General features: G+C 65.4%; 58 protein-coding genes and 1 tRNA gene (2 of these 59 running past the window's edge). 20 read left to right on the top strand and 39 right to left on the bottom strand.

The window, feature by feature from the left end:
* Together F7R26_RS02270 and mutM are read right to left on the bottom strand one after the other, a co-directional pair.
* Positions 1-734: the beginning of a dynamin family protein gene (locus F7R26_RS02270; protein ID WP_150991830.1), read on the bottom strand. Its footprint begins 1,210 nt before the window's first position; 734 of the gene's 1,944 nt are visible here — the first part of the coding sequence; the start codon lies at positions 732-734; its stop codon lies off the left edge, out of view.
* 283 nt (positions 735-1,017) lie between these two features.
* Positions 1,018-1,902 (bottom strand): bifunctional DNA-formamidopyrimidine glycosylase/DNA-(apurinic or apyrimidinic site) lyase, encoded by an 885-nt coding sequence (gene mutM, locus F7R26_RS02265; RefSeq protein WP_150991832.1) that lies wholly within the window; start codon positions 1,900-1,902, stop codon positions 1,018-1,020.
* Between the two features lie 141 nt (positions 1,903-2,043).
* On the opposite strand from mutM, the gene F7R26_RS02260 reads away from it, so the two are divergent.
* From F7R26_RS02260 to pth, 7 genes are all read left to right on the top strand, one after another.
* Positions 2,044-3,927, top strand: a complete 1,884-nt coding sequence (locus F7R26_RS02260) for a tetratricopeptide repeat protein (protein ID WP_150991834.1) — start codon at positions 2,044-2,046, stop codon at positions 3,925-3,927.
* Positions 3,928-4,056: 129 nt separating this feature from the next.
* Positions 4,057-4,677: a lipoprotein insertase outer membrane protein LolB gene (gene lolB / locus F7R26_RS02255; protein ID WP_150991837.1), complete on the top strand. Its 621-nt coding sequence runs from the start codon at positions 4,057-4,059 to the stop codon at positions 4,675-4,677.
* Complete coding sequence (ispE, locus tag F7R26_RS02250) at positions 4,674-5,552, top strand: 4-(cytidine 5'-diphospho)-2-C-methyl-D-erythritol kinase (protein WP_150991840.1); 879 nt, start codon at positions 4,674-4,676, stop codon at positions 5,550-5,552. Before lolB ends, ispE begins: the two co-directional genes overlap by 4 nt.
* Positions 5,553-5,611: 59 nt before the next feature.
* Positions 5,612-5,688 (top strand) — tRNA-Gln (locus tag F7R26_RS02245).
* A 97-nt stretch (positions 5,689-5,785) separates the two neighbouring features.
* Positions 5,786-6,739: a ribose-phosphate pyrophosphokinase gene (locus F7R26_RS02240; RefSeq protein WP_017229695.1), complete on the top strand. Its 954-nt coding sequence runs from the start codon at positions 5,786-5,788 to the stop codon at positions 6,737-6,739.
* 123 nt (positions 6,740-6,862) lie between these two features.
* Positions 6,863-7,465: a 50S ribosomal protein L25/general stress protein Ctc gene (locus F7R26_RS02235; protein ID WP_150991842.1), complete on the top strand. Its 603-nt coding sequence runs from the start codon at positions 6,863-6,865 to the stop codon at positions 7,463-7,465.
* A gap of 472 nt (positions 7,466-7,937) precedes the next feature.
* Positions 7,938-8,531 carry an aminoacyl-tRNA hydrolase gene (gene pth / locus F7R26_RS02230; protein ID WP_150991844.1) on the top strand — a complete coding sequence of 198 codons (594 nt, stop codon included), beginning with the start codon at positions 7,938-7,940 and terminating at the stop codon, positions 8,529-8,531.
* 99 nt (positions 8,532-8,630) lie between these two features.
* On the opposite strand, the gene F7R26_RS02225 is transcribed toward pth, so the two are convergent.
* The 5 genes from F7R26_RS02225 to F7R26_RS02205 form a co-directional block, all read right to left on the bottom strand.
* The gene (locus tag F7R26_RS02225) at positions 8,631-8,891 is read right to left on the bottom strand and encodes a YfhL family 4Fe-4S dicluster ferredoxin (protein WP_150991846.1); all 261 of its coding nucleotides are present in this window, start codon (positions 8,889-8,891) and stop codon (positions 8,631-8,633) included.
* 69 nt (positions 8,892-8,960) lie between these two features.
* Positions 8,961-9,449 carry a pantetheine-phosphate adenylyltransferase gene (coaD, locus tag F7R26_RS02220; protein ID WP_043343402.1) on the bottom strand — a complete coding sequence of 163 codons (489 nt, stop codon included), beginning with the start codon at positions 9,447-9,449 and terminating at the stop codon, positions 8,961-8,963.
* Positions 9,450-9,666: 217 nt separating this feature from the next.
* A complete protein-coding gene (rsmD, locus tag F7R26_RS02215; protein WP_183032820.1) occupies positions 9,667-10,296 on the bottom strand; it encodes a 16S rRNA (guanine(966)-N(2))-methyltransferase RsmD in 630 nt (209 codons plus the stop codon).
* 77 nt (positions 10,297-10,373) lie between these two features.
* Complete coding sequence (locus tag F7R26_RS02210) at positions 10,374-11,735, bottom strand: M16 family metallopeptidase (protein ID WP_150991848.1); 1,362 nt, start codon at positions 11,733-11,735, stop codon at positions 10,374-10,376.
* A 24-nt stretch (positions 11,736-11,759) separates the two neighbouring features.
* Positions 11,760-13,289, bottom strand: coding sequence for a M16 family metallopeptidase (locus F7R26_RS02205; protein ID WP_150991850.1), 1,530 nt, complete (start codon positions 13,287-13,289; stop codon positions 11,760-11,762).
* Between the two features lie 60 nt (positions 13,290-13,349).
* Between F7R26_RS02205 and ftsY the strand changes: the two genes are divergently transcribed.
* Positions 13,350-14,495: a signal recognition particle-docking protein FtsY gene (gene ftsY / locus F7R26_RS02200; RefSeq protein ID WP_193692114.1), complete on the top strand. Its 1,146-nt coding sequence runs from the start codon at positions 13,350-13,352 to the stop codon at positions 14,493-14,495.
* An 89-nt stretch (positions 14,496-14,584) separates the two neighbouring features.
* On the opposite strand, the gene maiA is transcribed toward ftsY, so the two are convergent.
* Positions 14,585-15,232, bottom strand: a complete 648-nt coding sequence (gene maiA / locus F7R26_RS02195; RefSeq protein WP_150989741.1) for a maleylacetoacetate isomerase — start codon at positions 15,230-15,232, stop codon at positions 14,585-14,587.
* A gap of 4 nt (positions 15,233-15,236) precedes the next feature.
* Positions 15,237-15,938 carry a fumarylacetoacetate hydrolase family protein gene (locus F7R26_RS02190; RefSeq protein ID WP_150989738.1) on the bottom strand — a complete coding sequence of 234 codons (702 nt, stop codon included), beginning with the start codon at positions 15,936-15,938 and terminating at the stop codon, positions 15,237-15,239.
* A gap of 208 nt (positions 15,939-16,146) precedes the next feature.
* Between F7R26_RS02190 and F7R26_RS02185 the strand changes: the two genes are divergently transcribed.
* The 5 genes from F7R26_RS02185 (at position 16,147) to ybiB (ending at position 21,497) form a co-directional block, all read left to right on the top strand.
* Positions 16,147-16,800, top strand: coding sequence for an ANTAR domain-containing response regulator (locus tag F7R26_RS02185; protein WP_150989735.1), 654 nt, complete (start codon positions 16,147-16,149; stop codon positions 16,798-16,800).
* Positions 16,801-17,159: 359 nt separating this feature from the next.
* A complete protein-coding gene (locus F7R26_RS02180) occupies positions 17,160-18,479 on the top strand; it encodes a CmpA/NrtA family ABC transporter substrate-binding protein (RefSeq protein ID WP_150989733.1) in 1,320 nt (439 codons plus the stop codon).
* A gap of 85 nt (positions 18,480-18,564) precedes the next feature.
* Positions 18,565-19,503, top strand: a complete 939-nt coding sequence (ntrB, locus tag F7R26_RS02175) for a nitrate ABC transporter permease (protein WP_150989730.1) — start codon at positions 18,565-18,567, stop codon at positions 19,501-19,503.
* A gap of 44 nt (positions 19,504-19,547) precedes the next feature.
* Positions 19,548-20,351, top strand: a complete 804-nt coding sequence (locus F7R26_RS02170) for an ABC transporter ATP-binding protein (RefSeq protein ID WP_150989727.1) — start codon at positions 19,548-19,550, stop codon at positions 20,349-20,351.
* A gap of 126 nt (positions 20,352-20,477) precedes the next feature.
* Entirely contained in the window at positions 20,478-21,497 is a 1,020-nt protein-coding gene (ybiB, locus tag F7R26_RS02165) for a DNA-binding protein YbiB (RefSeq protein WP_150989724.1), read from the top strand.
* 24 nt (positions 21,498-21,521) lie between these two features.
* On the opposite strand, the gene F7R26_RS02160 is transcribed toward ybiB, so the two are convergent.
* Positions 21,522-22,397: a pirin family protein gene (locus F7R26_RS02160; RefSeq protein WP_150989721.1), complete on the bottom strand. Its 876-nt coding sequence runs from the start codon at positions 22,395-22,397 to the stop codon at positions 21,522-21,524.
* A gap of 397 nt (positions 22,398-22,794) precedes the next feature.
* Between F7R26_RS02160 and rpoH the strand changes: the two genes are divergently transcribed.
* Entirely contained in the window at positions 22,795-23,691 is an 897-nt protein-coding gene (rpoH, locus tag F7R26_RS02155) for an RNA polymerase sigma factor RpoH (RefSeq protein ID WP_220810654.1), read from the top strand.
* A 99-nt stretch (positions 23,692-23,790) separates the two neighbouring features.
* Here rpoH and F7R26_RS02150 read toward each other — a convergent pair whose 3' ends face one another.
* The 5 genes from F7R26_RS02150 to F7R26_RS02130 form a co-directional block, all read right to left on the bottom strand.
* Positions 23,791-24,417, bottom strand: coding sequence for an SCO family protein (locus tag F7R26_RS02150; RefSeq protein ID WP_150989715.1), 627 nt, complete (start codon positions 24,415-24,417; stop codon positions 23,791-23,793).
* Positions 24,418-24,574: 157 nt separating this feature from the next.
* Positions 24,575-25,510, bottom strand: a complete 936-nt coding sequence (locus F7R26_RS02145) for a heme o synthase (RefSeq protein ID WP_043343375.1) — start codon at positions 25,508-25,510, stop codon at positions 24,575-24,577.
* Positions 25,507-26,610, bottom strand: coding sequence for a COX15/CtaA family protein (locus F7R26_RS02140; protein ID WP_150989712.1), 1,104 nt, complete (start codon positions 26,608-26,610; stop codon positions 25,507-25,509). The genes F7R26_RS02145 and F7R26_RS02140 overlap by 4 nt, the downstream gene beginning before the upstream one ends.
* 7 nt (positions 26,611-26,617) lie before the next feature.
* A complete protein-coding gene (locus F7R26_RS02135; protein ID WP_150989709.1) occupies positions 26,618-27,274 on the bottom strand; it encodes an SCO family protein in 657 nt (218 codons plus the stop codon).
* Positions 27,275-27,383: 109 nt separating this feature from the next.
* The gene (locus tag F7R26_RS02130) at positions 27,384-28,145 is read right to left on the bottom strand and encodes an SURF1 family protein (RefSeq protein WP_150989706.1); all 762 of its coding nucleotides are present in this window, start codon (positions 28,143-28,145) and stop codon (positions 27,384-27,386) included.
* Between the two features lie 78 nt (positions 28,146-28,223).
* Here F7R26_RS02130 and F7R26_RS02125 point away from each other — a divergent pair, with 78 nt between their 5' ends.
* Positions 28,224-28,433, top strand: coding sequence for a twin transmembrane helix small protein (locus tag F7R26_RS02125; protein WP_006159466.1), 210 nt, complete (start codon positions 28,224-28,226; stop codon positions 28,431-28,433).
* 163 nt (positions 28,434-28,596) lie between these two features.
* On the opposite strand, the gene F7R26_RS02120 is transcribed toward F7R26_RS02125, so the two are convergent.
* The 8 genes from F7R26_RS02120 to F7R26_RS02085 all read right to left on the bottom strand — a co-directional run bounded on the left by F7R26_RS02120 (position 28,597) and on the right by F7R26_RS02085 (position 35,420).
* Positions 28,597-29,457: a cytochrome c oxidase subunit 3 gene (locus F7R26_RS02120; protein ID WP_006159467.1), complete on the bottom strand. Its 861-nt coding sequence runs from the start codon at positions 29,455-29,457 to the stop codon at positions 28,597-28,599.
* Positions 29,458-29,595: 138 nt separating this feature from the next.
* Entirely contained in the window at positions 29,596-29,808 is a 213-nt protein-coding gene (locus F7R26_RS02115; RefSeq protein ID WP_035861042.1) for a DUF2970 domain-containing protein, read from the bottom strand.
* 34 nt (positions 29,809-29,842) lie between these two features.
* Positions 29,843-30,457 (bottom strand): cytochrome c oxidase assembly protein, encoded by a 615-nt coding sequence (locus F7R26_RS02110; protein WP_150989703.1) that lies wholly within the window; start codon positions 30,455-30,457, stop codon positions 29,843-29,845.
* Between the two features lie 17 nt (positions 30,458-30,474).
* Positions 30,475-30,606, bottom strand: coding sequence for a cytochrome oxidase small assembly protein (locus tag F7R26_RS02105; protein ID WP_006159470.1), 132 nt, complete (start codon positions 30,604-30,606; stop codon positions 30,475-30,477).
* 77 nt (positions 30,607-30,683) lie between these two features.
* Positions 30,684-32,288, bottom strand: coding sequence for a cytochrome c oxidase subunit I (gene ctaD, locus F7R26_RS02100; RefSeq protein WP_150989700.1), 1,605 nt, complete (start codon positions 32,286-32,288; stop codon positions 30,684-30,686).
* 23 nt (positions 32,289-32,311) lie between these two features.
* Positions 32,312-33,574 carry a cytochrome c oxidase subunit II gene (coxB, locus tag F7R26_RS02095; RefSeq protein ID WP_150989697.1) on the bottom strand — a complete coding sequence of 421 codons (1,263 nt, stop codon included), beginning with the start codon at positions 33,572-33,574 and terminating at the stop codon, positions 32,312-32,314.
* Positions 33,575-33,631: 57 nt separating this feature from the next.
* Positions 33,632-34,141, bottom strand: coding sequence for a DUF2244 domain-containing protein (locus F7R26_RS02090; protein WP_150989757.1), 510 nt, complete (start codon positions 34,139-34,141; stop codon positions 33,632-33,634).
* A gap of 265 nt (positions 34,142-34,406) precedes the next feature.
* Positions 34,407-35,420, bottom strand: a complete 1,014-nt coding sequence (locus F7R26_RS02085; protein WP_241754404.1) for a methyltransferase domain-containing protein — start codon at positions 35,418-35,420, stop codon at positions 34,407-34,409.
* 105 nt (positions 35,421-35,525) lie between these two features.
* On the opposite strand from F7R26_RS02085, the gene F7R26_RS02080 reads away from it, so the two are divergent.
* Complete coding sequence (locus F7R26_RS02080; RefSeq protein ID WP_416351296.1) at positions 35,526-36,284, top strand: phosphoribosyltransferase family protein; 759 nt, start codon at positions 35,526-35,528, stop codon at positions 36,282-36,284.
* 93 nt (positions 36,285-36,377) lie between these two features.
* Entirely contained in the window at positions 36,378-36,848 is a 471-nt protein-coding gene (gene trmL / locus F7R26_RS02075) for a tRNA (uridine(34)/cytosine(34)/5-carboxymethylaminomethyluridine(34)-2'-O)-methyltransferase TrmL (protein ID WP_043343349.1), read from the top strand.
* Between the two features lie 21 nt (positions 36,849-36,869).
* Here the strand turns inward: trmL and F7R26_RS02070 are convergent, their stop codons facing one another.
* From F7R26_RS02070 to F7R26_RS02050, 5 genes are all read right to left on the bottom strand, one after another.
* Positions 36,870-37,862: a Bug family tripartite tricarboxylate transporter substrate binding protein gene (locus tag F7R26_RS02070; RefSeq protein ID WP_150989691.1), complete on the bottom strand. Its 993-nt coding sequence runs from the start codon at positions 37,860-37,862 to the stop codon at positions 36,870-36,872.
* Positions 37,863-37,869: 7 nt separating this feature from the next.
* On the bottom strand, positions 37,870-38,886 hold the full coding sequence (locus F7R26_RS02065) for an NAD(P)H-dependent glycerol-3-phosphate dehydrogenase (RefSeq protein WP_150989688.1): 1,017 nt from the start codon (positions 38,884-38,886) through the stop codon (positions 37,870-37,872).
* A 117-nt stretch (positions 38,887-39,003) separates the two neighbouring features.
* The gene (gene secB, locus F7R26_RS02060) at positions 39,004-39,522 is read right to left on the bottom strand and encodes a protein-export chaperone SecB (RefSeq protein WP_150989685.1); all 519 of its coding nucleotides are present in this window, start codon (positions 39,520-39,522) and stop codon (positions 39,004-39,006) included.
* 164 nt (positions 39,523-39,686) lie between these two features.
* Entirely contained in the window at positions 39,687-39,944 is a 258-nt protein-coding gene (gene grxC, locus F7R26_RS02055; protein ID WP_043343338.1) for a glutaredoxin 3, read from the bottom strand.
* 105 nt (positions 39,945-40,049) lie between these two features.
* Positions 40,050-40,463, bottom strand: a complete 414-nt coding sequence (locus F7R26_RS02050; protein WP_150989682.1) for a rhodanese-like domain-containing protein — start codon at positions 40,461-40,463, stop codon at positions 40,050-40,052.
* A gap of 140 nt (positions 40,464-40,603) precedes the next feature.
* Between F7R26_RS02050 and gpmA the strand changes: the two genes are divergently transcribed.
* The 3 genes from gpmA (at position 40,604) to F7R26_RS02035 (ending at position 43,931) form a co-directional block, all read left to right on the top strand.
* Positions 40,604-41,350, top strand: coding sequence for a 2,3-diphosphoglycerate-dependent phosphoglycerate mutase (gene gpmA / locus F7R26_RS02045; protein WP_150989679.1), 747 nt, complete (start codon positions 40,604-40,606; stop codon positions 41,348-41,350).
* A gap of 161 nt (positions 41,351-41,511) precedes the next feature.
* The gene (locus tag F7R26_RS02040) at positions 41,512-43,101 is read left to right on the top strand and encodes a S41 family peptidase (RefSeq protein ID WP_150989674.1); all 1,590 of its coding nucleotides are present in this window, start codon (positions 41,512-41,514) and stop codon (positions 43,099-43,101) included.
* A gap of 62 nt (positions 43,102-43,163) precedes the next feature.
* Positions 43,164-43,931, top strand: a complete 768-nt coding sequence (locus F7R26_RS02035) for a HesA/MoeB/ThiF family protein (RefSeq protein WP_150989671.1) — start codon at positions 43,164-43,166, stop codon at positions 43,929-43,931.
* 15 nt (positions 43,932-43,946) lie between these two features.
* Here the strand turns inward: F7R26_RS02035 and mnmH are convergent, their stop codons facing one another.
* The 11 genes from mnmH to F7R26_RS01980 all read right to left on the bottom strand — a co-directional run.
* Positions 43,947-45,071, bottom strand: a complete 1,125-nt coding sequence (mnmH, locus tag F7R26_RS02030; protein ID WP_150989668.1) for a tRNA 2-selenouridine(34) synthase MnmH — start codon at positions 45,069-45,071, stop codon at positions 43,947-43,949.
* Positions 45,071-46,138, bottom strand: coding sequence for a selenide, water dikinase SelD (gene selD / locus F7R26_RS02025; protein WP_150989665.1), 1,068 nt, complete (start codon positions 46,136-46,138; stop codon positions 45,071-45,073). The genes mnmH and selD overlap by 1 nt, the downstream gene beginning before the upstream one ends.
* 263 nt (positions 46,139-46,401) lie before the next feature.
* Positions 46,402-46,881 (bottom strand): bacterioferritin, encoded by a 480-nt coding sequence (gene bfr / locus F7R26_RS02020; protein WP_006159487.1) that lies wholly within the window; start codon positions 46,879-46,881, stop codon positions 46,402-46,404.
* Positions 46,882-46,993: 112 nt separating this feature from the next.
* Positions 46,994-47,290 (bottom strand): (2Fe-2S)-binding protein, encoded by a 297-nt coding sequence (locus tag F7R26_RS02015; protein WP_150989663.1) that lies wholly within the window; start codon positions 47,288-47,290, stop codon positions 46,994-46,996.
* 234 nt (positions 47,291-47,524) lie between these two features.
* Positions 47,525-49,300 carry a phosphoenolpyruvate--protein phosphotransferase gene (gene ptsP, locus F7R26_RS02010; protein WP_043343319.1) on the bottom strand — a complete coding sequence of 592 codons (1,776 nt, stop codon included), beginning with the start codon at positions 49,298-49,300 and terminating at the stop codon, positions 47,525-47,527.
* Positions 49,301-49,436: 136 nt separating this feature from the next.
* Positions 49,437-49,706 (bottom strand): HPr family phosphocarrier protein, encoded by a 270-nt coding sequence (locus tag F7R26_RS02005; protein ID WP_035861002.1) that lies wholly within the window; start codon positions 49,704-49,706, stop codon positions 49,437-49,439.
* Complete coding sequence (locus F7R26_RS02000; protein ID WP_150989660.1) at positions 49,675-50,130, bottom strand: PTS sugar transporter subunit IIA; 456 nt, start codon at positions 50,128-50,130, stop codon at positions 49,675-49,677. Before F7R26_RS02000 ends, F7R26_RS02005 begins: the two co-directional genes overlap by 32 nt.
* Before the next feature lie 52 nt (positions 50,131-50,182).
* A complete protein-coding gene (gshB, locus tag F7R26_RS01995) occupies positions 50,183-51,136 on the bottom strand; it encodes a glutathione synthase (protein ID WP_150989657.1) in 954 nt (317 codons plus the stop codon).
* Between the two features lie 29 nt (positions 51,137-51,165).
* Positions 51,166-52,461 carry a glutamate--cysteine ligase gene (gene gshA / locus F7R26_RS01990; protein ID WP_150989654.1) on the bottom strand — a complete coding sequence of 432 codons (1,296 nt, stop codon included), beginning with the start codon at positions 52,459-52,461 and terminating at the stop codon, positions 51,166-51,168.
* A 498-nt stretch (positions 52,462-52,959) separates the two neighbouring features.
* The gene (gene amt / locus F7R26_RS01985) at positions 52,960-54,726 is read right to left on the bottom strand and encodes an ammonium transporter (RefSeq protein ID WP_193692113.1); all 1,767 of its coding nucleotides are present in this window, start codon (positions 54,724-54,726) and stop codon (positions 52,960-52,962) included.
* Positions 54,727-54,743: 17 nt separating this feature from the next.
* On the bottom strand, positions 54,744-55,002 hold the 3' portion of the coding sequence (locus F7R26_RS01980) for a P-II family nitrogen regulator (protein ID WP_006159494.1). Its footprint extends 80 nt past the window's final position; only the last 259 of its 339 coding nucleotides appear in the window; the start codon falls outside the window, past its right edge; it ends in the stop codon at positions 54,744-54,746.

The raw sequence follows: 55,002 nt of genomic DNA, 5'->3' as shown, positions 1-55,002 counted from the left end.
ACGCCGGCGTCGGCCGCCAGCATGAACACCACGACATGCGCGTCCGGAATCAGGCGCAGCGTCAGCTCGGGCTCGGTGCCGATCGCGTTCAGGCCCGGCGTGTCGAGGATGACCAGGCCCTGGCGCAACAGCGGATGCGGGAAGTTGATGACCGCGTGGCGCCAGCGGGAAATCTCCACCATGCCGTCGGCATCGAGCGCGTAGGCGGCGTCGGGATCGTTCTCGTTATACAGGCCAAGCGACTCGGCCATCTCGCGCGTGACACGGTTGGTCTCGACCACGTGCCGGAACGCATCCAGCATGCCATCGGGCGACGAGGGGTCGAGCGGCACGGTATGCCAGTGCGCCTCGACGTCAAGGAAATCGGCGGTGGAGGCTTCCTGCAGGCGCGTCTCGATCGGCAGCAGCCGGATGCACGGCGCCTCGGCTTCGTCGTAGCGCAGCTCGGTCGGGCACATCGTGGTGCGCCCCGCGGAAGACGGCAGGATGCGACGGCCGTAGTCGGCAAAGAAAATCGCGTTGATCAGCTCGCTCTTGCCCCGCGAGAACTCCGCGATGAACGCCACCTTGAGCCGGTCGCTCTTGAGCACGCCCTGGATGCGCTGGACGCGTTCATCAGCCTGGGCGTCGTAGAGATCGTGCTGCTGCAGCCAGGAGCGGAATTCGGCCAGGGAGTGGAGTACCCCGGTTCTCCAGGCGCCGTATTGTTCGAATTGTAGGGCGAGGGTTGTCATTGGCACTGGGATCGGCTTGGCGAAAAGCCCCCGCGACGGCGCTGCAGGCCGGACATCTCGATGTCCGATGGACGGCACCCGGGCGGTGACATGATGTCTTTGTAACACTTTTTTACGCTCTTCAAGATACAGGTTTACGGCGGATTTTTGTGAAATTCGAGTCGCCCGCCGCCTTCCCTGTTGCGCCGGGCCATCGGGTTGGCGCCACATTCGCAAGAAGATAGGCAATCGTCACTCTCGTACGGCTCGCGCAACGGGAGCCGCAGGCACGGCGGCGCCGCGCTCAACGCTGGCAGCTCGGGCAGTAGAACGTGGAGCGCTGCCCCTGGACGATCTGCCGGATGGTGGTGCCGCAGACCCGGCATGGATGGCCGGCGCGGTCGTACACGGCGCAATCCAGCTGGAAATAGCCATTGCTGCCATCGCTGCCGACAAAGTCGCGCAACGTGCTGCCGCCGCGCTCGATCGCGCGGGCCAGCGTGTCGCGCACGGCCTCGGCCAGGCGTTCGCAACGCGCCAGCGACAGGCGCCCGGCTGGCGTGGTGGGGCGGATGCCAGCGGCAAACAGGCTTTCCGATGCATAGATATTGCCCACGCCCACCACGATGTCGCCGGCGAGAAGCACGGTCTTGATGGCCGCGCTGCGCCCGCGTCCCAGGCGATAGAGCCAGGCCCCGTCGAAACGCGGGTCGAAAGGCTCGATGCCGAGCTTGCTCAGCAGCGGATGGGTCGGCAATTGCGACTCTTCGAGCAGGCTCCACAGCACCGCGCCAAAGCGCCTCGGATCGCGAAAGCGCAGCACCAGGCTGCTGGCGGCTGCGCCGGGCTGCGCATCGCCCGCGCCGTCGGCCTCGGCAAGGACCAGGTCAAGGTGATCGTGCGTGCCCGGCGGTGGCGCCTGAGGCAACACCCGCAGCGTGCCGGTCATGCCAAGGTGGATCAGCAGCCATCCGGGAGCCTCGCCGTCAGGGCGCACGCACTCCAGCAGCAAGTATTTGCCACGCCGCTCGATGCGCGCGATCACCCGCCCGGCCAGCTGCGACTCCAGATCCGGCTCGACCGGCCAGCGCAGGCCGCGATGGCGCACCACCACGTCGGCAATGCGCCGCCCAACCACATGCGGCAGCAAGCCGCGCCGGGTCACTTCGACCTCCGGCAACTCAGGCATCGAACCTCTCCCTTTTGTGCCACTCAAACCGCCAGAGACCCCAGCCGTGCCGGTGCCATGCGGATAAGCAAAGCATTGTAGCGGCAGGCTACAATGCCTTTACCTTCCCCATCGCCTTTGAGTGCTGGAGCACCCACCCACATGTCGGACCGCCTGGACCGTACCCCGATGACCACCGCTCAACTTCTCTCCCCCCGGCGGCCGCTGCGTCACAGGCTCGCGGCCACGGCTGCGGCCGCGGTGGCAGTCTGCGCCCTGGCGCCGCTTGCCAGCCACGCCGCGCCCGCGGACGGCAAGCCCGCGATGAAGGTCGCCGCGGAGGCCACGACGCCAATCCGCTCGAACCCGCTGCCGCCGAAGATGCCGCTGCCGACGGTGCCGCTCACCGCGGACATCCTCTATCGGGTGCTGGCCGCGGAAATCTCCGTCCAGCGCGGCGTGGTCGGCCCCGCTTACCAGACGTATCTGGAACTGGCTCGTAATACGCGCGACCCGCGCTTTGCCCAACGCGCCACCGAGATCGCGTTCAATGCCCGCAGCGCCCAGCAAGCGCTTGACGCCGCGCGGCTGTGGACCGAGCTTGCGCCCACCTCCGCCGGTGCGCGGCAGGTGCTGTCGACCCTGCTGGTCCTTAGCGGCCGATGGGACGAAGCCGAACCCCTGCTGGCTCTGCAGCTCAATGGCGTGCCGCCGAGCCAGCGGCCGGAGGCCATCCTGCAGATGCAGCAGCAGCTTTCGCGCACCAGCGACCCCGCCGGCGCGGCCGCGCTGCTGCAGCGCCTGGTGGCGAACGACCTGAAATCGGCCGAAACTCACCTTGCCCTTGCGCGCGCCAAGGAAGCCGCCAGCGATATTCCCGGCGCCCTGGCCGAGCTCGACGAGGCCCAGAGGATCCGCCCCGACTTCGAAGGCGCCGCGCTGATGGCTGCCGAGTTGCGCGCCGACAGCGCGCCGGACCAGGCCATTGCCGGGCTCAAGGCGTTCGTCAACAAGGCCCCGGCCTCGGTCAACGGGCACATCACGCTGGCCCGCCTCTACCTGCAGCAAAACGACCTGCAGGCCGCGCGCGCGGAGTTCGAGACGCTGCGCAAGATTGCGCCGAAGGATCCGCGTGTGCCGCTCGCCCTCGGCCTCACCAGCCTGCAGTCCAAGCGCTACGACGAAGCCGAGCTGTACCTGAAGGAATACCTGCAACTCGCCGAGCAAGTGCCGGCGGCCAGCCCGGATATCGCCTACCAGTACCTGGCGCAGATTGCCGAGGAAAAGAAGGACTACCCGGCGGCCGTAGCCTGGCTCGACCGTATCGACGACGCCCGCCTCGCGCCGGCTGCAGCCGTCAAGCGCGCGCAGTTGCTGGGCCGCATGGGCAAGCTCGACGACGCCCAGGCGGTATTCAACGACATGCTGGCCGATGCCGAGGATATACCCGAGCCCGACCAGCGCGCGCAGCGCATGACCGCTATCCGCCAGGCAGAAGTTGGCATGCTGATCGACGCCAAGTCCTATGACCGCGCCCGCAAGGTGCTGGATGAACGCGCCGCGGCGGAGCCCGACAACTCGGACTGGGTCTATGAACTCGCCATGCTCGATGAGCGCGAGAAGCGCTACGACAGCATGGAAAAGCTGCTGCGCCGCGTGATCGCCATGCAGCCGGAAGCCAAGCAGGGCTATAACGCCCTGGGCTATTCGCTTGCGGACCGCAACGTGCGCCTGCCCGAGGCCCTCCAGCTGCTGGAAAAAGCCTCCGCGCTGGGCCCGGACGATCCCTACATCATGGATAGCCTGGCCTGGGTCAAGTTCCGCCTGGGCCAGCTGCAACCGGCCGCTGAGCTGCTGCGCAACGCGTACGCCAAGGCGCCCGAGGCCGAAATCGGCGCCCACCTCGGTGAGGTGCTGTGGCAGCTCGGCCAGCAGGACGAGGCCCGCAAGACCTGGACCGAAGCCGCCAAGATCGAGCCGGATAACGTCATCCTGATCGACACCCTGCGCCGCTATAACGTCCCGCTCTCCGCGCTGTCCAAGTAGCATCCTGTCGTCCGCAGCCGTCCGCAACCATCAGGCAGCATTCCGATCACCCGCAATCATCCGCCGCCCGGCCCTCGCGCCGGGCCGGCAGCCCGGCGCCCGGCGGCGCCGGCGCGCACGTCAAACGCCATGCCCACATCCCGACGCCTTGCCCTGCTCTGCCTGAGCGCCCCCTTATGGCTCGCCGCCTGCGCCAGCATCACGCCCACGCGGCAGTTCGACGCCGGCGAGACCGCCCAGGCTCGCGACCTCAGCGGCCGCTTCGCCGCCAACTACGTGCGCTACGGCCGCGATGAAGGCGTCCAGGGCAGCTTCCAGTGGCATGAGCAAGGCCGCAATGTGCGCCTGGACCTGATCTCGCCGCTGGGCCAGACCCTGGCGGTCGTCACCTCCACGCCTTCGGGGGCCACGCTCGACCTGCCCAACCAGCCACCGCGCAACGCGCCCGAAGTCGATACCTTGCTGGAAGAAGCGCTTGGATTTTCGCTGCCGGTGGCGGGCCTGCGCGACTGGCTGCACGCCCGCCCCGCGCCCGGCAGCCCGGCGCGCACCACGCGTGACGACAACGGACGGCTGGCTACCCTGGCGCAGAACGGCTGGACCGTGCGCTACGTGGCATGGCAGGAAGCCGCACCCACGACACCATCCACGCCGGCCGCGGCGAGTCCGCGCCGCATCGACCTCGCGCGCGACGGCGCAGCCAACCCGCTCTCGGTACGCCTGGTCATCGATCCGGAGCAAGCACAATGAGCACGGCCCGCACCTTGCCTGCGCCGGCGCTGCGCGGCTGCCCGGCGCCCGCCAAGCTGAATCTCTTCCTGCATGTGACCGGACGCCGCGCGGATGGCTACCACACGCTGCAGACGGTTTTCCAACTGGTGGACTGGAGCGATACGCTCGACTTCTTCCGCCGCGATGATGGCCGCATCGAGCGCATCAGCGACGTGCCGGGCGTACCGGCGCAGAGCGACCTGATCGTGCGCGCCGCGCAGGCCTTGCAGCAAGCTGGCGGCACCCGCTTTGGCGCGGACATCGCGATTGCCAAGCGGCTGCCGATGGGCGGCGGCATCGGCGGCGGATCGTCGGACGCGGCGACCACGCTGCTGGCACTGAATCATCTTTGGGGGCTGGGCCTGGGACGCGACGAACTCAAGCGCATCGGCCTTTCGCTAGGTGCCGACGTGCCGTTCTTCGTGCATGGAGAAAACGCATTCGCGCAAGGGATTGGCGAGGAACTGACGACGGTCGAATTGCCTGAAAGCTGGTTCGTGATCATCCATCCACGGCAGCATGTTCCGACCGCTGCAATTTTTTCAGACAAGCGCTTGACAAGGGATACAGCGATCTCCATAATAGCGGACTTCACTGGATGCACAAACAAGTTCGGTTTCGGTCGCAACGACCTGGAAGCGATAGCAACAGTGAAGTTCGGCGAAGTTGCCCGAGCCCTTGAATGGTTGAGACAGTACAGTCCACATGCAAGGATGACCGGTTCCGGAGCCTGCGTGTTTGCACGATTCAACGACGAGCAAACTGCGCAGCAGGTACTAGACCGGTTGCCTCCCGAATGGGATGGCAGGTGTGCGAAGAGTTTATCGCAACACCCACTCGCAACGCTCGCATAAAAGTTTTTCGTTCGGCGTCGCAGTCAGTTGAATGTGACGATGGACGTACCCGGTTGTGTAGGGGAGTCGCCAAGTTGGTCAAGGCACCGGATTTTGATTCCGGCATTCGAAGGTTCGAATCCTTCTTCCCCTGCCATTACATCCTACAGTGTCCTTACGGACCTGCACGAAAAGCTGCCGGCACTAGCCGGCAGCAATCGTTTCCCCCTCCAGTAGCAAGACAGGTGCACCGAATGAGCAGCGAAGGCTTGATGGTTTTTACCGGCAACGCCAACCCCAAACTCGCGGAGGCTGTCGTTCAGCACCTCGGCATCCCGCTCGGGAAGGCCCAGGTCGGTCGGTTCTCCGACGGCGAAGTCCAAGTTGAAATCCAGGAAAATGTTCGCGGCAAGCACGTCATCGTGCTGCAGTCCACCTGCGCGCCGACCAACGACAACCTGATGGAACTGATGGTGATGGTCGATGCGCTCAAGCGCGCTTCGGCACGCAGCATCACTGCCGCCATGCCCTACTTTGGCTATGCCCGCCAGGACCGCCGCCCGCGTTCGGCGCGCGTCGCGATCTCGGCCAAGGTGGTAGCCAACATGCTGGAAGTTGCCGGCGTCGAGCGCGTCCTGACCATGGACCTCCACGCCGACCAGATCCAGGGCTTCTTCGATATCCCGGTTGATAACATCTACGCCTCCCCGGTTCTGCTGGGCGACCTGCGCGAGAAGAACTACGGCAATCTGCTGGTGGTCTCGCCCGACGTCGGCGGCGTGGTGCGCGCCCGTGCGCTGGCCAAGCAGTTGAACTGCGACCTGGCCATCATCGACAAGCGTCGTCCCAAGGCCAACGTGGCCGAAGTGATGAACATCATCGGTGAAGTCGACGGCCGCAACTGCGTGATCATGGATGACATGATCGACACCGGCGGCACCCTGTGCAAGGCGGCCCAGGTGCTCAAGGAACGCGGCGCGCTGAAGGTATTCGCTTACTGTACCCACCCGGTCCTGTCCGGTGGCGCGGCTGCCCGCATCGCCGACTCCGAACTGGATGAAGTGGTGGTGTGCGACACGATTCCGCTGCGCGACGATGCGATCCAGTCCGGCAAGATTCGCCAGCTCTCGACCGCATCGCTGCTGGCAGAGACCTTTACCCGGATCGTCAAGGGCGACTCGATCATGTCGCTGTTTGCCGATTCCTGATAGAATTCAAGGCTTTACCGCGTTTGCGGCTGTTTTTTTGGGGAGTAACACCCCGATTACGGCACGTGACGAGGTTCATCGGGCTGTCTGGTCGCGGACAGCCCTCTTACATTTGGAGTCATCATGAAAGTAGTAGCCTTCGAGCGTAGCGTACAGGGAACGGGTGCGAGCCGCCGCCTGCGCAACGCCGGCAAGACCCCCGGCATCATCTATGGCGGCGCAGCCGAACCCAAGATGATCGAACTCGATCACAACGCACTGTTCCACGCGCTGAAGAAAGAAGCATTCCACTCGTCGATTCTCGACCTCGAAGTGGAAGGCAAGGCTGAAAAGGCCCTGCTGCGCGCTTTCCAGATGCACCCGTTCAAGCCGCTGGTCCTGCACGTTGACTTCCAACGCGTGTCGGCCACCGACAAGATCCACGTCAAGGTGCCGCTGCACTTCATGAACCAGGAAAACGCCCCGGGCGTGAAGCTGGGCCATGGCATCGTCAACCACATCCTGAACGAACTGGAAGTGTCGTGCCTGCCGGCCGACCTGCCTGAGTTCATCGAAGTGGACCTGGGCAATGCAGAACTGGGCCAGACCCTGCACCTGTCCGACGTGAAGCTGCCGAAGGGCGTGAGCGCCATCACCCACGGTGACGAAAACCCCGCTATCGCCAGCATCTCGCTGCCGGCCGGCGGCGTGTCGGAAGCTGCCGAAGGCGAAACGCCTGCTGCCTGAGTACCCTGAACGCGGCCTTTGGGCCGTGCAACAGGACGGCTCTCGCAGCCGCAAGAAAAAACCGCCGGCGCGTCCGGCGGTTTTTTTTCGTCCCGAGGTTCGCGTATGCTTGGCTTCTGGCAGCACACCCATGCGCGATGCGAAGCGAGCCGTCAAGGTGTGCCAAGGCCGTATGGGGCGCCTCGGGATTTCACGAAAAGTGCGGAAAAGAGGGACCCATGTTTGAGTATCGCCGTAAGGCGATGCGAGTTTGGGTCCCGGCCGCTCTTTTCGTGAAATCCTGAGGGGGTGTCGCCCCATCCGGCGCGCCTTTTTTGCCTACTTTTTTGGCAAGACAAAAAAGTAGGTCGCCGCCCCGCAGGGGTGGTGAAACTGCAGTTGATTTTGAATTTGCAGTTGTAGTTGCAGCCAAGCAGTTGCCAGCCGCCCCGCGCCTAGTGCGTCGAGCCCCATCAACCAAGAAGTACAACGCATGATCAAACTCATCGTCGGCCTCGGAAACCCCGGGGCGGAATACGAAGCCACGCGCCACAATGCCGGCTTCTGGCTGGTCGATCAGCTGGCCCGCATGGGCGGCGTCACCCTGCGCGTGGAAGGCCGCTTCCATGGGCTGGCAGCGCGCGCCCGGCTGTGGGACCAGGAAATCTGGCTGCTCAAGCCGTCCACCTTCATGAACCGCTCCGGGCTGTCCGTGGTATCGCTCGCACGCTTCTACAAGATCCTGCCGGACGAGATCGTGGTGGCCCATGACGAGATGGACCTGCCCTCGGGCACCGTCAAGCTCAAGCGTGGCGGTGGCGCGGGTGGCCACAATGGCCTCAAGGACATTTCCGCACACCTGACCACCCAGGACTACTGGCGCCTGCGCATTGGCGTCGGCCATCCGCGCAATGCGGCCGGTGGCGGCGGCGAGCGCGAAGATGTGATCAATTTCGTGCTGAAGCCACCACGCCGCGAGGAGCAGCAGGCCATCGACGAAGCCATCGACCGCAGCATCGCACCGCTTGGGTTGCTGGCCAAAGGCGAGTCCGAGCGCGCCATGCTGGAACTGCATACGAACCGCTGAAACCGCTGAACGCGCGTGCCCAAACAAAAAACCCCATCACCGCGAAGGTCATGGGGTTTTTTGTGATGCGAACTTCGTGCCGCAAGCCGCTGTGGCAACTCAGGCTGCCCGTTTGGCCGCCGTAAGGAGACGGTAGCGATCCATCAGGATCTCGCGCGTCTCAATGCGGTTGGGATCGTGCGGGATGCAAGCCACAGGACAAACCTGCTGGCACTGCGGCTCGTCGAAGTGCCCAACGCATTCGGTACATTTGTTGGGGTCGATCTCATAGATCTCGGGCCCCATCGAAATGGCTTCGTTTGGGCACTCCGGCTCACAAACGTCGCAATTGATGCAGTCGTCGGTGATCAATAGTGCCATGGTGTTTCCTTTGAACCCAGCATGCCCCGCGCCCGACTGGCCGCGGCCGACATGTTGCAAGACTCTATTTTATTCCGTTTTGCTGCTGATCTTTTCCGCAAGCCAGCGTTCGACCGAGGGGAACACAAACTTGCTGACATCGCCGCCAAGCACCGCGATCTCGCGCACGAAGGTGCCGGAGATGAACTGGTACTGGTCGGACGGCGTCAGGAACATGGTTTCCACGTCCGGCAGCAGGTAGCGGTTCATGCCCGCCATCTGGAACTCGTACTCGAAGTCGGAAACCGCGCGCAAACCCCGCACGATCACGCGCGCATTGTTCTTGCGGACAAAATCCTTGAGCAAGCCGGAGAAACCTTCGACGCGCACATTGGGATAGTGGCCCAGGACTTCACGGGCGATGCCTATGCGCTCTTCCAGCGAAAAGAACGGGCGCTTGTTGGGGCTATGCGCCACGCCGACCACGAGCTCATCGAAGATATTGGATGCTCTGCGCACCAGATCCTCGTGGCCCCGGGTCATTGGGTCGAAAGTGCCGGGATAGACCGCGACGACCATGCTTCCTCCTTGTTCTGCCCGCTGCCGATCCTGGATGGACCGATCGACCCCGCCCACTATGGTGAGGGCTGGAGCCAAGGCTGCGTGACGAGCGTTGGCGACAGCGGCGTAGTGTAACTCTAAACGCGGCACTTGCAAGCCGCCACATCGCGGTTTTGCCGCGCCGCCGCATCTTGCGTGCAGGTGGCCGGTCACAATGCCCGCGGCCACCAGCCCCTCAGAGGTTCCTGTGCTGCAACAAATGGAAGTGCACCGCCCCAGCCCGTGCATGCCGCACGATCTCGAGCGCCGCCGGCACGGGCGCGTCGGGCCCGATCAGGGCGCGATCTGTTTCCACATACACGGCACCGCCTGGACGTGACAGCCGCGCCGCATGCTCCAGCGCGGGGCCAAGCCAGTCTTCGGCAAAGGGCGGATCGAGGAACACCACGTCGAAGCTGGCCGACGGCATCTGTGCCGCGGTCGCGAATGCATCGCCTTGCACCACCCGGATCTGCTGGGCGTCGAGCCGGTACTGGTTGTCACGCAGCTGCTTGGCCACGCGCGGATTGGCTTCGACCATGGTGACCTGCTGGGCACCCCGGGAGGCAGCCTCGAAACCCAGTGCGCCGGAGCCGGCAAACAGGTCGAGGCAAGCCAGCCCGGACATGTCCTGCCCAAGCCAGTTGAACAGGGTCTCACGCACGCGGTCAGGGGTGGGACGCAGGCCTTCGGCATCGAGCACGGGCAACGGCGTGCGCTTCCACTTGCCGCCAATGATGCGAACCTGGGCAGGAGACTGCCGCGGCGAGGGGGATGGGGATCGCCCGCTGGCAGCGGGCGAGGGAGATCGGGTACGCGAATTCATGCCGTGATTGTAGAGCCTGCGGCGCGGAAAAGCGCAAGCGCCGGGAACGCCTCCCGGCGCCCGCTCCTGTCACTGCGTTATTCCGGTCCACCCACGATGACGGTCGCCATGGCGTCCGGGAACACGTGGCGCTGGAAGGCTTCGCGGACCTGGGCACGGGTAACCTTGCCGATCTGGGCGGTCCAGGTGTCAAGGTAGTCCAGCGGCAGCCCGTACCAGCCGATATTGGCCACATTGGTCAGCAGCTTGCGGTTGCTGTCGATGCGCAGCGGGAAGCCGTTGACCAGATTGTCCTTGGCGGCCTTCAGTTCGGTGTCGGTGGGGCCTTGCGCCACGTACTGCGCCAGCACCTTGCGCACCAGCGCCAGCGCTTCATTGGTCTGTGCCTTCTTGGTCTGCAAGCTGATGCCGAAGGGGCCTGCCTGCTTGGCGGGTGCGAAGTAGCTGTCGACGCCGTAGGTGAGGCCGCGCTTTTCCCGCACCTCGTCGGTCAGGCGCGAGCTGAAGCCGCCACCGCCGAGCACGTAGTTGCCCACCAGCAGGGCAAAGTAGTCGGGATCACCACGCGCGATGGCGGGCTGGCTGATGGCTACCGTAGCCTGCTGCGCCGGATGCGGCACGCGCTGCTCGCTAGCCGGGATCTTGAGCTGCACCGGGGGCATCGTAGGCGGTGTGGCGCCAGCCGGCAGGCCGCGCGTCAGCTGCTCGGCAATGGCCTCAGCCTGCTTGCGGTCGATGGCGCCGATCAGCGTCAAGACGGCACGCGACGCCGTGAAATTGTCCCGCCAGAAGCGCTCGATATCGGCTCGGGTGATCGATTCGACGCTGGCCTCGGTCGGCGACACGCCATACGGGTGCGACGGATAGATCGCACGCGACACCATCTTGTCGGCGATCACGCCGGGCTTGGTATCGGCCTCGCGGATGGCGGTGATCAGGCGTTGCTTCTCGCGCGCCACCACGGCGTCCGGGTAGGCCGGCGCCTTGATCAGCTGCCCGGCCAGCGCGAGCGACTGGCTGAGTTCCGGCTCGGAAGTCAGCGTGCGCAGGCCGATGCCGCCGCGATCGCTGCTGGCGGCGCCGCCGAAGTCGGCGCCGGTGTCGGCGAAGGCGTCAGCCACCTGCGCTTCATCGCGGGCCGGCTGGCCATCCTGCGCGGCCGCGCCCTTGTCGAGCAGGGCCGAGGCGAGCGTGGCAAGGCCGGCCTTGCCGGCCGGGTCATAGCGGCTGCCGGCGTCGAAATCCATATTGACGTCGAGCATGGGAATGGACGGGCTGCGCACGAAATACACGCGGGCGCCGGTGGAGGTGGTCCACTGCTCGATCGGGATCGCAGCCAGCGCGGCCTGCGAGGCGATCAGGGCAAGCGCACCGCAAGCCGCGCCTGCCAGGCGGCGCAACAGGCGTGGCGACGGGATCGTCGGGGCAAAGAGAGGCATCTTGGGTCCTGTCCTCTAGAGCGCTCAGCGGAGCGAGTCGGCGGCGCCGGCCGGAGCCTTCGCCTTGTTCGGGTCGATCGGCTGCGGCAGCAGGGTCGCCACGGTCAGGTTATCGTCGTTGAAGTATTTGCCCGCCACCGCCTGCACCTGTTCCGGCGTGACGGCCTTGATCTTGTCGAGCATGCGGTCGAGCTGGCGCCAGGAAATACCGGCGATCTCGGCCACGCCGATCTCCATGCCCTGCCCGAACACCGAGTCGCGCTTGTAGATCTGCGCCGCCACCACCTGCGCCTTGACCCGCTTGAGCTCTGCGGGCGACACGCCTTCGCGCGCAATGCGGGCGATCTCGTCGCGCAGCGCGCGCTCAATCTCCTCGGTGGTATGGCCGGTGGCCGGCGTACCGTCGAGCACCATCAGGGACTCGCCGCGGTTGATGCTGTCGTAGCCCACGTTGACGTCGTCGGCGATGCGGCGCTCGCGCACCAGGTCGCGCGTCAGGCGGGCGTTGTCATAGCCATTGAGCACGGCGGAGAGGACTTCCAGGGCGTAGGGATCGACGTCCCTCTCGACATCGCGCAGGCGCGGCACCTTGTACGCCAGGACCACGTAGGGGTTCTCGGCTGGGGCCTTGACCCAGATCCGCTTGATGCCCTTCTGCGCCGGCTCCTGCTGGTCCTTGCGCAGCGGCAGCGTGCGGGCCTTGAGCTTGCCGTAGGTGCGCTCCGCCAGCGCCCTGACCTCGGCCGCCGTGACGTCGCCCGTTATCACCAGCAGCGCGTTGTCGGGCACGTACCAGTTCTTGTACCAGGCCTGCACGTCTTCCACGCGCATGTTGACCAGGTCGGCCGGCCAGCCGATCACGGGATGCCGGTAGGGCCCGGCGGTGTAGACGGTGGCCAGCAACTGCTCGTAGACCGTGCCGCGCGCGGAGTCGTCCGTGCGCAGGCGCCGCTCTTCCATCACGACCTTCATTTCCCGCTCGAACTCATCCTTCTTGATGATGAGGTTGGCCATGCGGTCGGCTTCCAGCTCCATCATCTTCGGCAGGTACTGCTTGCTGATCTGCTGGTAATAGAGCGTGAAGTCGCGGTTGGTCATGGCGTTCTCGCGCCCGCCCAGTGCGGCGATCTGCTTGGAAAACTCGCCCGGCCCGACCTTTGGTGTACCCTTGAACATCATGTGTTCAAGCATGTGCGCCACGCCAGTGGTGCCACTGACCTCATCCATGCCACCCACGCGATACCAGATCTGGTGGGCTACGGTGGGCGCGCGATGGTCTTCCTTGACGATGACCCGCATGCCGTTGGACAGCTTGAACTCGGTGGTATCGGCCTGCGCCGCGGCGGTTTGCGCGGCGGGGGCCTGGCCAGCCGGCAACGGCGGCGGCGCCACGGCGGTCTGCGCATAGGCCGCGCCGAACCAGGGCATCGCGATCAACAAGAGGGTGGGAACGAGGCGCCGGGAGAAAGCGGCCGGGCGAACAGCGCCGGCGCCGGCAAGAAGCGAAGCGGTACGGGCGGCGCCCGACCTGGACCTGACAGCACAATGGTTCATGGGACCCCGTCTGCTAGAATTTTGGCGATTGATTCTACCGGGGTATTGACCCCTTTCCCAATGTTTAGTTTCTGGAAGAAGCGCAAGGCCGAACCGGCCAGTGCGCCGCCCGAGGTGCAAAGCCCGGCGCCCGCCGCCACTCCGGCCGCGGCGCCCGCCAGCGCGCCCCCCCCCATTCCCGCGGCCGGGCCTGCCCCGGCCGCCGCCGTTCCCGTCCCGCCAACCGCCATCCAGCCAGTCCGGAGTGCGGCTCCGGCCGCTGCCGAGGAACTGGTCCTGACCCCGCCGCCGGCCGCCTCCGCCGAGGCCAAGCGCGGCTGGATGCAACGTTTGCGCACCGGCCTGTCCAAGACCAGCCGCAATCTGGGCACGCTGTTTGTTGGCGTCAAGGTCGACGAAGACCTGTTCGAGGACCTGGAAACGGCCCTGATCATGGCCGACGCCGGCGTCGAGGCTACCGAGCACCTGCTGAGCGCGCTGCGCCGCCGCGTCAAGACCGAACGCATCGAAACCGCCGAAGGCGTCAAGGCCGCGCTGCGCGAGCTGCTGACCGAGCTGCTGCGCCCGCTCGAGAAGACCATGTCCCTGGGCCGCGAGCAGCCGCTGGTGATGATGATCTCGGGGGTGAACGGCGCCGGCAAGACCACCAGCATCGGCAAGCTGTGCAAGCACTTCCAGAGCTATGACCAGTCCGTGCTGCTGGCCGCGGGCGACACCTTCCGCGCCGCCGCGCGCGAGCAGTTGACCATCTGGGGCGAGCGCAACAATGTCACGGTGGTCTCGCAGGAAAGTGGCGACCCGGCGGCGGTGATCTTCGACGCGGTCAACGCGGCACGCGCACGCGGCATCGATATCGTGATGGCCGATACCGCGGGTCGCCTGCCCACGCAGCTGCACCTGATGGAAGAGCTGAAGAAGGTCAAGCGTGTCATCGCCAAGGCGATGCCGAACGCGCCACACGAATCGCTGCTGGTGATCGACGCCAACACCGGCCAGAACGCGCTGTCCCAGGTCAAGGCGTTCGACGACGCGCTGGGCCTGACCGGGCTGATCGTGACCAAGCTCGACGGCACCGCCAAGGGCGGTATCCTGGCCGCGATCGCGCGCCAGCGCCCGGTGCCGGTCTACTTCATCGGCGTGGGCGAGAAGGTCGAGGACCTGCAGCCCTTCAAGGCCGAGGAATTCGCCGACGCACTGCTCGGCTGAGCAACCCACCCGGCTCGCCAGTAAAAAAGCCCCGCAATCGCTTGCGGGGCTTCTTGCTTATTGCGGCCTGCCGAACCTGGCGTGGCAGCTTATTCGGCGTCCGGCTGCGCCTTGGGCTCGGCCTGCTGGAACGCGGGCAGCGCCATGCAGGCGTCGAACACCTTGGCAATGGCCGGGTAGCGGGCCACGTCGATATTGAAGCGCTGCGCGTTGAACACCTGCGGCACCAGGCAGATGTCCGCCAGCGTCGGCGTATCGCCAAAGCAGAAACGCCCAGCCTTGCCCGAGCGCACGAGGTTGGTATTGACCGACTCGAAACCCAGCTCGACCCAGTGGCGATACCACGCGTCCTTGGCCTCCTCCGCCACGCCCAGCGTGTGCTTGAGGTACTTCAGCACGCGCAGGTTATTCAGCGGATGGATCTCGCACGCGACCTCCAGCGCCAGCGCGCGGATGTAAGCGCGGTCGAGCGCGCTGCCCGGCAGCAGGGGCGGCTCGGGATGCGTCTCGTCGAGGTACTCGACCATCGCCACGGACTGGATCAATACGTGATCGTCATCCAGCAGGGTCGGCACCAGCGCATCGGGGTTCAGCGCCCGGTAGGCCGGCTGCAGTTGCTGACCGCCATCGCGCAACAGATGCACCGGCAGGTACTCGTAAGGCAAGCCCTTCAACTGCAAGGCAATGCGCACCCGGTACGAGGCGGAGCTGCGAAAGTAGCTGTAAAGCTTGAGCATGGACTCAGACTACCTTGACGGTGAGCTCGCCCACGCCTTCGATCTTGCACAGCATGACATCGCCCTTGACCACCGGGCCCACGCCTTCAGGCGTGCCGCTGTAGATCAGGTCGCCGGGTTGCAGCTCGAACAGCTTGGAGAGATAGGACACCATTTCGGGCACCGACCAGATCAGGTCCGACAGGTCGCCGCGTTGCTTCTCCACGCCGTTGACGGACAGCGTGACCGCGCCCTTCTCCGGATGGCCGATGGCGGACACCGGCACGATCGGGCCGATCGGGGCGGACTTGTCGAAGGCCTTGCCGGTTTCCCAGGGGCGGCCGGTCTTCTTCGATTCGTTCTGCAGGTCGCGGCGCGTCATGTCGAGGCCGAGCGCGTAGCCAAAGACGTGGCTCGCGGCATCCGCCTCGGCAATGTCCTTGCCGCCCTTGCCGATGGCAACGACCAGCTCCACTTCGTAGTGGCAATTGCTGGTGCCCTGCGGATAGGGGAAGGCGCCTACGGTACCGTCGGCCACATAGCTCACGGCGTCGGCGGGCTTACAGAAGAAGAACGGCGGCTCGCGGTCGGGATCCGAACCCATTTCACGGGCATGGGCGGCATAGTTGCGGCCCACGCAGTAGACCCGGCGTACCGGGAACTGAGCGCTGCTGCCGCGCACGGGCACGCCGTTGGGCGCCGGCGGGGCAAATACGAATTCGGTCATCCATCTCTCCAAGCATATTCTGTGTTTTAGACTACGCGCCAGCATGCTGGCATCGCCAGTAGACGCCCTGCCGCGCAGCAGGGCAATAGCATACACCGGCGGTTCTGGCCGCGTGCGCCGGCAGCCATTGAATCCGGGAAACCCCGCAATACAATGAAAGGCGTCTCGGCGCGAATCTTGCGTGGCAAGAGGCATTCCAAGTGACGCCATGAACAGACGCCCCCCAGCCCGCTCCGCCCCGACGAGTCCTGCCAGCCCCGCGCCCGCCGCGTCGGGTTCACGCGCGCTACGCATTTTGCTGGTGCGCGATCCGCATGACGAGGATCCGCTCAATATCGAGACGATCCGTGCCGGGCTCGTGTCTGCGGGCTTCACGGACATCGAAACGGTGGACGCCGACCTGCGGCTGCCCGACGCGATCGCCGCGCGGCAGCCGGACCTGATCATCATCGCCTCGGAGTCCGCCGCGCGCGATACGGTCGAGCATGTATGCGTGTCAACCCAGCACGCGCCGCGCCCCATCGTGCTCTTCACGGACAACGACGACGCCCAGCGCATCAAGGCCGCGCTGAGCGCAGGAATCACCGCCTACATCGTCGACGGCCTGCGCGCCGAACGCGTCAAGACCGTGCTGGATGTGGCCTATGCGCGCTTCGAACTGGACCAGGAACTGCGTGCGGAGCTTGATGCCACGCGGCTGCAGCTGGCCGAGCGCAAGGAAGTGGAGCGTGCCAAGGGCCTGCTGATGAAGGAGCGCGGCATGACCGAGGACGAGGCTTACAAGCGGCTGCGCAGCATGGCAATGGAGCGCGGCATCAAGCTCGTCGAGGCGGCACGGCGGGTCATCGATGTGATGAGCTAAGCCCCGAACAAACCATGCTCGGGCGCCGCGATGCGCCCCGCACGCGCTTGGTGCAATGCACAAGGATGGCGCGAGCGCATCACCTTTCACGCACCGGCAGCGCACGGACGCCGCTTCGGCGCGCCCGCTTCTGGCTCCTTGCCCACGCTCGCTGGCGGTCAGACCCCGACAACAGCCCTCCCGACCCTTGGCACGCGGCTTGCGTAATCGAAGCATCGGCCAACGACGGCCGATCACATACCGATGTGCGCCGCCAACGATGGCCGCGCCGCATCACGGGACAACGGCGTCCTGACCTGCCCCCGCATTTCTGGCGAAAGCGGAGCAGTTCAGGACGCTTTTTATTTGGAGACGTGTCAATGCCCTCTCGCCTGAAGATTGCCAAGTCGCTGCATGCAGCAGTTGCCACCGACGCCAGCACCACGGGAGCCGATGCGGTGCCCGCCAGCAACGGACGGCGCCGCGCCCTGGCTACCATCGCCGGCGCCAGCGTGATAACCCTGGTCGATCCCCTGGTACGCGCTGGCGCATGGGCGGCAGGCTCCGACGCGCCGGAAAAACCGGAGGTGCGGATCGGCTTCATTCCGCTGACGGACTGCGCCTCGGTCGTGATGGCCGGCACGCTCGGCTTCGACAAGAAGTACGGCATCAAGATCACGCCCACCAAGGAAGCCTCCTGGGCCGGCGTGCGCGACAAGCTGGTCAATGGCGAACTCGACGCGGCGCATGTGCTGTATGGGCTGATCTATGGCGTGCAGCTTGGCATTGGTGGCCCCAGGAAAGACATGGCGGTGCTGATGAACCTGAACCACAACGGCCAGGCCATCACGCTGTCATCCAAGCTGGCGGAGAAAGGCGTCAAGGACGGCGCCAGCCTGAAGGCGCTGATGATGAAGGAAAAGCGCGAGTACACCTTCGCCCAGACCTTCCCCACCGGCACCCATGCCATGTGGCTGTACTACTGGCTGGCCGCCAACGGCATCAACCCGATGCAGGACGCCAAGGCCATCACCGTGCCGCCGCCGCAGATGGTGGCCAACATGCGCGTGGGCAACATGGACGGCTTCTGCGTGGGCGAGCCGTGGGGCGCGCGCGCCATCGCCGACAAGATCGGCTTTACCGCGGAAACCACGCAGGCGATCTGGAAGGATCACCCGGAAAAGACCCTGGGCACCACGGCAGAATTCGTTCAGAAGTATCCCAATACGGCACGCGCAATGGTGGCCGCCGTGCTCGACGCTTCGAAGTACATCGACGCATCGGCTTCCAACCGCCGCAAGACCGCCGAGACCATCGCCGCCAAGTCCTACGTCAACACCGACATGGACATCATCCTGGACCGCATGCTGGGCCGCTATAGCAACGGCCTGGGCAAGACCTGGGACGACCCGGACTCGATGAAGTTCTACCAGGACGGCGCCGCCAACTATCCCTTCCTCTCCGACGGCATGTGGTTCCTCACGCAGCAAAAGCGCTGGGGCTTGCTCAAGGATCACCCTGACTACCTGGAGGTGGCGAAGAAGGTCAATCGCATCGACATCTACAAACAGGCCGCTGCGGCCGCGCAGGTGCCGCTGCCCAAGAGCGACTTCCGTACCGCGAAGCTGATCGACGGCGTGGTGTGGGATGCCAGCAAGGACCCCAAGGCCTATGCCGACGGTTTCAAGATCAAGGCCTGAAGCGCACGCGCCCCGGCGTGATTCCGATTTTGATTGCCGCTTGAACGCCGGCGTGGCGACGCGCCGGCCACCGAAGGAGCCAGACGTGAATGCACTAGCCCGGCCTGCCCCGCATGCCGCCAACCAAGCCGCCCCTGCCGATGCCGGCACCAATGCCGAGGTTGCCGTGGTTGGCGACCAGCAAGCCCATGAACGCGCTGAGCGCCGCGCGCTCGCCGCGCAAGCCGAGGCGCGCCGCGCGGCACGGCGCGACGCCATCGCCGCCGTGGTGCTCAAGGTGATGCCGCCGGTAGCAGGCTTTGCGCTGTTCCTGCTGATGTGGCACGGCATCGCCACCATGATCCCCGCCATCCCCACGCCGGCGGCCACCTGGCATGCCGCCGTGCCGCTGTTTGCCGACCCGTTCTACCGCAACGGCCCCAATGACCAGGGCATCGGTTGGAACGTGCTGGCATCGCTGGCGCGCGTGGCGGCAGGCTTCGGGCTGGCCGCATTGATCGGCATCCCGGCCGGCTTCGCGCTGGGCCGCTTCGCCTTTCTCAACGCGATGATGGCGCCCATCATCAGCCTGCTGCGCCCGGTCTCGCCGCTGGCCTGGCTGCCCATTGGCCTGCTGCTGTTCAAATCGGCAAACCCGGCGGCGATCTGGGCCATCTTCATCTGCTCGATCTGGCCGATGGTGATCAATACCGCGGTGGGCGTAACCCGTGTGCCGCAGGACTACCTGAATGTGGCGCGCGTGCTCGACCTTTCCGAATGGAAGGTATTCACCCGCGTGCTGCTGCCCGCGGTGCTGCCGTACATGCTCACCGGCGTGCGGCTGTCCATCGGTACCGCCTGGCTGGTGATCGTGGCCGCGGAAATGCTCACTGGCGGCACCGGCATCGGCTTCTGGCTGTGGGACGAGTGGAACAACCTGAAGGTGGAACACATCGTCATCGCGATCTTCATCATCGGCATGGTCGGGCTGCTGCTCGAATACGCGCTGCTCAGCCTGGCCAAGCGCTTCAGCTACGGCAACTAAGGCGCCAAGTCGCCAACCGCGCCCTGGCGCCCAAGGAGAAGCTCATGGAAAAGTTCGTCCGTATCGAGAATGTCGGGCAGACCTTCAAGACCAAGAAGGGGCCGTTCGTCGCCCTGCGCGATGTCAACCTGACCATCGCCAGCGGCGAGTTCATTACGCTGATCGGCCATTCGGGCTGTGGCAAATCCACCTTGCTCAACCTGCTGGCCGGGCTGGACCGGCCCAGCGCCGGCGCGCTGATCTGCGCCGAGCGCGAGATCGCAGGCCCCGGCCCGGATCGGGCGGTGGTGTTCCAGAACCATTCGCTGCTGCCCTGGCTGACCTGTTTCGACAATGTCTATCTTGGCGTGGAGCGCGTGTTCGGCGCCAGCGAGAGCAAGGCGCAGCTGAAGGCCCGCACGCACGGCACGCTTGCCTTGGTTGGCCTGACGCATGCCGAAGCCAAGTATCCGCAGGAGATCTCGGGCGGCATGAAGCAGCGCGTAGGCATCGCCCGGGCGCTGGCCATGGAGCCCAAGGTGCTGCTGATGGACGAGCCCTTCGGCGCGCTGGATGCGCTCACCCGCGCGCACCTGCAGGATGAACTGATCAAGATCGTGGCGAAAACGCGCAGCACGGTGGTGATGGTGACCCACGACGTGGATGAAGCGGTGCTGCTGGCCGACCGCATCGTCATGATGACCAACGGCCCCGCGGCCACCATTGGCGAAGTGCTGAAGGTGGATCTGCCGCGGCCACGCGAGCGCATGGCGCTGGCCGAGGACAAGGATTACCACGCATGCCGCACGGCAGTGCTGGACTTCCTGTACCGCAAGCAGCGCAATCCCGCCCTGAAGGAAGCCGCCTGAGCGAGGGCCGTGACGGGCCGGCCACTCCCGTGCCGGGGGCGAGGCCGGGCCGGCATTGCGACTGTCATGGGCACGGCCGGCCCGCTCCGCTATCATGGACTTCAAACCACATAGTCCCAACCCGCCATGACCGCCACGCCTACGTCCCCTGCGGCCCCCGCCGCCCCTGCTTTCGCTGCCGCGAAGTACATCAAGGAAATCGGCCGGGGCGTCAACGGCGCCCGCGCGCTGCCGCGCGAAGATGCCCAGGCGCTGTTCGATGCGATGCTGGCAGGCCGCGTGGCCGATATCGAGCTGGGCGCGGTGCTGATGGCCTATCGCATCAAGGGCGAGGCCCCGCACGAGCTGGCCGGGATGCTCGATGCCGCGCACGCGCATTGCCTGCCGCTGGCCGGCCCGGCGGACCGCGTCGTGGTGTCGATCCCCAGCTATAACGGCGCGCGCAAGCAGCCCAACCTGGTGCCGCTGCTGGCGCTGCTGCTGGCGCGCGAGGGCATTCCGGTGCTGGTACACGGCTCCCGCCAATTCAACGGGCGCGTCACCAGCATCTCGCTGTTCGAGGCGCTGGGGATCTTGCCGTGCAGCACCGTGGCGCAGGCCGAATCCCAGTTGCGCGGCAAGGATGCCCAGCCCGGCCCGCTGGCGGTGCTGCCGATCGACGTGCTGTCGCCGGCGCTGGCGCGGATGCTGGACAAGCGCATGCAGATCGGCTTGCGCAACTCCGCGCATACGGTGGTCAAGATGTTGCAGCCTGTGGGCGCGCACAGCCCGGCCGAGGCGCTGCGGCTGTATAGCTACACCCACCCCGAGTACCGCGAAACCCTGACCGATTATTTCTCGCGCGAGCCCGCCAATGTGCTGCTGGCGCGAGGCACCGAGGGCGAGGTGGTGGCCGACGCCCGGCGCAACAGCCGCATCGACTGGCTGCACGACGGGCATCAACGCACCTTGGTCGACCCGACATCGGGCTCCATCGTTGAGGTGCCGGAATTGCCGCCCGGCAGTGACGTGGACCAGACCGCGGCCTGGATCCGCCTCGTGCTGGACGGCAAGGCGCCAGTGCCTGGCCCGATCGCCACGCAGATCGACGCCATCCGCGACTGCCTGCAGCAAGGCACGCGCGTGGCTTGGGCCAGCCCGGTCTGAACGTGGCCCGGCAGGCAGTCGCCTTTAGCGCTTGCGCTGGGGCAGCGGAATGCGATCGCTCTCGCCCGGCACGCGCGGGAACTGGTCATCCTCCCAGCGCTGGGAAGCTGCTTCGATCGCTTCCTTGGTGCTGGCAACGAAATTCCAGAAAATAAAGCGATGGCCGTCGGTCGGGTCGCCGCCGAGCAGCATCACGCGCGACGCCACCTGCGCCGTCAACGTCACCGGCTGGCCCGGCACCAGGACCGCCAGGTGCCGCTCGGGCAATACTTCGCCGTCCAGGGCAATGGTGCCGTCCACCGGGTAGATGCCGCGCTCGGCGTGCTCCGCCGGAATCTCAAGGCTGGCGCCCGCCTCGAGCTCAATGGCCACGTAGAGCGTGCGGCTGAACACCTTCACCGGCGCCTCGGCGCCAAACGCATCGCCCGCAATCACCGTCATGCGTACGCCAGGGCGCTCCAGCTTGGGCAGCGTCGCGGCCGGATGGTGATGAAAAGACGGCTCGACATTCTCGTGCTCCTTGGGCAGCGCCACCCAGGTCTGGATGCCGTGCAGGCGCGGCCCGGCATCGCGGGCGGACTGGGGCGAGCGCTCCGAGTGCGCAATGCCTTTGCCAGCCGTCATCCAGTTCACGTCGCCCGGCCTGATGACCTGTTTGCTGCCCAGGCTGTCGTGGTGCAGGATCTCGCCCTCGAACAGGTAGGTGACCGTGGCCAGGCCGATGTGGGGATGCGGGCGCACATCGGCGCCTTCTCCGGGCGGCATGGCCACCGGGCCCATGTGGTCGAAGAAGATGAATGGGCCGATAGTCTGGGTTGCCGCGGCGGGCAGCAGACGGCTTACGGCAAAGTCGCCGAGGTCACGGGTGTGCGGCTTTAACAAGTGCTCGATAACAGACATGATGGTCCCCGGTTTGGTCGATGCTGGCGCTCAGCATCACTGAGACAAATGAAAAGAGTGTAGCTGCTAGAGAAACACAGCATCTCAACAGGCGAGAGAACCGGCAGGGGCATCGGCCCTCTAATCTTTGTCGGATCGTTCGCGTACCCGCGTGAGATAGTGGCTTCGTCACATCCTGCAAGATGTCGGACTAAAATACTATGTAGAAGAACCATTCGATTACCAGGAACTATCAACCCTGTTGGCACTCCAACTTAGCAGTCCCCCGGCTTGAGTGCTAATATGTGTTGCAATGCAGTGCGAAACCCCGAAAAGGGCCGCACACGCGGGCAACCCACCCGCCGGATGCGAAAGGAGCTATCGAGTGAACGCAGTCCTATCTGCTGACCAAACCCAAATGACCAACCGTCTGCCTGCGGTGCCACAGGGCGCCGGGACGTTTGCGCTGACCTTTCCCGGAACGCTGGGAAATATCGACAGCTATATCCAGGCTGTCCACCGTATTCCCCTGCTTACCCCCGAGGAAGAGCAGCGGCTCGCGCGCGAGTTGCGCGAGCACGACTCCGTCGATGCGGCACGCCGCATGGTGCTGTCGCACCTGCGCCTGGTGGTGTCCATCGCCCGCCAGTACCTCGGCTATGGCCTGCCCCACGCAGACCTGATTCAGGAAGGCAATATCGGCCTGATGAAGGCCGTGAAGCGCTTCGACCCGGATCAGGGCGTGCGGCTGGTGTCGTATGCCATGCACTGGATCAAGGCCGAGATCCACGAATATGTGCTGAAGAACTGGCGCATGGTCAAGGTGGCTACCACCAAGGCCCAGCGCAAGCTGTTCTTCAACCTGCGCAGCCACAAGCAGGGTGCCCATACCTTCACGCCGGAACAGATCGACGCGGTTGCGCGCGAGCTGAACGTCAAGCCGGAAGAAGTGATGGAGATGGAAACCCGCCTGTCGGGCGGCGACCTGGCGCTCGAAGGGCAGATCGACGATGGCGAAGAAGACTTCGCGCCCATCGCCTACCTGGCCGACAACCACAACGAGCCCACCCGCGTGATCGAGGCGCAGCGCCACGACCGCCTGCAGGTGCAAGGCCTGGAAGAAGCGCTGTCCAAGCTCGACGACCGTAGCCGCCGCATCATCGAGGCGCGCTGGCTGCAGGTCAACGACGACGGCTCGGGCGGCTCCACGCTGCACGAACTGGCTGACGAATTCGGCGTCTCCGCCGAACGCATCCGCCAGATCGAAACCGCGGCGATGAAGAAGATGAAGGGTGCGCTGCAGGCCTTTGCCTAAGGCTTAAGCGCGCCAGAAGTCAAACAGGGCCGGTCTCGCGACCGGCCCTGTTTTATTTTGCCCGCCGGCTTCGCCGCGGCGGCTCGCCTAAGGGCAGCATCAGGACAGCAGTTGCTTGAGGTCATGCACGATCGGCTCCGGCCCCTGGCCGTGGCGGATAAACAGGCGCAGCTTGCCGCTCGGGTCGAACACATAGCTGCCCGCCGAGTGATCCATGGTGTAGTTGTTCGGGGACGTGCCCGGCACCTTGGCGTAGAACACCTTGAAGTCCTTCGCCACCTTCTGCAGCGCGGCATCGTCGGCCGGGCGCATGCCCAGGAAGCGCGAATCGAAGGCCGGCACATACTGCGCCAGCAGCGCCTGCGTATCGCGCTCCGGATCCACCGTAACGAACAACACTTGCACCTTGTCGGCATCCGGCCCCAACTGTTCCATCACCGCCTTGAGCTCGGCCATGGTGGTCGGGCACACGTCAGGGCAATGCGTATAGCCGAAGAACATCACTACCGCCTTGCCCTTGAAGTCGCCAATGGAGCGCACCTTGCCGTTGTGGTCGGTAAGGACGAAGTCCTTGCCGAACTCACTGCCGCCGGTGATATCGACGTTCTTGAAGGAAGCCTTCTGCTGGCCGCATGCCGCCAGCAGCAGCGCGCACAGGGCCAGCAGGCAAAACCGGCGGAAGGCCGCGAAGGTGGGGAGGGAGCCGGAGGGGAAGTGGTTTGGCATGCGAGTTCGGGTGGTGTTGGCGAGCCGGCGCCGCCCGGCAGGCGGCTGGACGCGACAAGGTCACATTAACAGATGACACTCAGTATCGCCGATCGAGGCCGCCACGCGCGCGGGCCGCGACAAGATGCCGCAAGCCCGCGGGGCCTGCACGCACCGCTCAGGCCTGCGGCAGGAACTTGAAGTAGTGATCGACCAGCAGCGCGGCGAACAGCAGCGAGAGATACAGGATCGAGAAGCGGAATGTGCGTTGCGCCAGCGCGTCCGAGTAGTTGCGATACATCTTCCACGAGTAGGCCAGGAACCCGCCCCCCAGGATCAGCGCGGCCGCCAGGTAAATATAGCCGCACATGCCGTACACGAAAGGCAGCAGCGTGGCCGCGATCATGATCAGCGTGTACAGCAGGATATGCAGCAGCGTGAAGCGCTCGCCATGCGTCACCGGCAGCATCGGCAGGCCGGACTTGGCGTAGTCGGCGCGGCGATACAGGGCCAGGGCCCAGAAGTGCGGCGGCGTCCACGTGAAGATGATCAGCACCAGGAACCACGCTTCCGCCGGCAGGTCGCCCGCAACCGCCGCCCAGCCAAGCGCCGGCGGCATGGCGCCGGACAGGCCGCCGATGACGATGTTCTGCGGCGTGGCCGGCTTGAGCAGGATGGTGTACACCACGGCGTAGCCAACGAAGGTGGCCACGGTCAGCCACATGGTCAGGTCGTTGGTGTAGACGTGCAGCAGCCACATCCCTGCCCCGCCCAGCACCGCGGAGAACACCAGCGTCTGGATGGTGGTGATCTCGCCGGTGGCCGACGGGCGCCACGCGGTGCGGCGCATCAGCGCATCCACCTTCTGCTCCACCAGGCAGTTAATGGCGAATGCGGCACCCGCCAACAGCCAGATGCCGGCGGCGCCGCCAATCAGCACCGGCCACGGCACCATGCCGGGCGTGGCGAGGAACATGCCGATGATGGCGCAGAAGACGGCAAGCTGCGTCACCCGAGGCTTGGTCAGGGCGGCGTACTGGCGCACCAGGTGGCGAACGCGTCCGAGGGGATGTGTGTGGGTAGCTGTAACCACTGGGGAGTTCTTGTCTTTCATGTGGCGCGCGCGGCGGCCGGCACGTCGGTAGCAATGTCAGCGGACCGGGCCGCGAGCCCTATATTGTAGTTGAGGCGAACCAGGAGCAGCAGCAAGACCGCCGCGCCGCCGTTATGCGCCACCGCGGCGCCCAGCGGCCAGTCGAACACGATGTTCGACAGGCCGGTGGCCAGCTGCAGCGCGAGAAAGCCCAGCAACCAGCCCGCGCTGCGCGCAAGGCCGCCATGGCGGCGTGCCTGCAGCCCGAACCAGGCCAGGAAAGCCAGCACAACGAAGGCAAAACCGCGATGCACCCAATGGATCGCCACCAGGGCCGAGTGCGGGATGTAGTCGCCGTCGGCGGTCATGCCCAGCTGGCGCCACAACGTAAAGCCGTGGTGAAAGTCCATGTCCGGCACGAGCTGGCCGTTGCACAGCGGAAAGTCGGTACACGCCAGCACCGCATAGTTAGTGCTCACCCAGCCGCCCAGGAAGATCTGCAGCACCAGCAAGGCCAGCGCGACGCGCGCCGGCCAGCGCAGCGCCACCGCCTGCGGCGCCACCCGCAAGGGTGGATCGTTGCGCGAACCCAGCCAGATCAACGCTGCCAGCAGGCTCATGCCAAGCATCAGGTGCGTGACCACGATGATGGGCTGCAGCTTGAGCGTGACCGTAAAGGCCCCGAACGCACCCTGCACGCACACCAGCAGCAACACCCCGGTGGCGAACCAGGGCGACTGCTTGAGCTCACGCCGCTTGACCCAGGCCAGCACCATCAGCGTGATGATCAGCACGCCGACCGCCATGGCGAAGTAGCGGTGGAGCATCTCGATCCACGCCTTGGTGATGGTCACGGGCCCGCTGGGCAGGGCCGTCTCGGCGGCACGGATAGGCTCCTGCGCCGCGTGCGGGTTGGAGTGACCATAGCAGCCCGGCCAGTCAGGGCAGCCCAGGCCGGAGTCCGTCAGCCGCGTGAAGCTGCCGAACATGATCAGGTCCAGCGTCAGGAAGGCGGTGATCCAGACCAGCTTGCGGTACTTGTTGCGGTCCCCTTTGACCAGCACGTAGCTCAAGGGGAACAGCGCGATCAGGACGCCGATGATGGCGAGTTGGAGCAGCATGCGCGCCTCACCCGATGTGAGAGTACTTGAGCAGCTTCTTCAGGTCGGAGCTCATCTTCTTGGGGTCCGGCTCCTTGGGGAAGCGCATCATCAGGTTGCCCAGCGGGTCGATCAGGAACAGGCTGTCCTCGATCCGGGCACCCGGTTCCGCCGGCAGCCATTTCTGCATGGCCTCGCGGTTGGCGCGCAGGAAGCGCACACCGGCATAGGGCTCGTTGTAGGCGGCCGACAGGCGGGAATCGATCGGGCCGTCGTCACTGATCAGCCACACCGGCACGATGCGCTCGCGGTCCTGGCCCTGCCCAGCGCGGATCTGGCGGATGGTGAACAGCTTCTTGGCGCAGGCTTCGTCGCACGCCGCACCATCCGCCGTTACCAGCAGCCACTTGCCCTTGAAACTATCCAGCGGCACGGACTCTGCACGCTCGTTGCCGATCTGTAGCGCGGGCATGGGGCGCTGCGGCTCGATCAACGTGCCGTAATTGGTGGAACCGCCAGCGGGCTTGAACACGTAGTACGTCAGGTAGGAAGCGATGACAGGCGAAGCGCACACCAGCAGAAGCAGCAGCATCTGGATGCGGCCGCGACGGGTGCGGGCGTCGATGCGCGAGTCTTGCGGCGCGGCGCGGGCGGCCTGGGCCGAAGCGGGATCTGGCTGTTGCATAGTGTTTCGTCTGTCTGTCGTCTGTCTGTCGTTAGGGGCGGTTGCGCTCATCTGACCGCAACGCGCCGCTGTGGTTCGTGGGTGATACGGGTGCCACCCGCGAGAATGCTCAAGCCGTCATGCGGGCGGCGCGCCGCCAGCTCAACGCCACCAGGAGCACCAGGGTCAGCGCCGCCAGCCCGAACCACTGAAAGGCGTAACCATAGTGGCGATCCGCGCCGATGTCCGCTGGCGCCCAGTCGCGCGCCAGCCCGTCGCCGTTGTCGTTGCGCTGTTCCAGCACAAAGGGCTGCAGGGGCACGCCAAGCTCCGCGGCATAAGCGGCGAGATCGACATTCTGGCGGATCTTCTGGCCGGCCTCGGCATTCGCGCCCTGGCCCAGGGCGAAGACCCTGGGCACGGTCGCCAGCGCGGTGCCGTCCAGCTCCACCTCACCTTGCGGCGTCGGGAACGGCGCGATATGGGTGCGATCCTGCGCATCGCGAGGCAGCCACCCGCGCAGCACCAGCACGGCCGGCGCGGCCGCATCGCCCCCGGCAACCCGCAGCGGCGTCAGCACCATGAATCCGGCACGGCTATCGGTGCCATTGCCGTGGGGGCGATTGTCCAGCAAAACCGTATGCGCTGCATCGAAGCGCCCGCGCACGTGCACGCGCCGCTCCGACAGCGCGCCATCCACCAGGCTGCGCCCGATCTCCAGCGGCGGCTGGGCAGCCAGCGCCTCAAGACGCGCGGCCCGCGCCACTTTCTCATGGGCCCGATTCAGTTGCCAGTTGCCCAAGGCACAGGTGAGCGCGATCACCACCAGCGCGGCGATGGTGGGCAACGGGCTCAGTGCGCGCCACAGCTTCACGTGCGGCCTCCCTGGCATTTCCCGAGGGCGTTGCCACGCGCGCCGATGCGATAATGGCACTCTATCCCTAGCAGACCCCGCGCTTGCGGGCCCTCCATGCGCATCGTCATCCTCATCGCGTTCTTCCTCATCATCGGTAGCCTGGCCTCCGCCCTGTTCTTCATGATGCGCGACCGCGGCAGGACGCCAAACATGATGCGCTCGCTGATGTTCCGGGTCGGCTTCTCGGTGGCGCTGTTCGTCTTCATCCTGTTCTCGCACTGGATGGGGTGGATACAAAGCACGGGCATCCGCATGGCGCCCTGATGCCGGCGCGGCCCGGCCACGCGACAGGCTCAAACCACAAAAAACAAGCGCCGCAGGCTGGCTACTTCCCCTGCGGCGCTTGTTTTTTGTTGTTCCTCGCGAAGGAGGAGAACCTCCCCCGCGATGCCGCCGACGTGGCCGGCGGGCACTGCAATCGGGTGTCTTACAGCCAGTACACCACGATGTAGAGGAACAGCCACACCACGTCGACGAAGTGCCAGTACCAGGCGGCGCCTTCGAATGCGAAGTGATGGTCGGGCGTCAACTGCCCCTTGAGCACGCGCACCAGCACCACTGTCAGCATGATCGCACCGAGCGTCACGTGGAAACCGTGGAAGCCGGTCAGCAGGAAGAAGGTGGAACCGTAGATGCCCGAGGTCAGCTTGAGGTTCAGCTCCGAATACGCGTGGTGGTATTCGTACACCTGGAAGCACATGAAGACCGCGCCCAGCAGGATGGTCAGCACCAGGCCCTGAATCAGCTGGCTGCGCTTGTTGGCCAGCAGCGCATGGTGCGCCCAGGTCAGCGTCACGCCGGACATCAGCAGCAAGGCGGTGTTGATCGTGGGGATCGGCCACGGGCCCATGGTCTGGAAGCTTTCCACGACACCGGCCGGCCCGAGGTTCGGCCATACGGCGGCGAAATCGGGCCACAGGATCTTGTTGTTCAGATCGCCGAGCCACGGCATGGCAATGTTGCGGGCGTAGAACAGCGCGCCGAAGAATGCCGCGAAGAACATCACCTCGGAGAAGATGAACCAGCCCATCGACCAGCGGAAGGACAGGTCGATGTTCTTGCCGTACTTGCCCGTCTCGGATTCGTTGATCGCCTCGCCGAACCAGCTCTTGAGCACGAACAGGAACCACAGCAGGCCCAGGCCGCACAGATATGGCCCCCAGGTCTGCCCGTTTACCCAGCCAGCAGCACCCCCAGCCGTCAGCAGCAAGCCAAAGCTAGCCGTGATCGGATGGCGCGAGGGGCCCGGTACGAAGTAGTACGGAGCGTTTGCGCGGTTCGCACTCATTCTTTTTTCTCCAGCTCAGAGTCTCTGATTCAGTAATCGTTATCCGCACATCCGGCCCTGACGGGGCCGGCGGCATGCTTTTGCCCTGCTCTTTTTACTTACTCCTGCCCTGCCCCGTGCTTTGCGCTGCGCGTGGCCTCACCCTACCACCACACGCACGACCGTGATCAGCACCGCGATCAGGATGGCTACCCCGATCAGGCCGGCAATGATCACATGGACCGGGTTGAGCTGTGCCATGTCGCGCTCATGCTCGCTGCCCTTGCGCAGGCCGATAAACGACCAGAACACCGCGCGCAGCGTCTGCGCAAATGACAGCTTGCGCTTGACCGCGTCCTTCATCTCATCCACGGCTTTTCCCCTGCAACCTGCCTCGCCTGCAAACTCAAATGCCCTTGCCCGCGCCTGCTGGCTGCGCGTCGAGGGGACCTTGCGGCGCTTGCGCCACCGGCGTCCCGATCTCGAAGAAGGTATAGGACAGCGTAATGTTCTTCACGTCTTTCGGCAGGTCCGGATCGATCACGAACACAACCGGCATCTCGCGTGCTTCCTTCGCCTTCAGCGTCTGCTCCTTGAAGCAGAAGCACTCGATCTTCTTGAAATACTGCGTGGCCAGCTTGGGCAGGTAGCTCGGGATGGCCTGCGCCGAGATATCGCGTGCCTGGCCGTTCGCCACTTCGTAGACGATGGTGGTCATCTCGCCCGGGTGCACTTCCATGCTGCTCTTGACCGGACGGAAGGCAAAGGGCCCGCGCGCATTGGAGTCGAACTCGACCGTGATCGTGCGGGTTTTGTCCACCTGCGTGTTCTTGACCTGGCCACCGTAAAGGTCGCGCGTGGTCACCACGTTCAGGCCGGTGATCTCGCAGATCTTCTTGTACAACGGCACCAGCGCGTAGCCAAACGAGAACATCAACGCCACCACCACCAACAGCCGCAGCATCATCCCGCGGTTGAACTTCTTGTCGGTGGCATTGCTTGACTGCTGGTTCGCGCTCATCTCAATACCCTGCAGCTTCAGCCGAGAAAGATCATCTTGGCGAAGAAACCCAAAAAGAAAACCATCACGATCGAGAAAAGGATCAGGCCGAGACGACGATTGGAGGCCTTGCGGTCTGCCTGCGATGGACTTTTGTTTGGATCCTGCATAACACCTTGCTTGCGTGGCGCGGAAGGACGGGCAGTGCCCATCCTTCCGTGCTTATTGCGGCTTGCCTGACTGCGGCTTACTTGACTTGCGGCGGCACTTCAAAGGTGTGGAACGGGGCCGGCGACGGCACGGTCCATTCCAGGCCCTCGGCGCCATCCCAAGGCTTGTCCCCGGCTGCCTTGCCGCCACGGTAGGACGGCAGCACCACGAAGAAGAAGAAATACACCTGCATCAGGCCGAAGCCCAGTGCGCCGATCGATGCAATCGCGTTGAAATCCGCGAACTGGGTCGGGTAGTCGGCATAACGACGCGGCATGCCGGCCAGGCCCAGGAAGTGCATCGGGAAGAAGGTGATGTTGAAGAAAATCATCGAGCCCCAGAAGTGGATCTGGCCGCGGGTTTCGTTGTACATGAAACCGCTCCACTTCGGACCCCAGTAGTAGAAGCCCGAGAACATCGCGAACAGCGAGCCCGCCACCAGCACATAGTGGAAGTGGGCAACGATGAAGTAGGTGTCCTGCAACTGGATGTCGATCGGGGCCACTGCCGGCATCAGGCCGGTGAAGCCACCGATGGTGAACACGAAGATGAAGCCGATCGCGAACAGCATCGGGGTCTCGAAGGTCATCGAGCCACGCCACATGGTGGCGATCCAGTTGAAGATCTTCACAGCCGTCGGCACCGCGATCAGCATGGTGGCGTACATGAAGAACAGCTGGCCGGTCACGGGCATGCCGGTCGTGAACATGTGGTGAGCCCACACGATGAACGACAGGATGGCGATCGAAGCGGTCGCGTACACCATCGAGCTATAGCCGAACAGGCGCTTGCGGGCGAAGGTCGGCACGACGTGCGAGACGATCCCGAACGCCGGCAAGATCATGATGTAGACCTCGGGGTGGCCGAAGAACCAGAAGATGTGCTGGTACATCACCGGGTCGCCGCCGCCGGCAGCCGAGAAGAAGCTCGTGCCGAAGTGACGGTCGGTCAGCACCATGGTGATGGCGCCAGCCAGCACCGGCATCACGGCGATCAGCAGGTAGGCGGTGATCAGCCAGGTCCAGCAGAACATCGGCATCTTCATCAGCGTCATGCCGGGTGCGCGCATATTGAGCACCGTGACGATGATGTTGATCGAGCCCATGATCGACGACGCGCCCATGATGTGCATGGCGAAAATCGCCATGTCCATGCCGGGGCCCATCTGCACCGACAGCGGCGCGTACAGGGTCCAGCCGGCGGCGGTGGCGCCGCCCGGCGCGAAGAACGACAGCACCAGCAGCAGCGCTGCCGGGGGCATCAGCCAGAAGCTGAAGTTGTTCATCCGCGCGAACGCCATGTCGGATGCGCCGATCTGCAGCGGGATCATCCAGTTGGCAAAGCCGACGAAGGCCGGCATGATCGCGCCGAACACCATGATCAGGCCGTGCATGGTGGTGAACTGGTTGAACAGTTCCGGGCGGAAGAACTGCAGGCCCGGCTCGAACAGCTCGAGACGGATCAGCAGTGCCAGCGCGCCGCCAGACAGCAGCATGGTGAACGAGAACAGCAGGTACAGCGTACCGATGTCCTTGTGGTTGGTGGCAAACAGCCAACGGCGCCAGCCATGCGGTTGATCGTGGTGATCGTCATGCGCGTGGTCGTGCGGGTGGGCGAGCGCGTCCGGGGTAGCAGTACTCATCGCGAAAACTCCTGAAATCCTGTTCAACCTGCGGCGCGGTCGCCCGCGACGCTGGCCTGCTTGGCAGCGGGCTTGTCTTCCGTCTTGGGCGCGGCGTCGCCGCTCGCGCCAGGTGCGCCGCCGCCTTCGCGGAACTTGCCGGCACGCGCATTCACGAAATCGCTCGGTTGAATCACTTCACCCGTCTTGTTACCCCAGCTGTTGCGGGTGTAGGTCATGACGGCAGCGAGCTCGGTATCGGAGAGGTGCTTCCACACCGGCATGGCACCCTTGCCTTCCAGCAGGATATGCATCTGGCCGGCATCCGGGCCGTTGACGATCTTGGAGCCGTCGAGGGCCGGGAAGGCGCCGCCGCCCTTGCCGTTAGGCTGGTGGCAGACCGCGCAGTTGGCGGTGTAGACCTTCTCGCCACGAGCCTTGAGCTCGTCCAGGGTCCAGGTCTTGTTGGGATCGTCCGCCTTGGCGGCGAGCTCCTTCTTCTTGCCGTCGACCCACTTGGCGTAGTCGGCGTCGGAGACGACGCGCACGACGATCGGCATGAAGGCGTGTTCCTTGCCGCACAGCTCGGCGCACTGGCCACGGTACACGCCAATCTTCTCGGCCTTGAACCAGGTGTCGCGCACGAAGCCGGGGATGGCATCCTGCTTGACGCCGAAGGCCGGAATCATCCAGGCATGGATGACGTCATTGGCCGTCAGCACCATGCGGACCTTCTTGTTCACGGGCACCACCATCTCGTTGTCCACCTCCATCAGGTAGGTGTTCGACTTGGGGGCCTCGTTGTTGATCTGCTCGCGCGGGGTGGTCAGGGTGGACACGAAGGAAATCCCCTCGCCGTCGCCCTTCAGGTAGTCGTAGCCCCACTTCCACTGGTAGCCGGTGGCCTTGATGGTGATGTCGGCGTTGGTGGTGTCCTTCATCGCCACGACGGTCTTGGTGGCGGGCAGGGCCATGCCGATGACGATCAGGAAGGGGATGATGGTCCAGATCACCTCGACGGTGATGCTTTCGTGGAAGGAGGCCGACTTCGCGCCCTTGGACTTGCGGTGCGTGAACACGGAGTAGAACATCACCGCGAACACGCCGATGAAGATCACGGTGCACATGATCAGCATCATCCAGTTCAGCCAGTGAATCTGCTCGGCGATCTTGGTGACCGGCTCGGTCAGGTTGAGCTGTCGCACGGCGGGGCCACCTGGCATGTCTTCCACTGCCAGGGCTGCATGACCGGTGAGCAGGGACGCCCCCACCAGACACGCTGCGGATGCCTTCTTCCACATTTTCATTTGTTATCTACCCAATTTACAGATTCAAATCTGTGACTCGCCGGCCCCCGCTGCCTCTCAGAGGTAACGCAAAGCCGCTGCGAGCTCCTGCGCGAACTTTCGCCGCTTGTACGGGTCCAGAAAACACCCCACCCGCACAGCGCTCTTGCCCGAGCGCAGCAACACCAGCGCCCGTAATGATTCACCCGGTTCAACCCGCACCCATAGCGGGTTGAATTCATGCCGTGTCAGCTGCCCTGCACTGACCGAAACCACTACCAGCCTGCCGTCGACGAGGCTGACGCGCTCGTAGTCCGACGCATGCCGCCCGTGCACCAGCAGGGCGATGCCCAGCCCCAGCAGTTCCAGCCCGGCAAAGGGAAGCACGAGCCATGACCCTCGCCACGCGAAGAACAAAGCGATGGCGAGCGAAACGCTGACGATTGAGAGGTAAAACCAGCCAACCTGGCGCGGAGACAGCGAACAATTCCGCTTCATCAGCCAGTCTTTGTCCGGCGGGCCAAATCCGTCGGAACTGCCGCCGGATTTGCCTTGCGCCGTCTGGAGTGCGATACCCAAGTCTTGCATCGCCAACCTTGCATCGCCAACTACTCTGCGCTGGATGCACGCCTGGACGATTGCGCCTGGGACGCACCATTGAAGTGCGATTTTGGGCAAATTGTGCCAGGGAGACCACTGCGACAAACTGGCGCATTATAGGGCGCTTCGCCTACTCGGACAAGGCCGCTACTTGACCAAGGGGCTAGCGCGCGACAAGTTTTTGTGCATCGGTACGGTGCTCGCCATCGGCCGCTTGACTGCGCCGCCGATGCGTGCAGCAGCGCCGCGGACGTTACTTGCGCTGCCGCGCACGCCCGATCTTGTCGAGCGGAACCACGGCGTGGCCGAGCTCATCGACGGCCTGCTTGCCGCGCGGCGCCAGCTTCCAGGCATGGCCATAGACGATCTCGAACGTCAGCGGGATCAGCCCCTCGGCATTGCGCTGGCGCTCCAGCGCGGCCAGCAGCGCTGCGTGCCAGCGGCGAGCGCGCAGCCCTGCCTGGCTCGCGCCAGCCGGCAGGCGCAGCCCGCCGAAGGCCTGCACTTCGCGCAGCAGGGTCCGCGGCGATTCATAGGTGATCGTCAAGGTCTCCATGTCCATGACGGGCGTGGACCAGCCGCTGTGCACCAGCATGTCCCCGATATCGTGCATGTCGACGAAGCGCAACGTGTGGGTGTCGCCGTCCACTTCGGCAAAGGCAGCGCGCAATTGCGCCAGCGTATCGGGCCCGAACAGCGAGAACAGGACCAGGCCTTCGTCGCGGGTGACCCGGTGCCACTCCGGGAAGACCCGGTGCGGCTCGGGGTGCCAGTGCAGCGCCAGGTTGGACCACAACAGGTCGAAGCTGGCCGGGGCGAAGGGCAATGTGGCAAGATCGCCCTGCACCAGGTCAAAGGTCGGGCGCTTGCCAAGCAGGCGCCCCAGCCACCCGGACTGGCGCTGGGGATCGCGCTGGGCGGCCTCGCGCAGCATGGCGCCGGAAATATCCATGCCGGCGATCTGCGCATCCGGGTACTGGGCGCGCAGCGCGGCCAGGCCGCGCCCATGGCCGCAGCCGATATCGAGCGCGCGCGCCGGCGCCAGCCGGATCATCTGCATGCGCTCCTGCATGCGCTGGCCAATCTCGCCCAGCAGGAAGTCCAGCTGGCCGAATCCGGCGCTGCGCCGGTCAAAGGCGAGGCGGGTCAGCCGCGTGGGCGGCAAATAGGCATCGGGGGAGTCGGCGTCATGCAGGGACACGGTCAAACCAGGCAGCAAGAAACTAAGAATGAGGATGACGGCCGGCGTGATGCGCCCGTCGGACATGCGGTGCGCGCGCCAGCGGGCGCCGCAACAGGATCGCAAGTATACGCGCCCACCGCCGGGCCTGCCGCCGACGGCCCTGACGTGCTCCATGCGGCAGCTGTCCGTGTGCCGTGCCGCCTGGCGCGCCCGGGCGAAGGCGCCCTGCGCCATCATGCGCGGCGCTTGCTGCGCACGCTCCTGCCTGCGGCTTGCGCGCTTTGCGGCACCGTGCAGGACGAAACCGTCTGCGCAGGTTGCGCACTAGAGTTGCTGACGCCGCTGCCGCGTTGCCGCTGCTGCGCCCGGCCGCTCGGGCGCAGCAGCGGGCCAGGCGCAGCCTCGCTCTGTGCCCAGTGCCGCTACGAGCCGCCGCCTTTTGACGATGCGCTGGTGCTGGGCGACTACGCCCGCCCGCAGGACGGCCTGGTGCTGGCCTTGAAGTTCGGCGGCGTGCTGCCGCTGGCGGACTGGCTTGGGGCCGAACTGGCGAGCCGCTGGCGGGCCGAGTCCGGAAGATCCGGCCTGGCGCTGCCCGATGTGCTGGCGCCGATCCCGCTGTCCGCGCGGCGCCTTGCCGAGCGTGGCTTTAACCAGTCCTGGGAAATCACCCGGCCCCTGGCACGCCGGCTGGGTGTGCGCGCGGCGCCGACGCTGCTGGCGAGGCTGCGCGATACCCCGGCCCAAGCCACGCTGGACCTGCCCGCGCGGCAGGCCAACCTGCAGGATGCCTTCGGCCTCGGGTCCGGCCATGACGTTGCGGGCCAGCATGTCGGCCTGGTCGACGATGTGATGACCAGCGGCGCCACCTTGGGCGAAGCGGCGCGGGTCCTGAAAGCCAACGGCGCGGCGCGCGTGACGCTGGTGGTCGCCTTGCGCACGCCGTAGCGCAGCCCACAGGCGCGGCGTGACAGCCGGCCCCCGGCAGGGTAAGCTGCCCAGCGTTTCACGGCTGCGGCGCCCCAGGCCCGCCCCTCCCCCATGTTCAATGTCGTCCTGGTCGAACCCGAGATCCCGCCGAACACCGGCAATGTGATACGGCTGTGCGCCAATACCGGTGCGCGCCTGCACCTTGTCAAGCCACTCGGCTTCCCGCTGGAAGACGCGCGCATGCGCCGCGCCGGCCTGGACTATCACGAGTACGCCAGCATGCGCGTGCACGAGAACTGGGACGCGCTGATGGAAAGCGAGCGACCCGACCCGGCCCGCATGTTCGCGCTGACCACGCATGGCTCGACGCCGTTCGGCCAGGTCAGCTTCCAGCCCGGGGACTGGTTTGTGTTCGGCTCGGAAACGCGCGGCCTGGCGCCGGAGCGGCGCGAATGGTTTCCCACCGCGCAGCGCATCCGGCTGCCGATGCGGCCGGACAACCGCAGCCTCAATCTCTCCAATACCGTCGCGGTCGTGGTGTTCGAAGCCTGGCGCCAGAACGGCTTTGCCGGCGGCGCCTGAGGCCGCCGCCGGCGCACTTCCTTATTCCGGCTGCACGCCCGCAGCGCGGATCACCTTGTCCCAGCGCACCTTCTCGCTCGCCATGGTCTGGCGCAGCGATTGCGGCGCGGTGCCGGCCGGCACGAAATACTGGGCGCGCATCTTGGCGCGCACGTCCTCGCTGCCGATGATGGCCACCAGCTCGCGATAGAGCCGGTCGATCACCGCAGCGGGGGTGCCCGCCGGGGCCAGCACCGCTTGCCATGAGATCGCCTCGAAGCCGGGATAGCCGGATTCCGCCACGGTTGGCACCGCGGGCAGCAGGCTGGTGCGCCCGCTGGTGGTGACCGCGATGATGCGCAGCTTGCCGGCGTTCACCAGCGGCATGGCGATGGCCGGCACCATGAAGCCAGCCTGCACCTGGCCGCCGACCATGGCGGTGGTGATCTGTGCAAACCCCGGATAGGGGATGTGCTGCAGGTCGATGCCGGCGGCCGCCTTGAGCTGCTCCATGGCCAGGTGGGCGGCGCTGCCGTTGCCTACCGACCCATAGTTCAGCACACCCGGCCGGGAACGGGCCAGGGCCACGAACTCCCTCACGTCATGCACCGGCAGGCGGGCATCCACCACCAGCACATTGGGCGAAGTCGCCACCAGAGACACAGGGGCGAGCTGGCGCACCGGGTCGTAGCCGAGATGGCGCGACAAGGTGGGCGCGGTGACCAGCGGCCCATTGATGGTGAGCAGCAAGGTATAGCCGTCGGGGGCGGCCCTGGCCACCATGCCGGTGCCGATATTGCCGCCGGCGCCCGGACGGTTCTCCACCACGACCGCTTGCCCGAGCGCTGCGGCCAGCTTCTCGGTCAACAGGCGCGCGATCAGGTCGGGAGAAGACCCGGCCGGGAACGGCACCACCATGCGGATCGGCTTTACCGGCCAGGGCTGGGCGGATGCGGGCGCAGCCAGCGCGGTGCCAGCCACGCCGGGCATGGCGAAAGCGGCAAGCGCTTTCAGGACACGGCGACGATCTTCCATCGCGCGTTCACTCATCGCGCGCATCGCGCTGGAGCAGCCGCGCCACCGCATCGGCGGCGGGCAGCCCCTCGAAGAGCACGGCACATACTGCGCGCGTGATCGGCATGTCGACGCCCTTGGCCGCGGCCAGCGCCGCCACGGCCTGCGCGCAGCGCACGCCTTCGGCAACGTGGCCAAGCTCGGCCAGAATCTGCGCCAGCGTCTTGCCCTGCGACAGTTGCTGGCCGACCTTGCGATTGCGCGAGAGGTCTCCCGTGGCGGTCAGGATCAGGTCGCCCATACCGGCCAGGCCCATGAAGGTTTCGACGCGCCCTCCCAATGCCATGCCGAGCCGGGTCATCTCGGCCAGGCCGCGCGTCACCAGCGCGGCGCGCGCGTTCAGTCCAAGGCCCAGGCCATCGCTGGCGCCAGTGGCAATCGCCAGCACGTTCTTGACTGCGCCCCCCACCTCGGCGCCGACCAGGTCATCGCTGCCGTAGATGCGCATGGCATGGTGATGGAAAGCCTGCTGAGCCAGTTCGGACAGCGCCGGCGAAGTGCCCGCCACGGTCAGCGCGCAGGGCAGGCCCAGCGCCACTTCCCGTGCAAAGCTGGGGCCGGTCAGCACGCCGTAGCTGGTATCGGCGAGACGGCCGGCGGCGGTGAGCTCTTCCCGTACCATCTGGTGCGGCAACGCATTGGTGCCGGCTTCGAAGCCCTTGCACAGCCAGAGCATGCGCAAGCCCCCGGCCTGGCTCGCAGCCAGCCTGCGCGTCATTTCACGCAGGCCCGAGACCGGCGTAGCGACGATCACCAGGCCATCGGGTTCGACATCGGCATGCGCCGCGGCCCGCGCGAAATCCGGTTCCACCACGAGCCGCCCGGACAGCGGCACGCCGGGCAGGTAGGCAGCATTGACGCGGTCGGCGCCAATAGCGGCCAGTTGGGCGGCATCACGCCCCCACAACACCACATCGTGGGCCGCGGCGGCATGGCTGGCGAGCGCGGTGCCCCAGGCACCTGCACCGAAGACAGTGATTTTCATGGCGGTTTGCCTCGCTTGTTCGGCCTCGAAGCCTTAAGCCTTGCGCGCCACGAATGACGCGAACCGGAAAGACAAAACGGGGCCGAAGCCCCGTCTTTGCGACATCCTGCAGCAGGATCAGTGACGAGCCTGGCTGCCGTCGGGCATCACGATGCCGCTGTTGCCACCTTGCGCAGCTTCCGCTTCTTCCATCGCGGCCTGCAGGCGCTGTTCGTACAGGGCCTGGAAGTTGATTTCCGACAGATGAATGGCCTGGAAGCCGGCGCGGGTGATCACGTCGGCGATATTGCTACGCAGGTACGGGTAGAGAATGGTCGGGCAGGCAATGCCCAGCAGCGGGTCGAGCTGCTCCACCGGCACGTTGCGGATATCGAAGATGCCGGCCTGGTGGGCTTCCACCAGGAAGGCAACCTTGTCCTGCACCTTGGTGGTCACGGTACCGGTCACCACGACCTCGAAGATGCCATCCTGGAGCTGCGAGGCACCCACGTTCACCTGCACTTCCACGGCCGGCGCTTCGGTCTCGAGGAAGATGCCGGGCGAATTCGGCTGCTCGAGCGACATGTCCTTCAGGTACACGCGCTGGATGTTGAAGAACGGCTGGTCTTCCTGCTGATTGTTCTGCTGGTCGCTCATGAAAGGCTTCCGGAAAAAATGGGCGTTGGGGGCCAGGCGTGCGGGACATTGGCACCCTGGGCGGAATTGGCCCAGGGTCACGGCCCGGGTCGGCACCCGGTTGGAAAACGTATATGGTACATGACGCGGGTGGCGAATTCACCCGCGGCGAGGCAGGCGGCGCTTCAGGCGGCCAGCAACGGCACCAGTCCACCCTGGCGATCGAGCGCCGAGAGGTCGTCGAAGCCACCGACATGGGTCTCGTCGATGTAGATCTGCGGCACGGTGCGGCGACCGGTGCGGCTCATCATTTCCTCGCGCTTGCCGGGCTCGCGGTCAATCAGGATCTTCTCGATCGCCTCCACGCCCTTGGCCTTCAGAAGGCGCTCGGCCATCTGGCAATATGGACAAACTACCGTGCTGTACATTACAACGCGGGCCATGCGCATCTCCTTGAAAAACGGAATCCGGAATTTGGTCGGGTGCTCGCAAGCCGGGACAGCGGCGGCAACGAAGGACGTGCCCCCGGCGCCGCTTGCCTGCGCCGCTTACTTGACGACGGGCAGACCGGCTTGCTGCCAGGCGGCAAGGCCACCTTCGAGCGAATAGATCTCACTGTAACCGGCTTCCTTCAGGGCTGCTTGGCCCTTGCCCGAACGCTGGCCGGTCTGGCACACGACGATGATGGGGACGGACTTGTCCTTTGCAAGGCTGGCGGCACGGCTTGCCAGGTCCGAAAGTGGCGCACTCTTGGCTTGCGGCAGGTGGCCCTTGGCGTATTCGGTGGCCTCCCGGATATCCACGACCACGGCATTGCGCTTGTTGATCAGCTGGGTAGCGGCGGCCGGATTGACGGTCTTGCCGGAGGTTCCGCGCGAGATGGCGGGCCACGCCAGCAGGCCGCCCGACACGACGGCGAGGGCGATCAAGGCAAGGTTGTTGTAGTCGGCGAAGAAATTCACGTTGGCATTCCGGTGGGTTGAGTCGGCGGCATTATAAAATAGACGGTTTGGCGCCCGCGACCCGCTATTGTCTCCTAGTTGACACATGTGCGGCGGTATGTGGCAGGGCGCACACAGGTTTCTCACGCTTTGGAAGCAGCATGTACAAACTCGTTCTCATCCGCCACGGCGAATCCACGTGGAATCTCGAAAACCGCTTCACTGGCTGGGTCGACGTCGACCTCACCGACACCGGCGTGGCCCAGGCCAAGCTGGGCGGCAAGCTGCTGCGCGAGGCAGGGCTGGCCTTCGATGTAGCCTACACCTCGGTGTTGAAGCGTGCCATCCGCACGCTGTGGCACGTGCAGGACGAAATGGACCTGATGTGGATTCCGGTCCGGAACGAATGGCGCCTGAACGAACGCCACTATGGTTCGCTGTCCGGCCTGAACAAGGCCGAGACCGCCGCCAAGTTCGGCAACGAGCAGGTGCTGGTATGGCGCCGCAGCTACGACACCCCGCCGCCGGCACTCGAAGCGGACGATCCGCGTGCGGCTTACGACGATCCGCGCTACGCTCAAGTGCCGCGCGAGCAGATTCCGCTGACCGAATGCCTGAAGGACACGGTCGAGCGCGTGCTGCCGCTATGGAACGAATCCATCGCCCCCGACATCAAAGCGGGGAAGCGCGTGGTAATTGCCGCCCATGGCAACAGCATCCGCGCGCTGGTGAAATACCTGGACCAGATCTCGGATGACGACATCGTTGGCATCAACATCCCCAATGGCACCCCGCTCGTGTACGAGCTGGACGCCGACCTGCGCCCGCTGCGTCATTACTACCTGGGCGACCAGGAAGCCATCGCAGCCTCCCTGGCCGCCGTGGCGAACCAAGGCAAGGCAAACTGAGGCCCAGGCCGGGCAAGCGCCGCGAGGCTCGCCCGGCCGCCTCAGGCAGTGGACCAGGCCTTTTTTGCTGCTCCCTCTTATACTGTCGGACAAATCCGGCCGGTGCGATGCGCCAGGCCGGCTCCGACACAGCACAATCCTCACACGTTCAGGCAGCCCTCATGCGTAAGACGCTCAAGAACATCAGTCTTGTTACTGCCGGACTCGTTGCCGGCGTGCTCGCCACGCTGCAACTATCGGCCACGGCGCAGAATTCGCCGGGACCGCTGCCGCTGGAGCAGTTGCGCTTGATGGCCGACATCTTCGGCCAGATCAAGCGCGAATATGTTGAGCCGGTGGATGACAAGAAGCTGCTGACCGAAGCCATCAAAGGCATGGTCGCCAGCCTGGATCCGCATTCGGCCTATCTGGACGAGAAGGACTTCAAGGAACTGCAGGAAGGCACGCGCGGACGCTTCGCCGGCCTGGGGATCGAAATCTCGCAGGAAGAAGGGCTGGTCAAGGTGATCAACCCGATCGAAGACACCCCCGCCTTCCGCGCCGGCATCCAGCCCGGCGACCTGATCACCCGCATCGACGACAAGCCCGTGCGCGGCCTGCCGCTGGAGCAGGCAGTCAAGCGCATGCGCGGCGAGCCGGGAACCAAGGTCACGCTGACCATCTATCGCAAGAGCGACGAACGCACCTTCCCGGTGTCGATCACGCGTGCGGAGATCCGCGTGCAGTCGGTCAAGGCCAAGCTGATCGACAATGACCGCCTCGCCTGGGTGCGCCTGACCAGCTTCCAGGAACGCACGGTGGCCGACCTGGGCAAGAAACTGGACGAACTGGCCCAGAAGAACCCCAACCTGAAGGGCGTGATCCTGGACCTGCGCAACAACGGCGGCGGCGTGCTGCAAGGCGCGGTCGGCGTGGCGGCGGCCTTCCTGCCCGACGACGTGACCGTGGTCTCGACCAATGGCCAGGTGCCAGATGCCAAGCGCGTCTACAAGACCACGTTCAGCAACTACCGGCTGTCCTCGCTCGAGGACGATCCGCTCAAGGACCTGCCGGCGCTGTATAAAAAGATCCCGATGGTGGTGTTGACCAACGCCTACTCGGCGTCGGCCTCCGAAATCGTTGCCGGCGCGCTGCAAGACCACAAGCGCGCTCTGATCATGGGTAAGACCACGTTCGGCAAGGGCTCCGTGCAGACCGTGCGCCCGCTCACCAACGACACCGGCATCAAGCTGACCATCGCGTACTACTACACGCCGACGGGCAAGTCGATCCAGGCCAAGGGCATCCGCCCGGACATCCCGGTCGACCAGAACCCGGAAGGCGATCCTGACGACGCGCTGATCACCCGCGAGATCGACACCGAGCGCCACCTGCACAACAAGCAGGAATCGGAAGAGCCCGAGATGAACGAGCGCGAACAGCGCCGCGTCGAGGAACTGCGCCGCCTCGAGGAAGAAAACGCCAAGAAGACGCCGGAAGAGCGCGACAAGGAACGCAAGAAGAAGCCGATCGAGTTCGGCTCGGCCGAGGACTTCATGCTGCAGCAAGCCATCGCCCAGCTCGAAGGCCAGCCGGTCAAGCGCTCCAAGTCCAAGCTCGAAGCCGCGGCCACGTCGGACAAGCCGTCCAAGTCTGCGGCAACCAAGGCGGCTACCCCGGCCAAGCCGGCCACCAAGGCACCGGCCGGGGCGCAGCCGGCCAGCACCCCGATCGGAACGCCGCTGGGCACACCGACCGGCAAGGCTCCCTGAAATCCTGATGAAGAACAGCGGCCCTGCGGGGCCGCTTTTGCATTGCACGGCATGAACGACGCATGAACGACGATCAACTGCTGCGCTATTCGCGGCATATCCTGCTCGACGAACTCGGCATCGAGGGCCAGAGCCGGTTGCTCGCCAGCCACGCGCTGGTGATTGGCGCGGGCGGCCTGGGCGCTGCCGCCCTGCCCTACCTGGCCTCGGCCGGCGTGGGCACGATCACCGTGGTCGACGACGACGTGGTCGACCTGACCAACCTGCAGCGCCAGGTGATCCACACCACCGCCAATGTCGGACGCCCGAAGGTGGAATCGGCGCGGGAGGGCATGCTGCGCATCAACCCGGGCATCGACGTGCGCCTGGTCCAAGCGCGCGTGGGCGCCGCAGAGTTAGCGCGCCTGGTGGCCGACGCCGACGTGGTGCTCGATTGCTGCGACAACTTCGACACGCGCCAGGCCGTCAACCGCGCCTGCGTGCAGCACAGCGTGCCCCTGGTGTCCGGCGCGGCCCTGCGCTTCGACGGGCAGATCAGCGTGTTCGACCACCGCCAGCCGGGCGCGCCCTGCTATGCCTGCCTGTTCCCGCCCTCGCAGCCGGCACAGGAAGTGGCATGCGCCACCATGGGCGTGTTCGCGCCGCTGGTGGGAATGGTGGGCACGGTGCAGTCGGCCGAGGCCCTCAAGCTGCTGATGGGCGTCGGCACCACCCTGGCCGGCCGCCTGTTGATGGTCGATGCGCTTGGCATGGAATGGACCACGATGCGCCTCGCGCGCGTGGCCGATTGCGAAGTCTGCGGTGGTGCGCACGCGCAAGCCGCCCCCTAGGCGGCCTGCGCGCGTTCAGGCGCGGGTGCGCTCACGCAGGAAAGCCAGCACCGCGGCGCGCTCGCCGCGGAACACGATCCTGGCCTCGCGCTGTTCGCGCTGGTAGGCGTACATCGGGTCGTAGTATTGCTGCAGCAGCAAGGCGATCCAGCCCAGATGCAGGTCGGTCTCGCCTGTTTCCTCCTGGCGCGCCAGCGCTTGGTCCAGCAAGTCCGAGAGCCGCTCGTAGCGCGTGCCGCCGAGCCGCTTGGCAATGGCTGCCATGGCATCGCGCAGGCGCGCCGCGTAAGCGGCGAAACCCGCCTGCGCACCCAGTGCCGCCATGAATTCCGCCGACAAGCCAAGCACGTAGTCTTCCAGCACGCGGTGCACGCGCGCCTCGAAGGATTCCTCGAGCCAGACCAGCGGCGCTACCTGAATCGCCTGGTAGAAGGCCTGCGGCAGGTTGCGCGCGCCGATGAAGCGCCCCTCGTCCTCGACCACCAGCGCCGGCAGCCCGGCCGCGCGATGGCGCAGCAGCGAAATCGCCAGGCCGTTCTCGAAATCGATCTGCGTGGGCTGCGCCACCGTGCGCCGGCCAAAGCTGGACCCGCGGTGGCGAGCCTGGCCCTCCAGGTCGATGGCGGCGTCCCGGCTGCCGCTCGGGCCCGTGACCAGGTCGGCGATCAGCTCGGTCTTGCCGCTCCCCGTCATGCCGCCCAGCACCAGCAGGCTGCATTCGGCGGCGGCCGCATCCAGGGTCTCGATCAGGAAGCTGCGCATCGCCTTGTAGCCGCCCGTCACACGCGGATATGCAATGCCGGCATCCTCTCGCAGCCATTGCTGCACGATCTGCGAGCGCAGGCCGCCGCGGAAGCAATACAGGTAGCCGTCGGGATGCGCCCGCGCAAAGGCCGCCCAGCCCGCGGTTCGCGCCGCGCGGATTTCGCCGGTCACCAACTGGTGGCCCAGCGCGAGCGCGGCCTGCGGCCCTTGCTCCTCATAGCACAAGCCAACCTGGTGCCGCTCGGCATCGTCCATCAGCGGCAGGTTGACTGCACCCGGAAACGCGCCGCGCGCGAACTCCACCGGCGCGCGCGCATCGAGCAACGGCACGCCGGACAGAAAGATCTGGCGAAAGTCGGCCGTATCCTCGCGCATCAGATCACCTCGACGGCGTACCGGCCCTGCTCGACGAACTCGCCGACCGGCGCCAGTGCCAGGCCAAACTCCGCGCAGGCAGCATGGAAACCGGCCTCGCCGGCGGGCTCGACCGCCACCAGCAAGCCGCCGCTGGTCTGCGGATCGCACAGCAAGGCGCGCTGCACCTCGCTCAACGCGCCGCCCTGGTTGTCGATCCCGGCGCCGATCCGCGCGCCGTAGCTATCGAAATTGCGCTGTGTGCCGCCGGGCACGCAACCGGCCTCGACGTAGCGCAGCACTTCCGGCAGCAACGGCACGGCGGCGTGGTCAAGACGCGCTGTGAGGCGGCTGCCGTCCGCCATCTCGACAAGGTGCCCGAGCAGGCCAAAGCCGGTCACATCTGTCATGGCCCGCACGCCGGCCAGCTTGCCGAAGCGGCTGCCGGGACGATTGAGCACGCACATCCAGTCGCGCGCCAGGTGGATATCCTCGGTGTGCAGCTTGCCCTGCTTCTCGGCGGTGGTCAGCACGCCGATGCCCAGCGGCTTGGTCAGGTACAGACGGCAGCCGGCGGTCGCCGTGTCGTTGCGTTTCAGGTGCGCGCGGTCAACCACGCCAGTCACTGCAAGCCCGAAAATGGGCTCCGGCGCATCGATGGAGTGCCCGCCGGCAAGCGGGATGCCCGCTTCCTCGCAGGCACGGCGCCCACCCGCCACCACTTCGCGCGCCACCTCGGGAGGCAGCAGCTTGACCGGCCAGCCGAGGATGGCGATGGCCAGCAAGGGATCGCCCCCCATTGCATAGATGTCGCTGATGGCGTTGGTGGCAGCGATGCGTCCGAAATCGAACGGGTCATCCACGATCGGCATGAAGAAATCGGTGGTGGAGACCACGCCACGGCCCTCCTCCAGCCCATCCAATGCATAAACCGCCGCATCGTCGCGCGAGGCATTGCCGACCCACAGGCGCGGATCAAGATGCTGGTTGCCGCTGCCGGCAAGGATCACGTCAAGCACCTGCGGCGAAATCTTGCATCCGCAGCCGGCACCATGGCTGTACTGCGTCAGGCGGATCGGGTCTGCCATGATGCTGGCTCCTGTCGTTTGGTTTGGCGTGGTGTGTTGCGTTGTGCGATGCCGATTCGGCTCCCTCCTCCGCAGCATAGGCGGCCCGCGCTCAAGCTGGCGCGAGCACCGGTCCTGGCAAGGGCGACGCCGCCGGGGGGAAGAATGGGAATCTGAATGATAAGGGTTACCGCCTGGATACGGGCGGAACCGGCAGCACCGAATGGCGCCGCGCGGTTGCGGCCACTGGGTTCTAGCGAACTCGCGGCCGGCTGCTGGGCGGCTTATTGCTCGCCCGGCTCCATCTGCGATTGCAGATAGTTCGGCAGGCCAACCTTGTCGATCAGGTCGAGCTGCGTCTCGAGGAATTCGATGTGCTCTTCGGTATCGGTCAGGATCTCGACCAGGATCTCGCGGCTGACGTAGTCGCCCACCGATTCGCAATACGTAATGCCTTCCTTGACGGTGGCATGTGCGCCTTGCTCCAGCTTCAGGTCGCACTTGAGCATTTCCGGGGTGTCTTCGCCCAGCAGCAGCTTGTTGAGGTCCTGCAGATTGGGCAGACCGTCAAGCATCAGGATGCGGTCAATCAGGCGATCGGCATGCTTCATCTCGCCAATGGATTCCTTGTACTCGATATCGCCGAGCTTCTTCAGGCCCCAGTGGCGGTACATGCGAGCGTGCAGGAAGTATTGGTTGATCGCGGTCAGCTCGTTCTTCAGCTGCGCGTTCAGATGCTGGATGACCTTCTTGTCACCTTTCATTGGAGGCTCCTTGTTGCAACGGACCCCCGCAAAAACGCGAAGCGGCGCAAGACGCGCCGCAGGCAGTCAAAACAAGCGAACACGCGCCGCAACCTGATAGTTACGGGCGAATTTAAGCAACCAGCTCAGTGCGCTGGTCGTTCGCGACTGCCGGGTCCCGAGTGTCCATTATGGCACGTGGGCCCGACGACGAACAGGAAGAAATGGGCACGACCTGGATGGTGGAGACCTTGACGCTGCGTACCGCCGCGACACCTTCACACAGCACCTGTTGGGCGCATTCGCGGCAGCGGCCACAGCAGGTGCCGACACCTAGCGTTTCAGCCAGCTCGTCGAGCGTGGACACCCCTAGATGCACAGCACCATGAATTTCTCGGTCGGTAACCTGATTGCAGATGCAAACGTACACAAATCCCTCCTTGGGAGAGGGGTGACACCGGCATGTCACCCGCGATGTACGTCAGAATATCAGAGATCGAAAATGATAACAATTCCCATTAAGCCACAAAGGGCACATGCCAAGAACGCGGCACTTAGCCCGGGGATTGCAGAGACAGGGAACATCACAACCGACAGAAAGGTGCCCCAAAAACCATCTGCGTGGCGTTGGATTTTCGTAAAAACCTTAAGGGAATCAGGGTTGTCAGAGCAGTTTCAACGCGCAAGCCAGTTCCTCCGGCTCGTAAGCGCTCAGCACCTGCTCCACCAGCCGCTCCAGCCGCTCGCAATCGGCATGCAGGACTTCCTGCTTGACCCGCAGCAATTGCGAGGGATGCATCGAGAACTCGCGCAGCCCCATGCCCAGCAGCAGGCGGGTCATGGCGGGGTCCCCAGCCATCTCGCCGCATACCGCCACCGGCACGCCGGCGCGGTTGGCCTCGCGGATGGTGCGGGCGATCAGTTGCAGCACCGCCGGGTGCAGCGGGTCGTAGAGATGCGCTACGGCATTGTCGGCACGGTCGATGGCCAGCGTGTACTGGATCAGGTCGTTGGTGCCGATGGAGAGAAAATCCATGCGCCGCAGGAACAGCGGCAGCATCAACACGGCGGCCGGGATCTCGATCATCGCCCCGACCTTGATGTTGGGGTCGAACGCCTGGCCGCGCGCATCGAGCTGGCGCTTGGCCTGCGCGATCAGGTCCAGGGTCTGGTCGATCTCGCGGGCATGCGCGAGCATCGGGATCAGGAGCCGCACCGGGCCAAAGGCCGAGGCACGCAGCAGCGCGCGCAACTGGGTCAGGAACATGGCCGGCTCGGACAGCGACCAGCGGATCGCGCGCAAGCCCAGCGCCGGATTGAGGGCCGTCTCGAAATCGTCGCCGCGGCCATCCCGGCCGTCGCGGCCATCCAGTGGCTTGTCGGCGCCGATGTCGATCGTGCGGATCGTGACGGGCAGTCCGTGCATGGCGTCCACCGCGCCGCGGTACGCCTCGAATTGCTCCTCCTCGTCGGGCAACTCGCCGCGCCGGTTCATGAACAGGAATTCGGAGCGGAACAGGCCCACGCCAACCGCACCCGCGGTCAGCGCCGCGGTGGCATCTTCCGCCATCTCGATGTTCGCCAGCAGGTCGATCTCAAGCCCGTCCAGCGTCACCGCAGGCGTATGGCGCAGGCGCTGCAGGCGCTTCTTTTCCAGCGCGCGCTCGCTCTGCCGGTGGCGGTACTCCTCGAGGATGATCGCGGACGGATCCACGATGACCAGGCCCGCATCGCCGTCGATGATGACCCAATCGTCCTGGCGGATCAGCTCACTGGCGCTCTGCACGCCTACGGCGGCGGGGATGTCGAGGCTGCGTGCCACGATGGCGGTATGGGAAGTACGTCCGCCAAGGTCGGTCACAAAGCCGTGGAACACGGTGTGGCGGAACTGCAGCATGTCGGCCGGCGAGATGTCGTGGGCGACCACGATCACGCCGGGCGCGGGCTCGCCGTCAGGAGCCAGGGAGGAAGGCGGCACCGGGGCCGGAGCCAGCACGGCCGCGCCGGCCAGCACCTTGAGGATGCGCTCGACCACCTGGCGGATGTCCGCCTTGCGTTCGCGCAGGTATTCGTCCTCGATTTCGTCGAACTGGCGCATCAGCTCTTCGAGCCGCGTGGTCAGCGCCCATTCGGCGTTGTAGCGCCGGTTGCGGATCAGCGCTTCGGGCTCACGCGCCAGCGCCTCGTCATCGAGGATCATGGCATGCACGTCGAGGAAGGCGCCCAGTTCTTCCGGCGCCTCGCGCGGCAGATCCCGCTTGAGCGTGACCAGCTCGGCCCGCACCGCCGCGCGCGCCGAACGCAGGCGCTCGACCTCGGCATCAAGCCGGTCTTCGTCGACCAGGTAATGGGAGACATCAAGCGCGGCAGGCGCCAGCAAATGCGCGCGCCCGATGGCGACGCCGCGCGAAACCGGGATGCCGTGCAGGGCAAATGGCATGTACCGCTCCGTCAGGAACGTTAAAAAATCTGGCCAGGGCCAGCCACCTTGGAAACGGCTTCAGGATGCGGCAAGGCGGCCCCGGCCAGGCCCGCCGCGGCGCTCGGGGCCGCCGCCTTTATCCCATACCGGCCTCCTACTCCCCTTCGCCGAAGCGATTGGCGATGAGCGCCAGCAACGCGTCCATGGCCTCTTGCTCATCGGGCCCGTCGGTCTCGATGGTCACGGTGGAGCCGATGCCGGCGGCCAGCATCATCACACCCATGATGCTTTTGGCGTCAACCTGCCGACCATTGCGCGACATCTTGACCTGACTGACGAAGTTGCCCGCCAGTTGCGTCAACTTGGCGGAAGCACGAGCATGCAGCCCAAGCTTATTGATTATGTTGGTGTCCCTCTGCAGCATATTTGTCGGGATGATTTGCGATTTGGTTCTGGACGGTGGTGGAGCCTACCTGCAGCACACCCTGCGAGCCCCCCGCCAGTGCCTTGAGGGCGAGCTGGTCGAGTTTCTCGGCACGGTAGCAGATGGCCCGCACCAGCATGGGAAGGTTGACGCCGGCAAGCACCTTGACGCGGCCCGGCTCGGCGAGGCGCGCGGCAATGTTGGCCGGCGTGGCGCCAAAGATATCGGTCAACACCAGCGCGCCGTTGTCTTCGCAGACTTCGGCCAGGCGGCGCCGGGCCTCGGCCAGCACGGCGGCGGGCTCCGCATCCGGCATGACGTCGATCGCCTCGAGCCGTTGGGGCTGGCCGCAATAGACGTGGGCGGCGCACTCGCGCAATGCCGAAGCCAGCGGGGCGTGCGCGATGATCAGGATGCCTGCCATGTTGGTGAATCCGTTGGATTGACGCGATTGTAGCAGGCAGCCCGCCCGTGATTCAGCGCGAACGCGCCTGTACAGCGTGCTCGAGGGCGTCGATGAACATGGCAGCCACCTGGAACCCGGTCTGCTGCGTGATTTCCTGGAAGCACGTCGGGCTGGTCACATTGACCTCGGTCAGGTAGTCGCCGATCACGTCCAGCCCGACCAGCAGCAGGCCTTGTTCCCACAGGCCCGGGGCCAGCGCCTCGGCGATCTCGCGATCGCGCGCCGAGAGCTCCTGGGCGCGGCCGGTGCCGCCCGCAGCCAGGTTGCCGCGCACTTCGCCGTCCTTGGGAATACGCGCCAGCGAGTACGGCACGGGCACGCCGCCGATCAGCAGGATGCGCTTGTCACCGTCCTTGATCTCGGGAATATAACGTTGCACCATCAGCGTGCGCGCACCGTTTTCCCCCAGCGTCTCGATGATGGCGCCAAGATTCAGCCCATCCGCGCCAACCCGGAAGATGCCCATCCCGCCCATGCCATCAAGCGGCTTGAGAATCACATCACGATGCTCCGCGTGGAACGCGCGAATCCGATCCTCGTCACGGGTGACCAGGGTCGGCGTGATGTATTCGGGAAAGCGGGCAATCGCCAGCTTTTCGGAGTGGTCGCGGATCGCCTGCGGCTTGTTGAACACATTGGCGCCCTGCGACTCGGCCAGCTCCAGCAGCCAGGTGCTGGTCACATACTCCATGTCGAAGGGCGGATCCTTGCGCATCACGATCGCATCGAAGCCGGTCAGTGGCTGCAGGCAGGGCTCGCCCGCGCGGTACCAGTCATGGGCATCGCCCGTTAGTTGCAGCGGGCGCACCACCGCCTCGACCTGATGGGCCGAAAGCGACAGTTGCGACTGCAGGCAGGCGAACAACTCATGGCCACGCTCGACCGCCTCGACCATCATGGCGTAGGTCGAGTCCTTGTAGGTCTTGAAGGTGTCCAGCGGGTCGGTAATAAACAGAATGCGCATGTTGGCTCGTCCCGGTCGCAGCGTTTGTCTCAGAGAATCGGATTGGGGTCGGTCTTCTCGAGTTCCAGCGACGCCGCCAGCAAAGCCAGCCGCGCCACCACACCATACATATAGAAGCGGTTCGGCACGGCCGCGCCCGGTTTGGCATGGCTGTCCGGAATGCCGTTGGGCGCGAACGCCAGCGGCACGAAATGCGCGCCCGGCGCGTTCAGGTTCTCGTCGTTGCCGCGGCCGGTATGCACGCGGTAGAAGCCACCGACCACATAGCGGTCGATCATGTACACCACCGGCTCGGCCACCGCCTCGTTGACCTTCTCGAAGGTGTGCACGCCTTCCTGGATGATGACGTCGTTGACCTCAAGGCCTTCCTTGACGACGCTCATCTTGTTGCGTTCCTTGCGGTTCAGCCCCTTGATCTCGGACGGATCCTTGATGGTCATGATGCCCATGCCATAGGTGCCGGCATCGGCCTTGACCACGACATACGGCGTTTCCTTGATGCCGTACTCGCGGTACTTCTTGGCGATCTTCTTGAGCACGCCTTCGACCGCGTCGGCCAGCGCCTCCTCGCCAATGCGCTCATGGAAATCGATGCCCCCGCACTTGGCGAAGTACGGGTTGACCATCCACGGATCGATGTCGATCAGCTTGGCGAACTTCTTGGCAACCTCGTCGTAGGCCGAGAAATGGCTCGACTTGCGGCGCGTGGACCAGCCCGCGTGCAGCGGCGGCAGCAGGTATTGCTCGTTGATGTTCTCCAGGATCGGGGGAATGCCGGCGGAGAGATCGTTGTTGAGCAGGATCGAGCAGGGATCGAAGTCCTTCAGCCCCAGGCGGCGGCCACGCGCGCCAAGGCGGGCCAGCGGCTCCACCACCAGCGTCTGGCCATCGGGAAGCTCGATCGGCGTGGGTTCGGTGATGTCTTCGGACAGCGAGCCCAGGCGGACGTTGAGGCCGGCCTGGCGCATGATCAGCGACAGCCGCGCCACGTTCTGCAGGTAGAACATGTTGCGGGTGTGGCGCTCGGGGATCAGCAGCAGGTTCTTGGCGTCGGGGCAGATCTTCTCGATCGCCGCCATCGCCGCCTGGACTGCCAGCGGCAGCATTTCAGGCGCCAGGTTGTTGAACCCGCCCGGGAACAGGTTGGTATCGACCGGGGCCAGCTTGAAGCCAGCGTTGCGCAGGTCGACCGAACAGTAGAACGGAGGCGTATGTTCCTGCCATTCCAGCCTGAACCAGCGCTCGATGGACGGCGTCGCATCCAGGATCTTTTTTTCCAGCTCGAGCAGCGGACCGTTCAGCGCGGTGATGAGATGCGGGACCATAAACATCCTATTGATCGTCTTTATCGTTCGCCCAGATTGTAGAGGAACGGCCAATTGGCTGCTGGCGCCGCCTGAATAAGCATATGCGAGCGCCGGCATAAGGGATAAGGGATACGGATATGGGGATGGGGGCCCGGAATAAAAGGGGGAGGCCCTAAGAGGAATCCGAAGCACTTCCGGGTGGCCTGCCAGCAAGGCCGGGAGGCAAAAAAAAAAGCGCGACCGGAGCCGCGCTTTCAAATGGCCTGACAGATACGGGGAGCGTTCTGCAGGTGGAGGAAACTGCCTCCATGGCACTGTATGTGCGCCCCCCCTCAAAAACAATTGAAGCTTTTTAAGATCGGATTTAAGCACTTTGCGAAAAAGCCGCCGGCACCGCCTTGCGCCTGGCCCGGCCGCCCGCGGCGGACGCCTGAAATGAAAAAAGCCCGGCACAAGGCCGGGCGAAACTCCTGAGAGAAGATTCCCAATCAGCTCTCCAGCACAACACCTTTACGATCAGGCCTCATACGCGGTCTCGCCGTGCGAGGTGATGTCCAGGCCCTCGCGTTCTTCTTCTTCCGGCACCCGCAGGCCGATCAGCATATCCACCAGCTTGAAGGCCACGAAGGCCACCACACCCGACCACACGATGGTGGTGAGCACGCCTTCGAACTGGATCCACACCTGGCCCACGATCGAATAGTCGTCCGAGACCTTGTTGGCCACGTAGTCATAGATACCCGTGCCGCCCAGGCTCGGCGCGGCGAACACGCCGGTCAGCAGCGCACCCAGGATGCCGCCCACGCCGTGCACGCCGAAGACGTCGAGCGAGTCGTCCATGCCCAGCAGCTTCTTCAGGCCGGTTACGCCCCACAGGCACAGCAGACCGGCGGCGATGCCGATCACGATCGAGCCCATCGGGCCGACGAAGCCGGCCGCCGGGGTGATGGCCACCAGGCCAGCCACTGCGCCCGAAGCGCCGCCCAGCATCGAGGGCTTGCCCTTGCTGATCCATTCGCCAAAGGTCCAGGACAGCACGGCGGCGCAGGTCGCCAGCAGGGTGTTGACGAAGGCCAGTGCGGCCGAGCCGTTGGCTTCCAGCGCCGAGCCGGCGTTGAAGCCGAACCAGCCGAACCACAGCAGCGAAGCGCCCACCATGGTGAAGGTCAGGCTGTGCGGACGCAGGGCCTCGCGGCCAAAGCCGATCCGCTTGCCGAACATGAAGGCACCCACCAGGCCAGCCACGGCTGCGTTGATGTGCACCACGGTGCCGCCAGCGAAGTCGAGCGCGCCCTTCTGGAACAGCCAGCCGCCCTTGGCCGTAGCTGCCGCGCCGGCTGCCGCGTCGGTGTACAGGTCAGGACCAGGCCAGAACCAGACCATGTGGGCCATCGGGATGTACGAGAAGGTGAACCACAGCACCACGAAGACCAGCACCGCCGAGAACTTGGCGCGTTCGGCGAAAGCGCCGATGATCAGGCCGCAGGTAATCGCTGCGAAGGCGCACTGGAAGGCGAAGTAAGCCAGTTCCGGTACCACCACGCCCTTGGAGAAGGTGGCAGCCACGGCATCGGCATTGAGCCCCTTCATGAAGAGCCGGTCGGTGCCGCCAAAGAAGGCGTTACCCTCGGTGAAGGCGAAGCTGTAGCCATAGATGGCCCACAGCAGCGACACCAGCGAGAAGATCACCAGGCACTGCATCAGCACCGACAGCATGTTCTTCGAGCGGACCAGGCCGCCGTAGAACAGCGCCAGGCCAGGCAGCGTCATCAGGATCACGAAGGCCGTAGAGACCAGCAGCCAGGCGGTATCGCCCTTGTTGGGCACCGGTGCGGGCGCGGGCGCTGCCGCGGCGGCGGCGGGAGCGGCGGCGGCGGCCGCTGCGGGCGCTACCGCCACGAGCGAGATCTCCACCACGCGCGCTGCCTCGGCGTTGCCGACCTTTTCGACCTCATCGGGCTTCTTCATCACGATGGCGTCGTCAGGCACGCCAGCGGCCTTGAGCGCGGCAGCCACTGCCAGGGCGCGCTGCTTGGCCAGCTCGGCATTGGCTGCCGCGTCGCCGGTGGTATCGGTAAAGCCCGACACCTGGACCTTGGCGCCCGCGTTCGCCTTGACGAACTCTGCCACCTTGGCGGCCGCCGCGGCGCCGTCCGCGGGCAATTCGGCCTTGCCCAATTCAAAACTCAGCTTGGCGCCAGGGAAATCGGCTGCGCGGGCCAGGCCGCAAATGCTGAACAGCAGCGCGAACGCCACCAGAAAGCGTCTCATGAAGTTTGTCATTTGTTTTTTCTCCTCGCTCACAGCGCGTCGCCGCCGGTCTCGCCCGTGCGGATGCGGATGACCTGCTCGATCGGTGCGACAAAAATCTTGCCGTCGCCAATCTTGCCGGTGCGCGCCGATTTCTCGATCGCCTCGATGGCCCGGTCGACCACGTCGTCCGGGACGGCCACTTCGATCTTCACCTTGGGCAGGAAATCCACGATGTACTCCGCGCCCCGGTACAGCTCGGTATGGCCCTTCTGGCGGCCGAAGCCCTTGACTTCAGTCACGGTGATG

Source organism: Cupriavidus basilensis, from assembly GCF_008801925.2.
GTDB lineage: Bacteria > Pseudomonadota > Gammaproteobacteria > Burkholderiales > Burkholderiaceae > Cupriavidus > Cupriavidus basilensis.
This window is presented reverse-complemented; position numbering and strand designations above follow the sequence as displayed.

Excerpts from the sequence above, each read along its gene's own strand:
- gshB (WP_150989657.1), bottom strand. The coding sequence starts at position 51,136 with ATGCGCATTCTGTTTATTACCGACCCGCTGGACACCTTCAAGACCTAC.
- F7R26_RS02005 (WP_035861002.1), bottom strand. The coding sequence starts at position 49,706 with ATGCTGCAGAGGGACACCAACATAATCAATAAGCTTGGGCTGCATGCT.
- F7R26_RS02135 (WP_150989709.1), bottom strand. The coding sequence starts at position 27,274 with ATGCAACAGCCAGATCCCGCTTCGGCCCAGGCCGCCCGCGCCGCGCCG.
- mnmH (WP_150989668.1), bottom strand. The coding sequence starts at position 45,071 with ATGCGCGAGGATACGGCCGACTTTCGCCAGATCTTTCTGTCCGGCGTG.
- F7R26_RS02145 (WP_043343375.1), bottom strand. The coding sequence starts at position 25,510 with ATGAAAGACAAGAACTCCCCAGTGGTTACAGCTACCCACACACATCCC.
- F7R26_RS02210 (WP_150991848.1), bottom strand. The coding sequence starts at position 11,735 with ATGCCTCTCTTTGCCCCGACGATCCCGTCGCCACGCCTGTTGCGCCGC.
- maiA (WP_150989741.1), bottom strand. The coding sequence starts at position 15,232 with ATGCTCAAGCTTTACAGCTACTTTCGCAGCTCCGCCTCGTACCGGGTG.
- ftsY (WP_193692114.1), top strand. The coding sequence starts at position 13,350 with ATGTTTAGTTTCTGGAAGAAGCGCAAGGCCGAACCGGCCAGTGCGCCG.
- selD (WP_150989665.1), bottom strand. The coding sequence starts at position 46,138 with ATGGCAGACCCGATCCGCCTGACGCAGTACAGCCATGGTGCCGGCTGC.
- F7R26_RS02125 (WP_006159466.1), top strand. The coding sequence starts at position 28,224 with ATGCGCATCGTCATCCTCATCGCGTTCTTCCTCATCATCGGTAGCCTG.
- ptsP (WP_043343319.1), bottom strand. The coding sequence starts at position 49,300 with ATGCCATTTGCCCTGCACGGCATCCCGGTTTCGCGCGGCGTCGCCATC.
- F7R26_RS02000 (WP_150989660.1), bottom strand. The coding sequence starts at position 50,130 with ATGGCAGGCATCCTGATCATCGCGCACGCCCCGCTGGCTTCGGCATTG.
- coaD (WP_043343402.1), bottom strand. The coding sequence starts at position 9,449 with ATGGTCGTCGCGGTCTATCCCGGCACTTTCGACCCAATGACCCGGGGC.
- F7R26_RS02120 (WP_006159467.1), bottom strand. The coding sequence starts at position 29,457 with ATGAGTGCGAACCGCGCAAACGCTCCGTACTACTTCGTACCGGGCCCC.
- F7R26_RS02190 (WP_150989738.1), bottom strand. The coding sequence starts at position 15,938 with ATGACCGAATTCGTATTTGCCCCGCCGGCGCCCAACGGCGTGCCCGTG.
- ispE (WP_150991840.1), top strand. The coding sequence starts at position 4,674 with ATGAGCACGGCCCGCACCTTGCCTGCGCCGGCGCTGCGCGGCTGCCCG.
- lolB (WP_150991837.1), top strand. The coding sequence starts at position 4,057 with ATGCCCACATCCCGACGCCTTGCCCTGCTCTGCCTGAGCGCCCCCTTA.
- F7R26_RS02070 (WP_150989691.1), bottom strand. The coding sequence starts at position 37,862 with ATGGAAGATCGTCGCCGTGTCCTGAAAGCGCTTGCCGCTTTCGCCATG.
- bfr (WP_006159487.1), bottom strand. The coding sequence starts at position 46,881 with ATGAAAGGTGACAAGAAGGTCATCCAGCATCTGAACGCGCAGCTGAAG.
- ybiB (WP_150989724.1), top strand. The coding sequence starts at position 20,478 with ATGACCGCCACGCCTACGTCCCCTGCGGCCCCCGCCGCCCCTGCTTTC.
- F7R26_RS02140 (WP_150989712.1), bottom strand. The coding sequence starts at position 26,610 with ATGCTGCTCCAACTCGCCATCATCGGCGTCCTGATCGCGCTGTTCCCC.
- ctaD (WP_150989700.1), bottom strand. The coding sequence starts at position 32,288 with ATGAGTACTGCTACCCCGGACGCGCTCGCCCACCCGCACGACCACGCG.
- pth (WP_150991844.1), top strand. The coding sequence starts at position 7,938 with ATGATCAAACTCATCGTCGGCCTCGGAAACCCCGGGGCGGAATACGAA.
- F7R26_RS02240 (WP_017229695.1), top strand. The coding sequence starts at position 5,786 with ATGAGCAGCGAAGGCTTGATGGTTTTTACCGGCAACGCCAACCCCAAA.
- F7R26_RS02185 (WP_150989735.1), top strand. The coding sequence starts at position 16,147 with ATGAACAGACGCCCCCCAGCCCGCTCCGCCCCGACGAGTCCTGCCAGC.
- F7R26_RS02105 (WP_006159470.1), bottom strand. The coding sequence starts at position 30,606 with ATGCAGGATCCAAACAAAAGTCCATCGCAGGCAGACCGCAAGGCCTCC.
- trmL (WP_043343349.1), top strand. The coding sequence starts at position 36,378 with ATGTTCAATGTCGTCCTGGTCGAACCCGAGATCCCGCCGAACACCGGC.
- F7R26_RS02235 (WP_150991842.1), top strand. The coding sequence starts at position 6,863 with ATGAAAGTAGTAGCCTTCGAGCGTAGCGTACAGGGAACGGGTGCGAGC.
- rsmD (WP_183032820.1), bottom strand. The coding sequence starts at position 10,296 with ATGAATTCGCGTACCCGATCTCCCTCGCCCGCTGCCAGCGGGCGATCC.
- secB (WP_150989685.1), bottom strand. The coding sequence starts at position 39,522 with ATGAGCGACCAGCAGAACAATCAGCAGGAAGACCAGCCGTTCTTCAAC.
- gshA (WP_150989654.1), bottom strand. The coding sequence starts at position 52,461 with ATGGTCCCGCATCTCATCACCGCGCTGAACGGTCCGCTGCTCGAGCTG.
- coxB (WP_150989697.1), bottom strand. The coding sequence starts at position 33,574 with ATGAAAATGTGGAAGAAGGCATCCGCAGCGTGTCTGGTGGGGGCGTCC.
- grxC (WP_043343338.1), bottom strand. The coding sequence starts at position 39,944 with ATGGCCCGCGTTGTAATGTACAGCACGGTAGTTTGTCCATATTGCCAG.
- F7R26_RS02260 (WP_150991834.1), top strand. The coding sequence starts at position 2,044 with ATGTCGGACCGCCTGGACCGTACCCCGATGACCACCGCTCAACTTCTC.
- rpoH (WP_220810654.1), top strand. The coding sequence starts at position 22,795 with ATGACCAACCGTCTGCCTGCGGTGCCACAGGGCGCCGGGACGTTTGCG.
- F7R26_RS02205 (WP_150991850.1), bottom strand. The coding sequence starts at position 13,289 with ATGAACCATTGTGCTGTCAGGTCCAGGTCGGGCGCCGCCCGTACCGCT.
- F7R26_RS02170 (WP_150989727.1), top strand. The coding sequence starts at position 19,548 with ATGGAAAAGTTCGTCCGTATCGAGAATGTCGGGCAGACCTTCAAGACC.
- F7R26_RS02035 (WP_150989671.1), top strand. The coding sequence starts at position 43,164 with ATGAACGACGATCAACTGCTGCGCTATTCGCGGCATATCCTGCTCGAC.
- mutM (WP_150991832.1), bottom strand. The coding sequence starts at position 1,902 with ATGCCTGAGTTGCCGGAGGTCGAAGTGACCCGGCGCGGCTTGCTGCCG.
- F7R26_RS02090 (WP_150989757.1), bottom strand. The coding sequence starts at position 34,141 with ATGCAAGACTTGGGTATCGCACTCCAGACGGCGCAAGGCAAATCCGGC.
- F7R26_RS02180 (WP_150989733.1), top strand. The coding sequence starts at position 17,160 with ATGCCCTCTCGCCTGAAGATTGCCAAGTCGCTGCATGCAGCAGTTGCC.
- F7R26_RS02130 (WP_150989706.1), bottom strand. The coding sequence starts at position 28,145 with ATGCCAGGGAGGCCGCACGTGAAGCTGTGGCGCGCACTGAGCCCGTTG.
- F7R26_RS02085 (WP_241754404.1), bottom strand. The coding sequence starts at position 35,420 with ATGTCCGACGGGCGCATCACGCCGGCCGTCATCCTCATTCTTAGTTTC.
- F7R26_RS02160 (WP_150989721.1), bottom strand. The coding sequence starts at position 22,397 with ATGTCTGTTATCGAGCACTTGTTAAAGCCGCACACCCGTGACCTCGGC.
- gpmA (WP_150989679.1), top strand. The coding sequence starts at position 40,604 with ATGTACAAACTCGTTCTCATCCGCCACGGCGAATCCACGTGGAATCTC.
- F7R26_RS02040 (WP_150989674.1), top strand. The coding sequence starts at position 41,512 with ATGCGTAAGACGCTCAAGAACATCAGTCTTGTTACTGCCGGACTCGTT.
- F7R26_RS02150 (WP_150989715.1), bottom strand. The coding sequence starts at position 24,417 with ATGCCAAACCACTTCCCCTCCGGCTCCCTCCCCACCTTCGCGGCCTTC.
- amt (WP_193692113.1), bottom strand. The coding sequence starts at position 54,726 with ATGACAAACTTCATGAGACGCTTTCTGGTGGCGTTCGCGCTGCTGTTC.
- F7R26_RS02110 (WP_150989703.1), bottom strand. The coding sequence starts at position 30,457 with ATGAGCGCGAACCAGCAGTCAAGCAATGCCACCGACAAGAAGTTCAAC.
- F7R26_RS02225 (WP_150991846.1), bottom strand. The coding sequence starts at position 8,891 with ATGGCACTATTGATCACCGACGACTGCATCAATTGCGACGTTTGTGAG.
- F7R26_RS02065 (WP_150989688.1), bottom strand. The coding sequence starts at position 38,886 with ATGAAAATCACTGTCTTCGGTGCAGGTGCCTGGGGCACCGCGCTCGCC.